Consider the following 56,574-nt stretch of genomic DNA (forward strand, 5'->3'; position numbering starts at 1 on the left):
GCGGGCCTCCGCCTCCTACGCGGTGCAGCGCGCCTACGACGACCCCCTGGTGATGGCCGAGCACCGGCTGACCGGGGAGGCGTTCGTCGGGGACGTGACCCTCGCCGACCCGGCGCGGGTGGACGACACCGGCAAGCGCCCGGTGCTGCGCCCCCGGATCCAGGTGGTGACCACCGAGCCGGTGGCGGTGCCGGTCGGTGCGACGCTGTACTCGCCGGCCCGGCCGGGGCAGAAGGCGCGGGTCGTCTTCCTGACCCCGGCGGCCGACGGCAAGACCGAGGTGGTGCTGGAGCTCTCCGGCGGCATGGGCCGGGGGCTGACCGCCCCGCCGGGCACGGTGCCGGAGGTGGGGGAGCGGATCTGCCTCACCACCCTGGCCGACGGATTCCTGCCGGCGGGCGCGTTCCCCGCGCCGGAGGAGACCCCGTGGACGCACGGCGGCCCGCCGGCCGCCACCGCCGGTCCCATGGCCGGCCCGGCCACCACCGCCGGTCCCATGGCCGGCCCGGCCGCCACCGCCGGTCCCGTGGCCGCTCCGCCGGACGGTGACCCGACGGAGGAGTGGGCCTGACGGTCCCGCCGGGTCGTGCCGTGCCACCGTCCTCGGTGCACCGGCTCTGGCGGCCCGCCCGGCGGCTGGCTACGCTTTCGTGGTTCGCCGTCAATCACCGGTCCTCGCCGGGGAAGGTGCGCGCAGGAGAGAGAGCCGGACGACCACTGTGCTGCCTCACGACGCACGTCACGCCTGCGCGGCTCCTGCTGGGGCGGCCCGGCCCGGTCGGGTCGGGCTCGCCGTGGCCGCGGCGATCCTGCTCGTCGAGCTGGCCTGGGTGCTCGCCGCCCTGCCCGGCGCGGCCCTGGTCAGCGATCTCGGCGCGATCGCCGTGGCCGGCTGGTCCGGCTACGCCTGTGTCCGCGCCGCCCGCCGGCACCCGGCGCCGCTGCGCCGGTTCTGGCTGTTCCTCGCGGCCACCATGGGTCTCGCCGCGCTCGGCCGGACGGTGTGGACAGTACAGCGGCTCGGCGACGACGCCCTGCCGCACAGCCTGCTCGTCGGCGGGCTGTTCACCCTCGGTATCGGCACCGGGACCGCCGCGTTGCTCTGCTGCGTCGCCGCGCCGCGCAGCGCCGTCGGTCGGGCCCGCACCGTGCTGGACGGGGTGATCGTCGGGCTCGCCCTCATCCCGATCGGCTGGGTGGTGGTGTTCCGGGGCATCGCCGAGGCCGACCTGGCGGACCCGGTGCGCACCTTCGGGCTGCTCTACCCGATGCTCGACCTGATGCAGCTGACCATCCTCGTGGCGGTGGCCAGCCCGACCCGCCCGATGTGGCGGCCACTGGCCGTGATCGGGGCGAGCCTGGGCACCCGGGCGGTGGCCGACGCCGTGTACATCTCCCTGTTCGCCCAGGGCAGCTACGCCCCCGGCCACCCCATCGACGTGTGCTGGCCGCTGAGCTATCTCCTGATCGGCGTAGCCGCCCACTACCCGCAGCCCCCGGCCTGGGACGGCCGGGAGGAGGCCACCGAACCGCCCTTGCCGCCGTGGTGGCGCGTGGCCCTGCCGTACCTGCCGGTGGGCGGGGCGATCGTGGCGGTGGTGCTGGCCCGCCGGCCCACCGGGCAGACCCCGCAGCTGGTCTTCGTCGGCATGATGGCCCTGCTCGGCGTCCTGGCGCTGCGGCAGGGGCTGGCCGCCAACGAGAACATGTGGCTCGTCGCCCGGCTGCGCCGGCTCGCCTACACCGACCAGCTCACCGGCCTGCCGAACCGGCTCACCTTCACCCGCCGGCTGCGCCGGGCGTTGCGCGACGAGGCCCCCGTCGCCGTGCTGCTGCTCGACCTGGACGGCTTCAAACAGGTCAACGACCGGTTCGGGCACGTCACCGGTGACGGCATCCTGACCAGTATCGCCGGCCGGATGGAACGGGCCGTGGCCGGCGACGGCAGCATCGCCCGGCTCGGCGGCGACGAGTTCGCCGTCCTCGTCGACGGCGACCGGAAGGTCCGCCCGGAGCACCTGGCGGAACGGCTGCTCGACGCCCTGCAACCCTCCCCGGGCGAGGAGGAGGCGGGCGTGCACCCCTCGGCCAGCATCGGCATCGCCGAGTACGGCCCGCAGCACGCCTCCCACACCGACCTGCTCCGCGACGCCGACATCGCCATGTACGCGGCCAAGGCGGCCGGCAAGTCCGCGTACCGCACGTGCACCCCGGCGCTGCGCGAGGCGGCGGTGGGCCGCGCCGAGCTGATCGCCGACCTGCGCCGCGCCGTCGACGAGGAGCAACTGCACCTGGAGTACCAGCCGATCGTCGACCTGGCCACCGGCGAGGTGCGCAGCGCGGAGGCGCTGGTGCGCTGGCGCCATCCCCGGCTGGGGCTGCTCACCCCCGCGCGGTTCCTGCCGCTGGCCGAGGAGACCGGGCTCATCCTGCCGATCGACCGCTGGGTGATCCACGAGGCATGCCGGGCCGCCGCCACCTGGCGGGACCACTGTCCGGAGGCCACCGTGGCGGTCAACATCGCCGCCGCCCACCTGTGCCGGCCGGACCTGATCGCCACCGTCACCGCGGCTACCGCCGGTGCCGGCCTGGCCCCGCGCGCGCTCACCCTGGAGCTGACGGAGTCGGCCCTGATCGAGGGGAGCGACACGGTGCTGGACCGGCTGCGCCAACTCCGCGAGCTGGGCATCCGCATCGCCATCGACGACTTCGGCACCGGCTACTCGTCGCTGAGCTACCTGCACCGCATCCCCGCCACCGAGCTGAAGATCGACCGGTCGTTCGTGACCCGGCTCGGCGAGGACGCCCGCGCGTACGCCACGGTGGAGATGGTGACCCGGCTCGCCGGCGCGTTCGACCTGACGGTGGTGGCCGAGGGGGTGGAGACGGACGGGCAGCACGAGGCGGTCACCGCGATCGGCTGCGTGCACGGCCAGGGCTGGCGGTACGGCCGCCCCGCCGCCCTGGCCGACCTGCGCGCCGCCCTCATCCCGGCGGCGCGCAACCGGGCCTGACCGGCGTCCCGGGCCTCACAACAGCAGGTCGAGCAGTGTGACCACGTGCCACACGGCGCGCGGGGGGAACGTGAATCGACGCGACGTGATCCCCCTTTCGTGCTAGTTGGTCCGCCGATCGGGTGATTCGCCTGCCTCGGCGGGTCCGTCGGGTTCGTTGGCACCGTTGATCCCGGTGACACCCCGGTTGGTGGCTCGCGCGACGAAGGAGTCGGCGTGGCGAAGACTGATTCGACGGGTTCCACCTGGCGGTATTTGACCGGTGCCGCGTGGCGGCAGTCGACCGGCTCCACGTGGCGGTACCGGTGGGCGTACCGGCAGAACGAACGGCGGCAGCGGGCGTACCGCGACGCCGAGCGGGCCTGGCTGCGGCGCGACGACGAACTGCGGCGGCTGCGCGCGGCGGCGGCCGACTTCGGCCGGCACGCCACGGCCGGCGCCGGCCTGCCGCTGGAACTCGATCCCGGCGAGCGGGTGTTCTGGGCGTTGCCCGCCGCGCAACTGGTCGAGCTGCGGCACACCGCCGTGCTCCCCGCCCCCGACCTGAGCGTCGACCCCGACCGGCCCGCCCTGCACCACCGGCGACCCGACGGGGTCAAGGTCACCGACGCCGGCCTCGCCGTGCTCACCGACCGCCGGCTCGTCCTGCTCGGCGGGCGCGGCCGGCGCGACTGGGCGTACGGGAAGATGACCGGCCTGGCCCACGACCCGGCGGCACCGATCACCCTGATCCAGGTGCTCGACCGGCGGCGCACCTCCGGCCTGCTGCTGCCCGCCGAGGCCGCGGCGGAGTTCCGGTTCACCCTCACCCTGGCCTTCGCCGAGGCCATCGAGCAGCGGGGCGCGGTGCTCGCCCAGCTCGACGAGCTGATCGCCGCGCACGACCAGCTCCGGCCGTTCCGCCCCGCCATCGCCACTCCCGCCCAGGCCCGGATCACCTCCCTCGTGCCGGGCGGCCGGCGTACCGTCGCGGTGGCCGCCGCCATGGCGCTGCTGGTGCCCGTGGCGCTGTTCGATTCGGACCCGCCGGTGCGGCCCGGCTCGGACGTCGCCGTCGCCGCCACAATCGCGCCCACCGCCGTGCCGGCCGTGCTCCCCACCGCCCGGACCGGCCCGACGGCCACCGCGAAGCCGCGGCACGGCACCGCGTCGCCCACCGCCCAGCCGGCGGCGAACCGCGACAGGCGCTGCGGCGCACCGGCGAACCCGTTCGGGTACGACTACTGCGGCGGCTCCCGCATCCGGCGGCCCGACGTGCGGGTGTGCGACTACTTCGACTGTGGGCAGGACTTCTGGGCCGGGACGGGATACCTGGTGCAGTGCCGCGACGGCGCACTCAGCCTCACCGGGGGCCGGGCGGACGTCTGCGCCACCCACGACGGACTCCGCCGCACCGTCTGGACCTGATCTGCGCCGCCGGGCCGGTGGTGTGCGTGTCGGATGATCAATGGCATGTTCAGCCTCAAGAGGGACCGCCACCGTAAGAAGCGGCATGGCCTCGACTCCTGCACCGACTGCGACTGCGACGGCCCGGACTGCTGCGACTTCGGGCTCTTCTCGTTCCTGCTCACCCTCGGCTCGGCGACCGCCGGGGCGACCCGGGCACCGGTCGTCGACCGGGCTGGCCGGGCCGCGATCCTCGGCTACCGGCGGTGGCTGTCGCACCGCTGGCCGGGCCAGTGCCGTTACACCCCGACGTGCAGCGCGTACGGGCTGGCCGCCGTCGAGCGGCACGGCCTGGCCGTGGGCGGGCGGATGGCCGCCGAGCGGCTGCGCCGCTGCAAGCCCCACGTGCCCTGGGGCACCCACGACCCGGTCCGCTGACCGCCTTCTTCTTGATCGTGGACAGTTGTCGTCCCCCGGCGACGACAGCTGTCCACGAGCGCTTACTCCGGGGCGTGGCAGACGGCCTCGACGTTGTTGCCGTCCGGGTCGCGGACGAACGCGCCGAAGTAGGTCGGGTGGTATTCCGGCCAGACGCGGGGAGCGTGCAGCACCTCCGCGCCGGCGGCGATTGCCGCGTCGTGGAACGCCCGCACGGCGGCCCGATCCCGGGCGGCAAAGGCGATGTGCGCCTCGCGCCCGTCGCCTGGAGAGTCCACCGGGCTCAGCCAGAAGTCGGGCTGCTCGCTGCCGTAGCCGACCACGTCGCCGAACTCCATCAGCCGGCGCGCGCCCAGCGGCGCGAGAACGGCGTCGTAGAAGGCGAGGCTGGCGGGAATGTCACGGGCCTGAATGCCCAGGTGATCGAGCAAGACGTCTCCCTCGTCGTAGTTGCGCCGCCAGGATAGGAACGACCTACGACACTTCACCGGCGGCCGGTGAGTGGAGTCGCTGCCCGCGTCTGGGCGCCGGCCGGGGGAAGGGCAGCCGACGACGCCGACATCACGCCGACGCCGCCTGAGCCTTCCGGGGTCACCTGATCAGGCCGCGATGGCGCGGGCCGCCGCGTACAGGTCGGCCGGCAGCGGATGGGCCAGCTCCCAGACGATGCGCATCGGCCGGTCCCCGGTGTGCCGCCGGTACGTCATCGGCCCGGCGTACAGGTACGCCGGCGCACCGAGATCCCGATCCGGCACCCGGGTCTCCCGTACGAACAGGTGCACGGTCGACCCCAGTGACGCGTGGTTGACGTATCGCTGCCCGGTCGCCGACGCCGCCGACGTGGTGCTCTGCGACTCCCACTGGAACAGCCGCTCGGTGATGGCCCGGTCCGCGTACATGGTGGTGGGGGAGTAGTGCTGCTCCGACTTGACCAGGGTGACGAAGAACAGGTCCGCCTGTTCGGATTCCAGCCACTTCACGCCCTCCCGCAGCGACCCGGGGTTGGGCATCCCGAACGCTGCGCACGCCTCGTTGCGGCTGTACCGGGCGTGCACCCGCAGCGCGCCGACGGGTGCGGTGACCCGGTGGATGCGTTCCCGCAACACCTCGGCGACCTGCCGCAGCTCGGCGCGGCGCGCCGGCTCCGCCCACAGCCGCGCCAGCCGTTCCTCGCGGGCGGCCAGCGGAACCTGAGGCCCCCACAGGTCGAAGTGCAGCATGTCCCACAGGCGTCCTGGCTCCGGCCGCTCACCGACGGCGACCCGGGCCAGCAGGTCGAGCCGGTCGACGTCGTCCAGGTGCAGCATCCGCCCGATGGCCCGGCCCAGCTCCCGGTCGTCCGGGCCAGGGCTGGAGGTGTCCAGGCCGGCGAGCCGCCGCAGCCCGGTCCACCCGCCGACCGAGGCCGACCGGTACACGTCCTCGATCTCCAACCCAGTTTCCCGCAGGAACTCCGCCAGGCTGACGTCCCCGAGCTGCCGCAGCTCCGCGACCAGGCCCTTCTTGGAGGTGGGCAGCGCGCTCCTGAGGTTGGCGAGCACCACCTCCTTCGCCACCCGGTCGAGTTGGACGTGGCAGCCGCTCGGCAGCGACGGGAAGTCCTGCTCGACTGCGTCCCTGACCGCCCGCCGGCTGACCCCGGTCAGGGCCCGCCAGCGCAGGTCGAAGCGGAAGTTGGCGTGCTGCCCGCCGATGAAGTCCAGCACCGTCAGGCACGGCTTGTCGTCGTCGAGGCGCAGGCCCCGGCCGAGTTGCTGGAGGAAGATCGTGGCGCTCTCGGTGGGCCGCAGCATCAGGATCGTGTCGACCATCGGCAGATCGACGCCCTCGTTGAACAGATCGACGGTGAACAGCACCCGTAGCTTGCCGGCCCTGAAGTCGCGCAGCAGGCCATGCTGCGCCGACCGGTCCGCCCGGGAGGTCACCGCCGCCGACGGTACGCCGTGCCGGGTGAACCAGTCCGCCATGAACTCGGCGTGCCCGATGCTCACGCAGAACCCGAGCGCCCGCATCCGGTGCACGTCCACTTTGTCCCGCACGCTGCTGAGGACGATCCGAGCTCGGGCATCGTTGCCGGTGTAGACCCCGCCCAACTCGCCCGGGTCGTAGCCCTGGCCTCGCTTCCACCGCAGGTGCGACAGGTCCACGTCGTCGTGCACGCCGAAATACTGGAAGGGGGCCAGCAACTGCCGCTCCAGGGCCTCCCACAGGTGCAGCTCCACGGCGGTGCGGCCGTCGAACCACCGCCGCACGTCGCCGCCGTCGGCCCGGTCGGGGGTCGCCGTCAGCCCCAGCAGTACGCGCGGACGCAGCCGCCCCAGCAGCCGCGCGTACGTCGGTGCCTCCGCGTGGTGGAACTCGTCGACGATCACCATGTCGTACGCCCCGGGGTCGATCTCGCGGCGGTGCAGCGACTGGATGGAGGCGAAGACGTGCCGCCAGCCCGTCGGCTCGCGGCCCCCGACCAGCAGCTCACCGAAGCTGCCGTCGCCTATCGCCTGCCGGAACGTCGACAGGCTCTGTCGCAGGATCTGCTCCTGGTGGGCGACGAACAGCAGCGAGTCGACGGTGCCGGCCCGGTGTAGCCGTCGGTAGTCCAGCGCCGCCACCACCGTCTTGCCGGTGCCGGTCGCCATCACCACCAGGTTGCGGTGCCGGCCGTGCACCTGCCGTTCCGTGTCCAGGTCGGCCAGGATCTCCGCCTGGTACGGGTACGGCCGCACGTCCAGGTTCGCGATCTCGGCGATCCCGTCCTCCGACCGCTCGCCGCGCAGCGCGTGCCGCAGCCGCTCGCCGTCCCGGGCCGGCTGGTACGCCTCGAACGCCGGATCGTTCCAGTAGTCCTCGAACGTGGCGGTGAACGTGTCGATGACGTGCGGCTGCTCGACATTCGAGATGCGGACGTTCCACTCCACCCCGTCGACCAGCGCCGCCTTCGACAGGTTCGACGAGCCGACGTACGCGGTGGTCATGCCGTTGCCCCGGCGGAACAGCCACGCCTTGGCGTGCAGCCGGGTGGTCCTGGTCTCGTAGGAGACCTTGACGTCGGCGCCAAGCTCGGCGAGCCGATCGAGGGCCCGTTGGTCAGTCGCCCCGAGATACGTGGTGGTGATGACCCGCAGCGTGCCACCCCGGCCGATCAGCTCGCGGACCGCCGGTTCGACGATGCGCAGGCCGTGCCACTTGATGAACGCGCAGAGCAGGTCGACGTGGGTGGCCGAGGCCATCTCGTGGGTGACCTCGTGGCCGATGCGGGGCTGGTGGCGGCCGTTGACCAGCAGCGCGCCGGTGGACAGCGGGGTGGTGGGGCGCTGCGGAAAGGTGGGCTGTGCCGGGGGTGTGGGTGGGGCGGCGATGGCGTGCAGGAGGTTCCTGGCATCGGCGATGTGGTCGTGGTGGTCCGTCGAGGCGGGGCTGAGAGTGGCGATGGCCTCGGCGATGCGGTTGGTCAGGTCGACCTGGCGGAGAAGCTTGTCATCGCCGTTGGGGACGGCTTGCAGGGCACGACTGATCAGGGCGGCGAGGTGCCGGGTCAGGGGGTGGTGGGAGTCGGCGGGGTCCAGGGGGTGGTGCTGGACGTGGCCCGGGTCGAGGTGGTGGAGATGGGTGGCGACCTGATGAGTGATCAGATGCTCGTAGATGCCCACCTCAGGCTCGTCCATGGGGCTGGAGAGTAGCGCGTCCGGGCTCGACGCGCGGGTGTGCCGAAAGCCGCGTGTTGATGTTGGTGGTGGCCTGCGTTCGGTGGACCGATTGGGGACCGTGTGGGGGACGGCCGCGATTTCGCCGACACGCCGCACGGGCTCGTGGTTGTCGAGGGTGAATCTCAGGTAGAGGATCCAGCACTATCTGGACTGCGGATGTGGTTGATGGAGGACGACCAACTCTTGTCTTGGGTCAGCGGCGTGATGTGTGCACCGGCGTCGACAAGTCGTTGGAGGCTCGCCGCGTATGCCGGGTGAGCCGCGAGCTCTGGCTTCACGTTCGGAAAGGCGTAGGTGGGCAGTCCCGTGCCGAGCGCCTGGTTGAGGATGCCGAGGGCTACGTTGTCGTTGATTCCGAGTGCCCACTTGTTGATGACATTGAAGGTGGCTGGCGCGACCACGACCACGTCGGCCGCCGGATGGGGCTCCGGGTCGCCCGGCTGCCGCCATTCGACCCGAACCGGATACCCCGTCTGTTGCGCCACAGCGCCCCGATCGATCCAGGTAGCGGCGGTCGGCGTGGCGGTCACACACACTGTCCACCCGTCGCTCATCAGTAGGTCAATGAGCTCACTGATCCGCAGCACAGGTGGTGCCGCAGAGACAACGAGAGCCAGCACTCGTCTGCTGTTCACACCAACACACCCGCCCGCTCAGCCAGCGGTCGAAGCCCCGGTGTCGCAGCCCTCCGTTCCTTCGACAGCAGGTCGAGCAGCAGCATGCGAGCCTGGATGTTGGTGTGGACAGCCTCAGCGGCGACACGTTCCGCTTCGAGGAGGTGTAGTACCGCGACCGATTTATCTGCCGAGCCCGTCATAGTCGCGGCAGCGAGGTCAACGTGTACCTGAGCTCGCCGGCCAACCAGCACCGCAGGCAGGCGGGAAGTGTCCAGGCGCGTTCCGATTTCTATGGCGTGGGCCGGACTGCCCACACGAACTGCGGTGGAGACGGCATGAATGGTGACATTCGTTGGGCCGAACCCGGTCCACAGCCGGTTGCCGTCCGATCCGAGTTGCGTTGCAAGCTCAGCGGCCTTGTTGAGATGGCACCCGGCTGTCTTTGCGTCCAGCCGGTTAGCTGCCATCACCGCAGCCAGGAGGAGTAGCGCCCCATGTGCAGACAGGAGGTCATGGCTGGTTTGCCCCTGTTGAGAAGTGAGCTTCTCAACGGTGGTCTGCACCACCAGCTCAGCATCACCCGACCGGCCAGGTAGACGGAGAAGAGCACATGCTGCCTGGTACGCGGCCACGGCGGCAAGCGGGCGATCGCCGGCCAGCCCTGCAGCGGTCGAGGCTCGGTCGGCCGCAAGAAGGGCGGTCTGACCATCCCCGATCTTGGCGGCAAGCTTCGAAGCGGCGATGTAGGCGGCGGCGAGCAATCGGAAGGCGCTTGTGCGGTTGCCTCCCGAGGATTGACTCGCTGCCTCGGCGGCCCTAGCCAAGACCTCCGGCACGAGTCGAGCTGCTGAGCTGTAGCTCGCGCGTTGATAGAGGTGGTGGACTCGGCCGACGTCCCGCCGCACGTCGGCGAGGGAACGCACCTGGCCAGTCTGATGCACCGGGACATAGTTGCCAAGGAACGCTCGCAGGCCCGTCAGGAGTTCCGTCCGAGCGGTTCCGAGTGATGGAGCCGGGCTTCCGTTCTTCATGACCTGACCTCGCCGGGGTGCCACCGAGACATCAATGAGCATGTCATCGAGCTGTTCGAGCGTAACTCGCAATGCCGTTGCGATTCGGCTTCGCTGCCAGGGTTGCGGATCCGTTTCGGCGTTCTCCCATCGGACGACGGTGGAGCGTTCCACATCAAGCAGCTCGGCCAACCGCTCCTGGCTCAGGCCAAGCGTCTTCCGCCGCTGGCAGAGTCGATGCCGCTTCAGAGCCACTCAGACCTCCTTCGCCTGGCGTCACTCTAGTAACCGTATGTCGATGTCGCGGGTACGCAGACGCCACATTGATGCGTCATTTCGGCTCCTTCGACGCTGTGGTTACTGCTCTGGCTCACCTCGAAGCTGGGATGCATGACCCGGTGCGGGTGCTGGGCTCCGGGGTGTGTCGGCCCGAACGACGCGACCTCGTCCCCGCCCGCCCCGGCGCACTTCCACCCTTCCGCGACGTACAGGGGCGCAGAAACCATGAGTACCGCCGTAGCAGACTTCCCCGTTCCCATCCGGGCCATCGACGAGGACGTGATCCCAGCGGTCCGCCCCAACGCCCCCGAGTCCTGGCCGGGGGGAGCGCAGTACCGCAGTGAACGGGTCCCGAACCCGTGTCGGCTGCCTCGCTGGGGGCAGGCCATGCCCGAGCACGGTGAGCAGGCGTGACGCCGGCCGAGATCGTCCGCCGGTGGCTGCGGCTGGTGGTGGCGGACGCGGAGCTGTCCCCGTACCTCGTCGGGGTGGATCTGGACCGGATCGCCGCGCACCTGACGGTGAGCCTGACCGCCACGCTCGCCGGTGAGTCGGCGGACGCCTGGGGTGGGCTGGGCCTGTCGGAGGCGCAGTGCCGGCGGATCGGTGACTACCTGGTCGGGGTGTGCTGGGCGGCCGACCTGCCCGGCGAGCGGATCGCCCAGGTGCGTCGGGCGGTGGCCCGATGAGCGCCGCCGGCGACTCCGCTGAGGCGGCGGTGGGGACCGGCGACGGCGTGCCGGCCAGGGTGATCGGTCACGACCGGCCGTGCGCCGGCATCGCCATCCTGACCCTGCGCCCCTGGGCGCGGCTGCCGCACCACCCCGGCCAGGCTGTTCCCGTCCAGACCCCACGGTGCCCCGGCCGCTGGCGTTGGTATTCCCCCGCCAATCTGCCGCGCCCCGATGGCACCGTCGAGCTGCACGTCCGTGCCGTGGCTGCTGGCACCGTCTCGGGCAGCCTCGTCCATGACGTACGCCCCGGCGAACTGCTGCACCTCGGCCCGCCCCGCGACACTGGCCTGCACCTGCGCGACGGTGACCTGCTGTTGGTGGCCGGCGGCACCGGGCTGGCCCCGCTGCGCGCCCTGGTCGAACAGGTCGCCGCCGCTCCCGACGGCCGCCGGGTCACGCTGGTCGTCGGTGCGCGCACCTTCGCCGAGTTGTACGACGCGATCGCCCTCGACAAGCTCCAGCGCGCCCACGGGTGGCTGACCATCGTGCCCGCCCTCTCCCACGATTCGCACGCCGATCCGGCCGAGCAGGGTGACGCGCTCACCCTCGCGCTGCGCCACCACCAGCCTCACCAACAGGTGTACGTCTGCGGCCCGCCCGCCATGGTCGACATCGCCCGCTGCTGGTTGCCCCTCGCCGGCGTGCCCGAGGACCGCCTTCACCTGCCCGACCCGGCTGGCCCGTGACGGAACCCGCCGCAGCACGCGCTATCGGCGATCGGGCTGCGAAGCAGAACGGCACGTAGTCGGCGACGGACCCGCCGGGTGGGCAGGGGCGCATGCAGGCAGGGCTGGTGCCGGTAGTGTGCCGAGACGCCCATGGGAGGTGGAATCGATGCGTGCTGGGCTGGAGGTGCCGCCGTCCGTCGAGGCGGAGCGGGTCGTCACGGCGGTGCTGGCCGACCTGCGTTCCGGTGACCACCGGGGGGTGGTCGTCGACTCGCCGCCCGGTGCCGGCAAGTCCACCCTCGTCGTCCGCGCCGCCGTCGAACTCGCCGCCGCCGGCGAGCCGCTGATCATCATCGCGCAGACCAACGAGCAGGTCGACGACCTCGTCGACCGGCTCGCCCGCAAGGCCCCCGAGCTGCGCATCGGCCGGCTCTCCGCCACCGAGTACCGGCCTACCGACCGGGTGAAGGGGCACGCCACGGTCAGGGTGGCCGCGAAGGTCCCCGACCTCGGCGAGCCGGCCGTCATCGTCGGTACGGCCGCCAAGTGGGCCACGGTCACCGACGGTTCCTGGCCGTGGGCGATCGTCGACGAGGCGTACCAGATGCGGTCGGACGCCCTGTTGCGCGTGGCCGGCAGGTTCGAGCGGGCCCTGTTCGTGGGGGACCCCGGGCAGCTCGACCCGTTCTCCACCCTCGAGACGCTGCGCTGGACGGGCCTGACCTGGGACCCGATGCAGTCCGCGGTGTCGGTGCTGCTGCGGCACAACCCGCAGCTACCGGTGCACCGGCTGCCGGTGTCGTGGCGACTGCCGGCCTCGGCGGCGCCGGTGGTCGCGGCGGCGTTCTACCCGTTCACCGGGTTCCGCGCCGGCACCGGCCACGACGACCGGGTGCTCGCGTTCACCGAGGCCGGGCCGGGAGACGCCGTGGACGCGGCGGTGGAGCTGGCGGCGTCGTCGGGCTGGGCGCTCTACGAGCTGCCGGAGCGGCACACCCCGCGTACCGACTCCGAGGTCGCCGCCGCGTGCGCCGCGCTGGCGCTGCGGGTGCTGGCGCGCGGCGCGGTCGCCGTCTCCGAACACGCGCCGGCCGGCGCGCCGGTCACCGCAGACCGGATCGCCGTCGGGGCGGCGCACCGCGACCAGGTCGCGGCCATCCGTGGGCACCTCGGCGAGGCCGGGGCGGGCGTCACCGTGGACACCGCCAACCGGCTCCAGGGCCGGGAGTACGACGTGACGATCGTGCTGCACCCGCTGTCGGGGCGGCGGGACGCGACCGCGTTCCACCTGGAGTCGGGGCGGCTGTGCGTGCTGACGTCCCGGCACCGGCACGCGTGCGTGGTGGTGGCGCGGGCGGGCATCGCGGAGTTGCTGGACGCGCACCCGTCGACCGAGCCGGTGCACCTCGACGTCCCGGTCAAGTTTCCGGACGGCTGGGAGGCTCACCAGCATCTCCTGGCGAAGCTGGCTAATCCCGTGTTCGCCGGTTGATTCCCCGCCCGCCTGGGCATCGCCAGCGGGTCGAGCACCCACACCGCGATGCCCACCGCCGCGAGCAGTGCCGCCGCGAGCACGCACCACAGGAGCATCCGGCGCGGTGACCTCCCGCGCGGGCCCACCCGCCGTGCGGTAACGACAGGTGGGGCGACAGGGCCGGCGTCCGGTGGGTCGGCGTCGGACCGCTGGCGGGGGTGCGCGGTGTCCGTCTCCCGGCGGGGGATCGCCGGTGGGCTTACCGGCCACCTGCCCACGGCGGTGGGCGGAGCCGGTACGGCGGCGGACGGGAGGGGGTGCTCGTCGAGATGCGCCTGCATGGTCCGCGCCGCCAGCCGGAGGCACCACAGGCCCCGGCCGGGCCTGAGGTCCTCGAAGGTGGTGCAGGTCAGGGCCTGGGCGATCAGGGAGAGGCGGGCCTGCCTGCGCCACGTGGGCGTCCCGCCGGGCGGTCGGGCGTAGGCGGTTCCCACCTCGTCGGCGATCCGGACGAGCTCCGCGACGGGTCCGGGCAGCGTGCCCGGTCGCCCTCGCTGCGGGTGGACGAGGTACGTGATCAGGGCCTCGGACTCGTCGCGGGTGAGGCTCGGGACGTACCGGAGCACGGTGGCCAGCAGCAGGGCGGCGAGGTCCCGGGTCAGCGGGGCCTCCGCGTCGATGGCGCTCAGCCCGACCAGCGAGAACCGTTCGGGGTACGGCCTGCCGTCGGCCCCGCAGGGCACGAGCACGTTGCCGCCGTGCAGGTCGCCGTGGGCGAAGCCGGGATGGAAGTCGATCGGCTGGCGGTGGTACGGCGATGCGGGGTCCAGGGCCCGCAGCGGGTTGGGCAGGGGCCGCGAGTCGATGAGCAGCGACTCGGCGCCACTGTGGAAGCCGAAGATGCTCATCGCGTCGTGGACCTTCTCCCACGTGCCGGCCGCCCTCAGTTCCCGTTCGAGGTACGGGCCGAGTGCGGTGGCGCGGGTCGGCGGGTGGGTCCTCCCGGGGGTCGGCTCGACGCCGTTCCACTCGTGCAGTACCGCCTCCAGCACGGCCCGGAACGCGGCGAGCAGGTCGTCGCCGTCCAGTTCGTCCAGGGCCCGCACCCGGGCGCCGCCGGTGGTCGTCTCCTCGAACATGAGCCGGCGGCCGTCGCGCAGGTCGATCGGGGGGAAGATCTGCTCGGCCAGGTGCCGCCTCGCGAAGTCCCCCGGCGCGGCGCGCGCCCGGTGCTGGCCGCGCACCTCCCGGTTCCGCGAGCGGGCCGGCAGGACCTTGACGAAGACCTTCCGGGTGAGCGTCCTGCCTGGCGGCACCGGCTCGGTGAGCCTCGCGACGAAGAGCGTGGCCCCGCCGTAGCCCCGATCGAGGCGCGTCTGCGGCGGGACGCTGATCTCCCGGTGGCACTGGTGCCCGAAGTCTTCCAGGGCTGCCCTGAGCGTAGGGTCGGGTACGTATGGTTCGAGGGGTTCGGCCATGTCCGCCGTTGGGCCCTTCACGAGGAAAGTGAACGTGGACGATCGGATCGCGTCGTCCGCGAAGGGTGTCGCGCGCGGAGTAGAAGCTACCTCAGGGTCGGGCGAATCAGGGGGATGCTCGCAGGGGGGCGCCAACCTACTCAAAGGTAATTCCGGCCGTCGCCCCCCGGGGCGGGCTCAGCCGGCGTACTGGTCGCCGAACTCGCGGACGCCGTCGACGTCGAGGGTGATCCGGCTGTTGTCGCCCCAGGCGCCGGTGGCGGCCCGCCAGCTCGGGTCGTCCCGCTCGTCGATGGCGGTCCAGTTCTGCCGGTGGAAGCGGAGCTGGATGGGCCCGCTCGACTCACCGGGGGCGAGCACCCCGTCGGTGAACGTCAGCCGGACGTGGCCGGGGACCGGCGTGCCCGGCACGGGGTACCGCGTCGGGGTGGGGCTCGGCGCGGGGGCGCTTCCCGGCGGCGGGGGCGGTGGCGCGGGCGGCAGGTAGTAGTAGAGCTCCCGCTCGATTCGGCCGCAGCCCATCGCCGCCCAGTCGCACTGGGTCACCAGCGAGGTGTTGCCGCCCTCGAAGCGCAGGTGGTAGTCCACCCGGACGGTGCTCAGGTCGAGCGGCTGCGTGCCGGTGTTGACGACCTGCGCGACGAACTGGACCTGGTTGTCCGTCGGCGACCAGTCGAGGTTGAGGTAGCTGACCTTCGCCCGGCCGTAGGCGGTGCGCAGGGCGGTGGCCGCCGACGTGTCCGAGTATCCGCCGATGGTGTACGCCTGGATCGCGATCCGGTACTCGGTGCCCGGCGGCAGGTCGGTCAGGGTGATCGAGGGCGTCTGTGTGCTGCCCAGACCCCGGTACGTGTTGGGGCCCAGCGGCACCAGCACCTGGTACGTGATGGGTTCCGTGCCGCCCGGCTCGCCCACCCAGGCCGATGGCGCCCAGGTGAGGGTGAGCTGGTGCGGCTCGTTGGCCACGACGACGGGCGCGCCGGGCGTGGTGAGGGCCGGGCTGTCATCGGCCCGGGCGGCGGTGACGGCGAGCAGGCTCAGTAGGGCGGCGACGGCAGCTGTGGCGGTGACGCGGCGGGCACGCATGGCAGGCAGCGTAGACGTCGAACAGTGTCGATGGGTATGGATATCCGGCCCGATGTTGCCGTCCGACCGTGCAGGGTCCTGGCTCACCAGTGGCGCAACCGCGGCGAACCTTGGGTCATCATCGCATCACCGCCGGTCAAGGCGGTGAACCATCGATGGCCACGTCCCGTACCCATGGCCGTGAAGACGACGGAGCTGCGAGCGGGGCCGACAGTCACGGTGGCGGAGGCGATTCAGGAGGTGAGCGCCGATCTCGGGCCCTCCTGGGCGGCGACCGTCGCCGCCGTTGACCGGGCCGCCGCCAACTTTCTGGACACCGTGAGTGATCGCCTGCCCGGGCTGCTCGGCGGGCGGGAGCACACAGTGGTCTTCGCCGCGCTGGGCCGGCTGGCCGGCGGCGTCGACGACGCGGCCGGGCGGGCCGCGGCGCTGGCGGTCCTGGCCCGGGCCCACCGCCGCGTCGGCCTGCTGCCGCAGCACGCCGACGTGCTCGGCGACGCACTGCTCGCCGCCGTCGCCCGGGAGAACCGGGCACACTGGACGAGCGCCCTCGCCGCCGACTGGGAGCGCGGGTTCCGGCGGGTGGTCACCGCCGTGCGCCGGGCCGCCGCCCGGGTCGGCGACGGGCCGGCGTGGTGGCCCGCCGAGGTGGTCGCCCGCGACCCGGCCGCCGACGGCGTCGCCGTGCTCACCGTACGCCCGCGGCGACCGCTGCCGTACCGGCCGGGACAGGCAATGCCCGTCTGCACCCCGCGCCGTCCCGGCGTCTGGCGGTGGTACTCCCCGGCGAACGCGCTCCCGCCCCGACGGCACGGTCGAGCTGCACGTGCGCGCCGTCGCCGCCGGCGCCGTCTCCGGCACCCTCGTGGGCGAGGTACGCCCCGGTGAATCGCTCCTGCTCGGCCCGCCCTGCGGGATCAGCCTGCTACTCGACCCCAGTCCCTGGCACGACCTGCTGCTCGTCGCCGGCGGCACCGGGCTCGCGCCGCTGCGCGCCCTCGTCGAGCAGCTCGCCGCCGCCCCGGACGGCCGGCGGGTGACCCTGGTCGCCGGGGCCCGCACCCCGGTCGCCCTGTACGACCGGGCCACCCTGGAGGAGTTGGAGGCCGCCCACGAGTGGCTGACCGTGGTGCCCGCGTACTCCCACGACCCGGCGGCCGGCCCGGCCGAGCAGGGCGACTCGCTCACCGTCGCCCTGCGTCACCACACGGCCGATCAGGAGGTCCACCTGTGCGGGGCCACCGCCCGATGGTGGCCGGGGCGCGGCTGCGGCTGCTCGCCGCCGGGGGTGCCCGCCGACCGCATCCACCTGCCGGACGACTTCCACCGGTGACGGAAACCGCCGCTCCGGCGCCCCGTGCTCAGGCGGGCACGTAGTCGAAGGTGTCCGGGTGCGGGCCCTGTCGGCCCGCCTCGCCCCGGTCAAGGACGGTGATCCGGTCCATCGTCGCGTCGTCCAGCTCGAAGTCGAAGATCTGGAAGTTCTCCGCCATCCGCTCCGGGTTGACCGACTTGGGGAAGACGATGTCGCCGCGCTGCACGTGCCAGCGCAGCACCACCTGGGACACGGTCCGACCGAGCTGCTCGGCGATGTCGATCAGGGTCGGGTCGTCGAGCACCTTACCCTGGGCGATCGGCGACCACGCCTCGGTGAGGATGTTGTGCCTGTGGCCGTACGCGCGCACCTCCTCGTTGCCGAGGTACGGGTGCACCTCGATCTGGTTGACCGCCGGGACCACGTCCGCCTCGGCGGCCAGCCGCTCCAGGTGCGGCACCTGGAAGTTCGACACGCCGATCGAGCGGGCCCGGCCGTCGCGGCGGAACTCCTCCAGCACCTTCCAGGTGGAGACGAAGTCGCCGTCGTAGCGGGTGGGCAGCGGCCAGTGGATCAGGAACAGGTCGATGTGGTCCATCTTCAGCGCCGCCAGCGTGGCGTCGAACGCCCGACGGGCGTCGTCCGGGCGGTGGAAGCTGTTGTTCAGCTTGCTGGTGACGAAGACGTCGTCCCGGTCCAGGCCAGAGTCGCGCACCGCCTGGCCGACCTCGGCCTCGTTGCCGTACATCTCGGCGGTGTCGATGTGCCGGTAGCCGATCTCCAGGGCCCGGCCGACGGCCTCGGCGGTGTCCTGCGGCGGGATCAGGTACACCCCGAAGCCGAGCTGGGGGATGGTGTTGCCGTCGTTGAGCGCAATGTCGGGGACCGTGTTCGCCATCTCGGCAGTCTCTCCCATCGTCAGGGGCCCGTGGGCGCGCGGAGGTCGCGCGACCGGGCCGTGCCACCCGGTTTCCTACCCCAGCCTGTCGGTTTCGCGCGGTCCGGGTCGGGTGATCTCGACAACCGGGCGGCCCGGGGCGCGGGTCAGCCCCAGATGGCGGTGGCCCACTCGGGGTGGTCGACGAACGGGTTGCGGTTGCCCTGCCAGCGTTCGTAGATCCGCTGGTTGCGGCGCTGCTCGAAGGCGTCCGGCGGGTCGGCCCGGTTCCAGGCGAGCAGCACCGACAGCCTGCCCAGGTACGGGGACGTGCCGTTGGAGACGGAGTGGTTCATCTCCAGGTTCGGCCAGCCGTCGTCGCCCTCGTACCGGATCGCCATGTACATGATCATGCGGGCGACGTCGCCCTTGACCGCGTTGCGCGGCTCGAACGAGTCGGCGTCGGTGTAGCAGCCGGGGGCCTCCGGGACGGCGCTGCCACCGGTGTCGAAGTCCTTGTTCCCGCGCGTCGAGTTCACCGAGACGTCCTCGGGGCGCAGGTGGTGCACGTCGGTGCCGGGCCCGGTGGCGGTGCCGAAGTCGCCGTGCGACTTGGCCCAGACGTGCTCGCGGTTCCAGTCGTCCGCGCCGCCGCCGGCGCTGGTCTTGCTCTGCGAGCGGCCGGTGTAGAGCAACAGGACGTTGTTGGCGTTGGCCGGGTCCTGGTCGGTGTCCTTCAACGCCTCCCACACCTGGTCGTAGCTGAGCTTCGTCTGCGTCTTGATGATGGCGTGCAGGGAGCTGCGCAGCGCGGTCCCGGTCTTGCCGATCGCGCTGGCGTAGTACGTCGAGTCGTACGGCCCGCCGCCGGTCGGGCTGGGCGCCGCGGTGGGCGGGGCCGTCGGCGTCGGGCTCGGGGTGCCGCCGCCGAGGCTCATCGTGGTCGGGCTCTTCAGCCCGCCGTGACTGAAGTACGCGGTCAGCGTCCCGGTGGTGGTGATCTGCTTGCCGCGCAGCCCCGGGTTGGTCAGCAGCCCGAAGGTGCTCCGGTACGCGGTCGTCACCTGGACGTAGAGCATTCTGCTCGTGCCGGTCTCGGCGGCGGTGTCGGCGATGGCGATCGCCGTGTCCGCCGTGTAGCCGGAGGTGATCACCGTGGTCGCCGCCGTCGGCTGGCCGATGACGTACCCGGTGACGGTGGCCGTGCGGCCGTCCTGGGCGGCCAGCGCCTGGGCCACGGTCAGCGTGGTCGTCGCCGAAGCGGAGGTGCTCGCCACGACGGGTGCCACCAGTGTGACGACCAGTGCGAACGCCGTGATCAACCGCCCGGACCGCGAGCGGGTGACGCCCTTTGTATCCATGGTCAGCGATGTTAGCGGCGCGGGTGTGAACACCGGGAGAGCGCCGGGGAACTTTACGGGGGTGAAACCACCCGTCCCCGGAGCTGCTGCGCAAGGGCCGCTTCGACGGGGTGCGGGCGCTGTCGGCGGAGGATCTGCCGAACCGCCTGCCGCGATTGAACTCATCGCCCCTGTGCGCCGTACCACTGCGCGAGGATGTGGTGCGGCGGGTCGGCCGCACTGCTGCCGAGCTGCGGGAGGCCTGCCGTGCGAGTTGGTGAGCAGTCGACGGATCCCATCGACCAAGTACTGGGTGAGGTGCCGGTCCCGGCATCCCTGACACCCGAGGACGTCCGGCTCGCGGTCCGGGCGGTGGTGGTGCACACCGCCGAGGAGTGGCCATCGGGGCCGCTGTGCCGCAACGACGGCGCGTCGTACCCCTGCCGCCTGCACCGGTGGGGCCGGCGGGTGCTGGAGGCACACGGCCTCAACGGGCGCCAGATCGACGCCCTGATCCGGCACGGCAACCCGTTCGTGCACGTGCCGTTCCCGTTCACGGCGACCGGCCCGTCGCGCGCCGACCGGCCCGCCGCCCCTGCGGCGCGCACGCAGGCCGGTCGGATGCCGACACCCCCCGGTCGGGTTCCCACACCCCCGGGTCGGGTCCCCAACCCCGTCGGGCGGCCGGTGATCCGGCCCGGCGGTTCCGGCCGGCCGGTGGTGTCCACCACCGCGCCGCGCTGGCCGCGGGCGAGCTGACGGGGGTACGCGGTCCGTCCGCCGGCGCGAGGCCGGAGGGGTCAAAGCGGCGGAGCACCGCCGACGCCGCCGGCCCGGCCGCGGGGTTTCCCCGCGCGGCCGGGCCGGCGCGTCCCGTCCGGTCCCCACCGGTCAGTCGTTGCCGGCGCCGATTCCGCAGTCCGGCGCGGACCAGGAGGTCGTGTTCGGAATCCCGTCGTCGTTGTTCTCCCGGCGGGAGTCGACGTGCACGTGGTCCTCGTGGTCGGGGTAGCCGGGGCCGTAGATGCCGCTGAACCCGTGGTCGCGGGCGTGCAGTGCCACGTCGCACAGGGACGACCCGCTGGGGGCCGCCAGGTCGGCGGCGTTGCCGTAGAGGTGCTGGCTGTTCGACGCGCCCCTGACCTGGCGGTTGCAGACCTCGCTGCGGAAGCCGCTGGTGACGCGCAGCGGCTCGTCGCCGAGGCCGCGCCGCAGCGCCTCCAGCTTCCACATGGCGCGCAGCGCGTTGTCCCTGGTCTTCGCGGACGACAGTGGTCCCCCGCTCCATCCGCCCCGGCCGCAGCCGTCGTCCATCTCGCTGTAGCTGAAGTGCGCGGGCGTGCAGTCGTCGTCCTGAAGCGCGTAGAGCTTCGTGTACGTCTGCGGTCCGGCGATCCCGTCGGCCGGCAGCCCGTACGCGGACTGGAAGCGCCTGACCGCCGCGGCGGTCTTCGGGCCGTAGTTGCCGTCGGTCTCCACGATGTCCCGCCTGCCGGCCCAACCGGCGACCCGGATCTGGAGTTGGCGGACGTCCTCGCCGGAACGGCCCTCGTAGAGATCCCGCGTCCACGTGTAGCAGCCGTCGGCGTGGGCCGCCGGGGCGGCGACCAGCGTGGCCACGGCGGCCCCTGGAAGCGTCAGCGCGAACGCGACGGCGGCCCGTCGCAAGGTTTCGGCACGCACGGAAGTCCTCCCGAAATGAGCGTCGATGGGGTGGGAGCGGGGCATCGACCGGGACGTCCCGTCCGTTCCACGGTCCCATTCCGCCGGCCGTTCGGAGGCAGATAACCGGAATTGTCCTCGCAATTGTTGGTTCCTGAGCATGCGCTGGGAGAAAGCGCCGACCGCGTACCGTTCAATCGCATTCTTCGGGGGCCCGGCACAGTCTTTCCGGCATGGACGGCGCGGCACGGCGGAAACGTGACTTTGTGCCGACGGAGGGTGAGTGCCGGTGGCCGGGCGGCCGGCGGTAACGTCACCCGGGTCGGGGGAGGTGGCTGGTGGCGCGTGGTGGTGTCTTCTGTGTCGAGGGGCAGTGGCACCGTGATCTCCACGAGCGCGGGTCGGTTTTGCCGACCCTGGAACTCCTGGAACGGCTGGGGAAGATCCGGTTCATCCACAAGGACGCGGCGACCCGCGACGAGTTGTTCTACTTTCTCGACCGCTGGCTGCTCAAGCAGTACGCCGACTACCGGGTGGGCTTCTTCGCCATGCACGGCGAACCGAGCCGGCTCTGCCTCACCGACTGGGACTCGGTGGACCTCTCCGACGTCGCCGAGCGGATGGCCGGCCGCTGCGACGGCCGCCGGCTCTACTTCGGTAGCTGCTCGGTGCTGCGCGCGTCCGACGCCGCGCTGCGCGACTTCCTCGACGTGACCGGCGCGGCGCTGATCTGCGGGTTCACCCGGGAGGTCGACTGGGTGGAGTCGGCGGCCTTCGAGACCGTGCTGCTCGACGTGCTCGCCAACGGGCAGCGGCACAACGCCGCCGAGCTGCGGATGGGCTCGGCGCACTGGGCCCCGCTGGGGGCGTACCTGGGCTTCCGGGTGATCTACGCCAACGGGCGGGCCTGGCGGCCCACCGTCCGGCCCGGGGTCCCCGCCCAGCCGACGGCCGGGCGGAGCACCGCCCGTCCCCGCTGACGAAGCTACTGGTAGAAACGGGTATGGCACGCAGCATCGCGAGTAACACCCGGGTCGACCGGGCCGCCCTGATCGAGTTCATCCGTCCCCGGCACCGGGTCCTGCTGATGACCACCCGGTCCGACGGCCGACCCCAGTCCTCCCCGGTCGCCTGCGGGGTGGACCCCGAGGGCCGGCTGGTGATCTCCACGTACCCGGAGCGGGCGAAGGCGCGCAACATCCGGCGGGACCCCCGCGTCTCGGCCTGTGTGCTCTCCGACGACTGGGACGGCCCCTGGGTGCAGGTCGACGGCACCGCCGAGGTGCTCGACCTGCCCGAGGCGCTGGAGCCGCTGGTGGGGTACTTCCGCAGCATCTCCGGCGAGCACCCGGACTGGGACGAGTACCGGGCGGCGATGGCCCGGCAGGGCAAGTCCCTGATCCGGGTCACCATCGACGACTGGGGCCCGATCGCCACCGGCGGCTTCCCGGCCCGCCTCGCCGACTGAGTACGCGCGGCCGGCCCGCCTCGCCGACTGAGCACGCGCGGCCGGCCCGCCTCGCCGACCGAGCACGCGGCCGGGCCGGCGCGCACGGTTCGGGTCGGGGCGCAGCCGGGTCGACCCGCGTGGTGCGGCTCAGTAGCCGGCGGTGAAGCGCATGTTCTCGAAGCGCGGCTGCTCGATTTCGTCGACGACGGCGACGGCCAGGTCCTCGTAGCTCAGCACCGCGCGCCCCCGCTCGTCGGTCACCGGCTCGTCGGTGCCCGTGCGGTAGCGGCCGGTGCGCTCACCGGGGTGGAACTCCAGCGGCGGCGGGGAGACGTACGTCCACCTCACCCCGTTGGCCGCCGAGCGGTACCAGGCCAGGGCGTCGGCCTGGCCCAGCGCGGAGTTTCGGTACTCCTCGGGGAAGTCCGGCTCCTCCAGGAACGGGGTGCCGTTCGGCGTCAGCAGGGTCGCCCCACCGCCGACGTGGATGATCCGGGGTGGGTTCGGCACGTCCCGCAGCACCGTGATGAGGTTCTCCGCTGCGGTCCGCCACAGCGCCCGGTCCTCGCCACCGCCGACGGCGACGACCATGGCGTCCGCGGTCGGGGCCAGCTCCCGCACGCTGCGCGCCGAGGTCACGTCCCCGGTGACCAGGTCAACCCCGGCCGGCAGGTAACTGGTCGCCTCGGGGCGGCGGACCGCCGCGGTCACCCGGTGGCCCCGGTTCACCGCCTCGGCGGTGATCCGCGAACCCGCCGTGCCCCCGGCACCGAACACCACGATGTTGCTCATGGCCCACTGCCTCCGCCTCCCGCTTCGCGCCCGTCGCGCGGCCGTCACCGCCCGACCTCCCGGGCCGGGTCGCTCGCATCCCGGGCCGGGAGTCGCTCGAACCCAGGCTAGGAGCCGACCGAGCCCGGCGGTGCCGTTCCCGCGATTCCGCGTGGTGCCGTTCCCGCGATTCCGCGCGGCCCGCTTCCGCTGATTCCGCGTCGGGCCCGTGCATCGTGCCCGTTTCCGCGCCGTGGCCGGCTCAGTCGATCAGGGCGGAGTAGACGAGCTGGCGTAGCTGGGGGCGCAGCGGGTGGGTGCTCGACGGCATGAGCTGGGTGAACAGCAGGGCGGTGAGTTCCTCCACCGGGTCCACCCAGAACGCCGTGCTGGCCATGCCGCCCCAGTAGTACTCACCGACGCTGCTCGGCACCCGGGACGGGACCGGGTCCTGCACCACGGCGAAGCCGAGGCCGAAGCCGATGCCGTCGAGGACCGTCTCGGCGAAGCCCGTCGGAGAGAACGAGGCCAGGTCGCGGCCGTCGGGCAGGTGGTTGCGGGTCATGAAGCGCACCGTCCGGGGCCCGAGCAGGCGTACGCCGTCCAGTTCCCCGCCACGCAGCAGGAACTGGGTGAACCGGTGGTAGTCCGCGGCGGTGGAGACCAGCCCGCCGCCGCCGGAGAGGAAGTCCGGCTCGGTCAGCGCGAGCCGGCCGAACGCGTCGGCGCGGGTCGCCCGCCCGGTCACGGCGTGCGAGAGGTACAGGGCGGCGAGCCGCTTGGCGTCCGCCTCCTCGACCCACCAGCCGGTGTCGGTCATGCCCAACGGCCGGAAGATCCGCTCGGCGAGGAAATCGTCGAGCCGCCGCCCGGAGACCACCTCGATCAGCCGGCCGAGCACGTCGGTGGAGACCCCGTAGTTCCAGCTCGTGCCGGGCTGGAACAGCAGCGGCAGCCCGGCCAGCCCCCGGCTGGCGGCGGCCAGGTCGGCCCCGATGGGCACGCCGAGGTCGAAGCCCGCCGCCCGGTACAGGCCGTCGACGACGGAGACCTGGGCGAAGCCGTACGTCAGGCCGGACATGTGGGTCAGCAGGTGCCAGATCCGGATCGGCTCGACCGCCGGCACCGTGTACGGCTTCGTCAGCGGGCCCTTGTCGTAGACCCGGACGTCGGCGAACTCGGGCAGCCAGCGGTGGACCGGGTCGGTGAGCTCGAACCGGCCCTCCTCCCACAGCATCATCGCCGCGACGGAGGTGACCGGCTTGGTCATCGAGTAGATGCGCCAGAGGGTGTCCGGTTCGACGGGGAGGCCGGCTTCCCGGTCGCGCATCCCGTAGCTGGAGGAGTGGGCGATCTCGCCCCGGCGGGTTACGACGATCTGCCAGCCAGCGAGCCGACCGTCGTCGACGTACCTGCCGAAGTGCTCGTCGATCCGCGCCAGCCGGGCGGGATCGAAGCCGATGCGGTCGGGTTCGGTGCTGAGTGCCACGCTCACTCGCCGAACGTACTAGCCGGTACGCGGTGCGCGGAAGACGTCGGTGGGCCACCGCTAGGCTGGCCGGGTGCCGGAGCCGACCGAGGACGCGACCTTCCGCCACGACGACTGGTACGCCGAGGACCTGGCCGACCGGCACTTCGTGCGCTGCGAGTTCTTTCACGTCGACCTGACCGAGGCGGTCAGCCGGGGCGCGGTCTTCACCGAGTGCGTCTTCGGCAACGTGGCGTTCAACGCCTCCCGGCACGCAGACTCGGCCTTCACTCGCTGCGTCTTCAAGCGGTGCAACCTGTTCGAGGCCGAGTTCACCGGCTGCAAGCTGGTCGGCAGCAGCTTCGAGCAGTGCGGCCTGCGTCCGCTGCGGGTCGTGGGCGGCGACTGGTCGTTCGTGGCGCTACCTGGTGCCGACCTGCGTGGGGTGTGCCTCACCGACGTGCGGATGCGCGAGGTGGATCTGACCGGCGCGGATCTGACGGACGCGACGGTCACCGGCGTCGACCTCTCCGGTGCGCTGTTGCACGGCTCCCTGCTGTCCCGCGCCGACCTGCGCGGCAGCGACCTGTCGGCGCTCGACCCGACCGTGGTGCAGCGCGCCGGCGCGCTGATCGACACCGAGCAGGCGATGCAGTTGGCCCGGGCCCTCGGCTTCCAGGTCGGCTGACCGGCGGCTCAACCGACCCCGACCCGGTTCGTGGATTTCGCCGCTTTCGCGCTCAACGTGACCTCCAGTACGCTCAGCGCAGCCGGCGGCGCCTCACCGCCTCGGCACGTCGCGGTGTGCCCTGCCCTGCCGGGGTTGCGCCGCGACGTCGGCGCCCGCCCGGCTGACCCCGCCGACGTTCCCGCGCCCGTCCGGTGAGCCGGCCCGTGGCGCGTTGCCCGATCGCCGGTGAGCTGGTCGTGCGCGGATTCCTGCCGGGCGGTAACGAAGTGGAAACGCCGGACGGGGCACCCTGGCGTCCGGCCTGGGGTGGTGTCAACGTGATACGGCTCACGCTGGTGAGCGGCGGCCGCCGGGACCGGAACACCGGGTGGGGAGGGGAGGCCACGTGGCGCAGGAAGACCTCACTCGGGGCATCGGCCCTGGTAAACGGGGGCCGGTCGGGCCGCTGCGCCGTGCCGAGGAGTTGGCCGATGGTCGGACCCGCTTGGAGCAGCGCCGGATGGCCCGCGCCCGGCAGCGTCGGCGGTGGGCGGTCGAGGGGCTGACGGTGTTCGCCTGCCTCGTCGCGTTCGGGACGTACATCGGTACAGAGGGCGACCCGGCCACCGGGCCGGACGAAGTGCTGCCCGCGCCCGCCGGGCGGCCCAGCGGCGGGTTCCCGGTGGCGGACCGGCCGGGCTTGCCCGCCGACGCGGCCACGCCCGGCCTGCGTCCCCGCCAGCGGACCCCGACCCCGTCGCCGTCGGTGCGGAGCCCGACTGCGCCGCAGCCGCCGGTGTTCCATCTCGACATCGCCCAGGCCGACGTACCGGCCGACGTCGACCTGACCGCGGCGGGCACCCGGGACTGGGTCCACTGGGGACTGCGCGGCGCCGGCTCGACGGTGCGCAAGCGCGACGGTTCGGGGGAGATCCTGGACGAGGGCGGCCACGGCGACCGGGTCGGCCACGATGTCAGCCCGGAGACGTTCAGCTGGCGCGACGGTGCGCCCGTGTCGTCGGCCACGTCGACCACGACCGGCGTCTCCGCCTGCGGCGTCGGCAGCGGCTTCACGCTCGCCGTCGACGGTGACGGCGAGGCCCGCACCCTGCGCCTCTACGCCGGCTTGTGGATGGCCCGCGCCCGGCTGGAGGCGCGGCTGTCCACCGGCGGCGCGGCGACGGTCCGCCGGCTGGAGGACCCGCACACCACCCACACCGCCGAGTTCACCGTGCGGTACCGGGCTGCCAAGGGGGCGAAGCTGCTGCTCACCTGGACCGTCGAGGCCACCTTCGGCGGCTGCGGCAACGTGAACCTCCAGGCGGTGGCGTTGCGCTGAGCGGGGCCGGCCGGCGCTCGGGGTGCGCCCGCCGCCCCGTGGACGGGCGCCGGGGGCGGGCCGGGCCGGGCCTACCCGCCGGTCGGGACAGTTTGTCCGTCGTGCCGCCTCCGGCCGGTCGTAGGTTCTCCGCTGACCCGGTCCATCCGTCCCCTGTGGAGGTTTGTCCGATGAGCAGCACCACCACCCGTACCGTCCGTCCCGCCGTCTCCCCCGGTGCCGGCGAGGATTCCGGGGAGGGGCTCCGGGACATCCCGCTGCCGCCGTACGTCACGGGGGAGGACGCCCAGTTCGCGGTCCGGGCGGTCGTCGTGCACGCGCCCCGGCGCTGGTCCGGCGGGACGGTCTGCCGCAACGACGCCAACCCGCACCCCTGTCGGCTGCACCGCTGGGGGCGGCGGGTGCTCGCCCTGCGGGGCCTGCGGGCCGCCGAGATCGACCTGCTGATCGAGCGGGGCGACCCGGCCGCCACGGTCCACCCGCCGCACCGCCTCGATGCCTGACGCGCCCACCGGGATGCCCGGTGGCCCGGGCCCCTTCCTCCGCACCCGGAAGGGGTCCGGGCCGGTCCGACAGGTGGCAGCCTCCGCCCAGGAGCACCCCATCCACCCGGGCGGGCACGGGGCTCCGGCACCACGCTCACGCGCTGATGCTGCCATGGAGGATTCTGCCGGGAAACCCCGCCGGGCGAAGGTTTGTGCCGGATCCGGGCCGGCGGGTGCGCTCGTGGCACCGCTTGTCGTGCCTTCTCGCATCGCCCATGGCTTCAGCGTAGGGGGCATCCGGGCAGCTCGGAGCAGGTTCCGGCGTAGGGCTGGGTCGAAGCCGGTCTATTTGACGGATGCAATCTGAGCGGGCACGGTGGGGGAAGGGGTCCGCGTGAAGTGGCCCCGTTCCGCCGGGTGAGGGCCCTGCCGTCACCCGAGCTGCCCCGTGTGATCGTCTGCGGGCTGAGTCCGGTCTGCGCCGACCGCGAACCGAGAATCCACGAGGAGTGCGCCATGCTGACCATGACCGACAACGCCATACTGGTGATCCGCGACCTGGCCGCTCAGGAGGACGTCGCCGAGGGCGGCGGCCTGCGCATCGCCGCCGACGCCGACGCCGGCTCCCTCACCATCGAGCTGGTGCCCCAGCCGGTCCAGGGCGACCAGGTGGTGGACCACCAGGGCGCCCGGATCTTCCTCGACTCCGACGCCGCCGACCTGCTCACCGACACCTCGGTCGACGCCACCGTCGACGACGAGGGCATCGTGCAGTTCGGCTTCACCGAGCAGCAGTAGCCAACCTCGCCGGGCGCCGTAATCATCCCGCTCAGCCGGCTCGCGCCGCGACGCTCAGCCGGCTCGCCCCGCCTCGCCGTCCCAACGCGGCCGGGCGGGCCGGCCGCGTTCCGGCCCCGCCTGCCATCCGGCACCGCGGCGCTCGCCGCCGTGCCGCGCCCCGTCCCGGCGCTCCCCGAGCGGCCATCCACCGGGCCGGTGTCCCCGGGCCGGCTGTTTCCCGGCCTCGTCCTGGCCGGCCGGCTGCTGGAGCTGGCGCAGCACGTGCGCAAGGTGGTGCGAGGTGCTCCAGGCCGCCCAGTTCGTCGTCGAGCCGGCCCCGGCTACCCGCCGGGCCCGGCGCAGGATCTCGTGGTCGCCCCAGGAGAAGGATGCGCCGTCTGTTGGCCAGTGCGCCGCCGAGACCAGCGTCCGGCACAGGTCGGCCACCCGCTCGTCGCCCCGGCCGCCCCGGCGGGACCAGCGGTAGAGCCACCACGCGCTGTCGGTCGTGTAGCGGACGGTGGGCAGCCGGTCCCCGGCCGCATCCCCGCCGGGCACCGCGCAGCCGACCGCGTAGTCGCCGTACCGGACGCCGAGGTCGGCCAGCCGTCGCCAGAGCAGCCAGTCCCAGCGTTCCAGGCGGACCGGCTCGTCGGTCGGATATCCGGACAGTGTCGGCGGCAGCCCGCCGGCGGCCACCGTCACCGCCCGCCAGGCGTGCCGCCGTGCCCAGCCCACCAGCCGCCGGACGCGCGGCTCAGCCAGCCGGACGTCCGCCGGGCAGCAGACGTCCCCGGCGTCGACGAGGAGTTCGCACTGCTCCGGGACGAGCCGGGTGAGCCGCCAGATCCGTTCCACCGCGGCCGTCGTCGCATCCGGGCCCGCCCGGTCGCTGCCGGCCCGCAGCCGCACCACCAGCCGCCCGGCGTACACCCGGGCCGCCAGGCCGTGCGCGGCCAGCCGCGTGTCGCTGTCCGCGAGCCCGGCCACCGGCACCAGGGGTACGTTCCACCGCGCCAGTTCGGTGTCGGCCCCGTCGGGCAGCGCGGTCACGTCGACCGCCGGCAGCAACCCGGGCGGAAGGCGGGCGATCGACTCCGCGACGGCATCGTCCACCATGGACACGTCGAGCACGGGAGCGAGCCTGGCCGCCGCCGAACTGTCCAGGTGGCGGAGCGCCTCGAGCTCGCCCCGGCGGCAGGCGAGGATGGGGTGGTAGACCGGCACCGCCGCCCGGCCCACGTGGGCGGGCACCATACTTCAATGTAGCCAGACATCGCCGCTCGTCCCAGGGCTTGCGGCAAATGCCGGGCGTCCAGCCGAGCTCGTTCGTACGATCCCCGGATGCCCGACGCACCCTTCCGTTACCGGTCGTCCGACGAGGACAGCGCCCGCTGGACCGGCTTCCCGTACCGCGACGGCGACATCGTCGTCAGCACCCGGTCCAAGAGCGGCACCACCTGGATGCAGATGATCTGCGCCCTGCTGGTGTTCGGCACGCCCGACCTGCCGGCTCCGCTGTCGCGGCTCTCGCCCTGGCTGGACTGGCTGGCCGAACCCCGCGACGAGGTGTACGCCCGGCTCGCCGCCCAGTCGCACCGCCGGTTCGTCAAGACCCACACCCCGCTCGACGGGGTGCCGCTGGACGACCGGGCTCACTACGTGGTGGTGGCCCGGCACCCCCTGGACATGGCGGTCTCGCTCTGGCACCAGAGCGGCAACCTCGACCGGGCGCGGATGGCCGAGCTGACCGGTCAACCCGCCCCGGCGGGGCCGCCCGCCCCGCGTACCCCGCTGGTGGAGTCGTTGCGGCGCTGGGTGGGCCGCGAGGCCGACCCGCGCGCGGAGCTGGACTCGCTCCAGGGGGTGCTGTGGCACCTGGGCGACGCCTGGAACCGCCGCGACCGGTCCAACGTGACCCTGGTGCACTACGACGACCTGGTTGCGGACCTCGCGGGGCAGATGCGCGCCCTGGCCGACCGGCTCGGCGTCGAGGTGCCGGCCCCGCGCTGGCCCGAACTGGTCGAGGCCGCCACCTTCGACCGGATGCGTGAGCGGGCGGATCTCCTGGTCCCGGACCCGGCGGGCGTGCTGAGGGATCGGCACGCCTTCTTCCGGCGGGGCCGGTCCGGGCAGGGGCGGGAACTGCTCGACGAGGCGACGCTGGCCCGCTACCGGGCGCGGACCGCTGCCCTCGCCCCACCGGACCTGCTCGCCTGGCTGCACCGGGGCCGCTGAGCCGGCCGGGGTGGCCGCGAGGCGGCCCGAGTCCGTGATCGGACAGTGTCTCTCCAGCTCAGAGGCGTGATCAAATAGTCGATTGTCCATGATTGGACATTCGTGGGGGTTGTCTGGCGGTGGGGAGGGCGGATTAGTGTTTGCCTAGCAAAAGGTATTGATCAGATTGAAACACCAATTCACCTCTGATCACTACTTTTTCATCACATCCCTCTATTTGGTCGCCCGCCACCGGGCGGCCGCGAAGGAGCGCATCATGTCCGAGTCCAAGCAGCTCGCCGACCAGCCCGTCGCCAGCCCCGAGGCCGTCGCCGCGGCGGCCGCGCTGGCCGTCCCCGCCACGCTCTACGGAATGCCCCCGACCGCGCAGCTCTTCTTCGCGGTAATCAACTCCAACGGCTCACTGGTCCGCGGCTTCGGCACGGTCTCGTCGAGCCGCCTCGGTGTCGGGATCTATGAGGTCGTCTTCTCCCACGATCTGACCCGGTCCGCGTACATCGGGACCATCGGCCTGCCCGGCAGCGTCGGCGCCTCGCCCAGCGGCGAGATCGCCGTCGTCGGTCGCGCCGGTGTGCCCAACGGTGTCTTCGTCCAGACGTTCACCTCGGCGGGGGCACCCGCCGACCGGGCGTTCCACCTGGCCATCGCGTCCTGACCCCGCACCGACGCCCCGCTGAACCCGGCCCCCGTCGCAGCCCGCGGCGGGGGCCGGTCGGTGTCCACTCCGCGCGGGCCGGCCTCCCGTCCGGAAACGCCGGCTGCCCGCCAGGAAACGAGCGCACGGCGCCGCCGCGACCCGAAGGTCGTAACGTCGCCGCGCTCCGGCCGTCTCCCACCACCGCAGCCGTGCGGCGGTACGCCGGCGGGGACCTGGCCCGACCGGCCGGGTGCGCCGGTCGTGGCCTCGATGCCCCGTCCGGGCGGGCTCAAACCTCGGATCAGTGGGAAACTCCACGATCCGTCATTCCCGGCGTGACGCGGGGCGGGACCGGGTATGTGCGGGCCATGGAACATTTCACGATCGCGACCGTCGCCGAGAAGAGCCCGGATTTCCGGCGGGTGCTGTGGACCGGTGAGCACACCCAACTGGTGATCATGACGATCCCGCCGGGCGGCGAGATCGGCGAGGAGGTCCACGAGGGCATCGACCAGATCCTCACCTTCGTCAGCGGCACCGGCGAGGCCCGGGTCGCCGGCGAGAAGAAGGAGGTCGCCCAGGGCGACCTGGTGGTGGTGCCGGCCGGTACGAAGCACAACTTCGTCAACACCGGCCCCAACCCACTGGTGCTCTACACCGTGTACGGCCCGCCCGAGCACGCCGACCAGGCCGTCCACCACACCAAGGAGGAGGCAGACGCGGCGGAGGCGGCCGGCGAGGACGAGCCGCCGACCTCCTGAGCGCGGCGGGCCGCGGCTCCCTCCCCCGATGCCGGGTCGGGACCCGCCGCTGACTGATCCGGCCCGGCGTGGGTACCCCCGCCGGGTGGAACAGCCGCCGATCTCCGACTACGCGTTCCTGTCCGACTGCCGCTCCGGCGCGCTGGTGGGCCGGGACGGTTCGATCGATTGGTGGTGCCCGGACCGGTTCGACGGGACCGCCGTCCTCGGTCGGCTGCTGGATCCGGCGGCGGGACACTGGCGGCTCGCCCCGCTTGGGCCGTCACGGGTGCAGCGGGCGTACCGGCCGGACACGCTGGTGCTGCGTACCGTCCACCACACGCCCACGGGCAGCGTCGCGGTCACCGACGCCCTCGCTGCCGAGGTCGGCGCGCGCGGTCACGAACTGGGGATGAACTCTCCGGCCGTGCTGCTCCGGGTGGTCGAGGGGCTCACCGGCCGGGTTCGGATGGGTCTGGACCTCGCGCCGCGACCGGAGCACGGGTTGCTCACGCCGTACCTGCACGAACAGGCCGACGGCAGTGTCCTGGCCTCCGCCGGGCCGGTCGTCCTGGTGCTGGGCGGCACCGGCCCGGCCCTAAGCGCAGACCGCGACCGGGTCCGGCAGGAGTTCGCGGTCGCGGCCGGTCAGACCGTCGGCTTCACCCTGGCGTACGCCCCGACGTACGGCGACCAGCCGGTGCGCCTCGATCCGGTCGCCGCGCTCGACGACACGATCCGGGCGTGGGAGGCGTTCCGCGAGTCGCACCACTACGACGGCCGGTACGCCCCCCAGGTCCGGCACAGCGCGGTGGTGCTCACCGGCCTCACGTACGCCCGCAGCGGCGCGGTCGCCGCGGCGCTGACCACGTCGCTGCCGGAGCGCGTCGGCGGCGACCGCAACTACGACTACCGCTTCTCCTGGCTGCGTGACTTCTCGATGACGATGCGCGCCCTGTGGGTGGCGGCCTGCCCGGAGGAGGCGTCCAGACTGTTCGCCTGGGCGGCCCGCTCGATCGGCCGCATCGGCGAGGCGCCGGTGCCCGTGCTGTTCGGCCTGGAGGGGGAGCGGGACCTCTCCGAGCACGACTGCCCCCACCTGCGCGGGTACGCCGACAGCCGGCCGGTCCGGGTGGGCAACGACGCCTGGCGGCAGCGCCAGCTCGACGTGCCGGGCGAGGTGATCTCGGCGGTCTGGCGGCTGCACGACCAGCTCGGCGACGCACTCGACGAGGAACTGCGGGAGATGGTGGTCGGCCTCGCCGAACAGGTCGCCGTGACTTGGCGGCTGCCGGACCGGGGAATGTGGGAGACCCGCGAGGCCGAGCGGCACTACCTGTCGTCCAAGGTGCTCTGCTGGGTGGCGCTGGACCGGGCGGTGGCGCTGGCCCCCCGGCTCGGGGAGCGGGCCGACCCGCGCCGCTGGGCGGCGATCCGCGACGAGATCCGTGCGACCGTGCTCCGGGAGGGCTGGAACGAGCGGGTCGGCGCGTACACCGGGGCCTTCGGCTCGGCGGAGCTGGACGCCTCGGCGCTGTTCCTGCCGGTGGTGGGTTTCCTCGACGCGGGCGACCCCCGGATGCGCGCCACCATCGCGATGGTCGAGCACGAGCTGGGTGCCGGCGACGGGCTGGTCCGGCGCTGGTCCACGGATCCCGCCGGTTTCCTGCTCTGCTCGTTCTGGCTGGTGGAGTGCCTGGAACTGGCCGGCGAGCGGGACCGGGCCCGGCGGCTGTTCGAGCGGGTCCTCGGCCACGCCAACGACGTGGGGCTGTTCCCCGAGCAGATCGACCCCCACACGGGCGCCCACCTCGGCAACACGCCGCAGGCGCTGTCGCACATCGGGCTGATCAATTCCGCGTGGCGGCTCACCGACCCGACGACGGCCTGACCGGGCTGGCGTTGTTGGCAGGGGGCCCCTGCTCTAGCGAATGCGTTGACAAGGGGCCCTTCCTACCAGGGGGCGGTCAGGACACGACCGGGACCGCCGAGACGTCCACCGTCTCGGGATACTTCAGACCGGAGCCGGTGTTGAGCACCATCACCCGCTCGCCCGCCCTGATCCAGCCGCCCTCGCGCAGGTGCCGGGCGGCGGTCAAACAGGCCGCCCCCTCCGGGCAGAGCAGCAGCCCCTCGTCGACGCCGAAGTCCCGCAGGTCGGCCAGGATCTCCGCGTCGTCCACCGCGATCGCGGTGCCGGCGCTGGCCCGCAGCGCCTCCAGGATCAGCTCGTCGCCGAGCGGCGCCGGCACGGTGATCCCGTAAGCCACGGTGCGCGCGTCGGTCCACGGCCGCGCCCGGTCCTCCCCGGCGGCGAAGGCCCGCACGATCGGCGCGCAGCCGGTCGACTGCACGGCGACCAGCCGGGGTGGACGGTCGGTGATCCAGCCCAGCTCGCGCAGCTCGTGCATCGCCTTGTGGATGCCGATCAGCCCGACCCCGCCGCCCGTCGGGTAGACGATCACGTCCGGCACCTGCCAGCCGAGCTGCTCGACGATTTCGTACCCCATGGTCTTCTTGCCCTCCAGCCGGTAGGGCTCGCGCAGCGTGCCGGCGTCGAAGACCGCCCCGGCGGAGGACGCCACGAGCGCGGCGACGTGCCGGCCGGCGTCGCTGATCAGCCCGTCGACCAGGCGCAGGTCGCCCCCGGCGGCCAGCACCTCGCGTCGGCAGATGGCCGGCGCGTCCAGCGGCATCACGATTGTCGACGCGAGGCCGGCCCGGGCCGCGTACGTCGCCCAGGCCGCGCCCGCGTTGCCGTTGGTCGGCATGGCGATCCGGCGTACGCCCAGCTCCCGGGCCCGGCTCACCCCGACCGCGGCCCCCCGCGCCTTGAACGACCCCGTCGGGGTGAGCCCCTCGTCCTTGACGATCAGGTCCGGGATGCCGATCCGGGCCCCGTACGCCGGGGCGCGCAGCAGCGGCGTCCAGCCCTCGCCCAGCGTGGTGACGTGCCGGGGATCGGCCACCGGGAGCAGCTCCCGGTAGCGCCACAGGTTGGCCGGACGCAGCGTGAACCGCTCCGGGGTGACCGCGTCGGCCACCGCCGCGAGGTCGTAGCGGGCCAGCAGGGGCGAGCCGCAGCCGCAGAGGTTCTGCGGCTGCGTGGCCGGATACGCCCGGCCGCAGCGCGGGCACTCCAGGTGCGTCAGGTACACGATGCCTTCTTCCGCTTCGGCTCGGCCTCTCAGGTCGCGTCGATGCTCAGCCAGCGGCGGCTGCGCCGCCCCGGTTCGTACACCGAGTCCAGCCGCTTGGCCACCACCCCGGGCAGCCCCTGCTCGCGGGCCGCCCGCAGGGCCTCCGCCCCAGTGCCGGGGAACCACGGCGGAGTCTGCCAGTGCGGGCCGGCCAGGGCCAGGCCGTCGAGCAGTTCCCGGCGTCGCGCGTACGGCAGGTCGGTGCTCGGTGCGCCCTCCAGCCAGAGCAGGTCGACCAGCAGGTACTGCCCCACCGGGTCGGACCGCCGGCCGCCGCCGGGCCGGGCCGGGCGTACCCGCCCGCGCCGGTCGATGTCGACCAGCACGCCGTCCAGGACCGCCTCCGTCGGCGCCAGCTCCTCGGCCAGTTCCCGCAGCCAGGGGTACGCCCCGGTGACGTCCTCGCCCGAGTCGGCGAGCAGCCGCAGTCGGCCGCCGGAGACGTACGCCACCGCCCGGAGGCCGTCCCAGCGCGGCTCGTACCCCCAGTCGGCGGCGTCGCGCGGCAGCCCGGCGGCCCGGGTGGGGCGCATGGGGCGGACCAGCTCGGGCATGCTGCTCCAGCCCGGCGGGGCGGGGTCGGTGCGGCGGACCATCCAGTCCCGCCCGCCCGTGGCGAACAGCACGTACCGGCCGGCGGTGCGCCGCCCGTCGAGCACCACGACCACCTCGTCGTCGCGCCACTTCTCGCAGCGGTACGTCCCGGCATCATGGATGATCATTTTTCCGCCGCCGTACTCGCCGGCCGGGATCTCGCCGTGGAAGTCGAGGTACTCCATCGGGTGGTCCTCGGTGTGCACAGCCAGGTGGTTGCGGCCCGGCTCCCGGGGCAGGCCGCGCGGCACGGCCCAGGAGGCGAGCACCCCCTCGTGCTCCAGCCGCAGGTCCCAGTGCAGCCGGCGGGCGTGGTGCTGCTGGATCACGAACCGGGCCCCCCGCCCGTCGCCCCTGCCCCGGCGCGGGGGCCGCTGCGGCACCGGCTCGGGGGTCCGCTTCGCGTCCCGCCGGCGGCGGTACTCCTCCAGGCGGTCGGCCACACCCGCATTCTCCGTCGAACCGCGCCCACGCGCAGGCCGGCACGATGGACGGCCGCGCCCGGGTGGCATGACCGGCCGGATCAGGGGTAGAACAGCGGCCATGGACCCCCTCGACCAGCCCACCGTAGGGCTCCCCGGTGACGTGCGGATGCCGCTGCTCGGCTTCGGCACCTGGCAGGCCACCGGTGAGGCCGGATACGCGGCGGTGCTCGCGGCCCTCGACGCCGGCTACCGGCACATCGACACCGCCACCATGTACGGCAACGAGGCGGAGGTGGGGCGGGCGATCCAGGACAGCGGCCTGCGCCGGGAGGACGTCTTCGTCACCACGAAGCTGCCGCCGGAGCGGGTGGGCCGGGAGCGCGAGACGATCGAGGCCAGCCTGCGCGCCCTCGGCATGGACCACGTCGACCTCTGGCTGATCCACTGGCCGCCGTCCGCGCCCTCGGACAGCATCCCGATGTGGCGGGAACTGCTCGCCGCGCGGGACGAGAACCTGGCCCGCGCGGTCGGGGTGAGCAACTACGGCACCGCGCAGATCGACGAGCTGATCCAGGCCACCGAGGAGAACCCGGCGGTCAACCAGATCCGCTGGGGCCCGTCGCTGTACGACCGGCAGCGGCACGCCGAGCACCGGAACCGGGGCGTGGTGCTGGAGGGCTACAGCCCGTTCAAGACCACCGACCTGGCCGACCCGGTGCTGACCCGGATCGCCGCCGCGCACGACGTGTCGCCGGCCCAGGTGGTGCTGCGCTGGCACATCGATCACGAGATCGTGGTGATCCCGAAGTCGGTCACCCCGGAGCGGATCCGCGTCAACGCCGACATCTGGCACTTCTCGCTGACCGCCGGGGAGATGCGCGACATCGACGCCCTCGCCGGTTGACCCGGCCGGCGAGGTGGGGTGCGGCCCGCCGGGCCGCACCCCACTTCCGCGTTCAGGAACGGGTGCAGGACTGGCCGTTGAGGGTGAAGCTGGTCGGCGACGAGTACGTGCCGCTCAGCGAGCCCTGGTAGCCGAAGCTGACCGTGGCGCCCGGGGCGATCGTGCCGTTGTGGCTGATGTTGCGCGCCGTCACGGCCGATCCGCTCTGGGTCACGGTGGCGTTCCACGCGCTGGTGATCTGCTGCCCGGCCGGCAGGTTGTAGGCCATCGTCCAGCCGTTGATCGTCGACGAGCCCGTGTTGGTGACCTGCACGTCGGCGGTGAAGCCGTTGTTCCACGAGTTCGACGTGTACTTCACCGCGCAGCCGCCGGTGCCGCCGGGCGGGGGAGTGGTCGGCGGGGTGCCGGTGTTGACGCTCTGCGAGAAGTTCGTCACGGCCAGCCCGGCGCCACCCTGCCAGGGCTCGAAACCGGCCTGGATGCTGGTCAGGTACCAGGAGTTGGTGATGGCGCCACGGTTGCGGGTGTCGTTGATGAAGTCCAGCACGTTGAAGCTCAGGCTGGGGATCGCCGACGGCGAGAGGTAGGAGATCACGTTGTTGCTGCCGTTGCTGCCGCGCCAGACCTCCCAGCTCCGGCCGGCGATGTTGGCGGTGCCCACCGGGGAGCCGATCGGCTGGATCGAGCCCTGCCGGTTGAGCCAGATCATGATCTCCATCTGGTTCACGCCGTCCCGCTTCGGGCTCGGGTCGAGCCAGATGTCGTACGAGGCGTTGTAGGTGGCCCCGCTGACGTAGCGGTAGTTGATGCTGCTGGGCGCGCTGCTGATCCGGCTGACCTGCACCGGCAGGTTGGTCCCGGGCGAGCAGTTCGTGTAGTGGCAGCCGACGAAGATCGACGGGTACGCGGTCGGTGCGCCGTTGGTGGGGCTGCTGCCGTTCTGGGTGATGATCTCGAAGCCTGTGCTGGTGGCGTTGATGCACTGCTGGGCGGTGGTGCCCCAACGGTTGTTCTGCACGACGTACTTGCCGCCGATGACCGTCGAGCCGTACTGCTCGCAGATCAGGGTGTCGGCGGAGGCGGGACCGCCGAGGGCGACGGCGGCGATCGAGCCGGCCGCGAGGAGGCCGACGGCCGCGAGGGCGCGGAGTGGACGCTTCATGATGCTCCTTGGCTGCGACGGCGAACCGCCGGACGGGTCCGGAGGGCGGTGCGGGAGCGCTCCCACATCAGAGCGACACATTTACATATTTGAAATCATTGCGCAAACGAACCGGTTAAGTTGCGGGGGCGTGAGCGTTCGGCCCGTCGAACGGAGGTCACGTATCGCCGGTCAGCAGGGGCTGCCCCGTGCTCACCCGACCGGCCGCCTCGACCAGCGCCTCGGCCATCCGCGCCCGGGTCTGCGGCCCCAGCCGGGTGACCGGCGCGCAGAGCGCGATCGCCTCCGTCGCCGGGCGGTGCAGCGGCACCGCCACCGCGACCGCAGCCAGCCCCTGGTCGCACTCCTGCGCCTCCGCCGCCCAGCCCCGCGCGCGCACCGCCGCCAGCTCGGCGCGCAGCCGTGCCGGCCCGGTCACCGTGCTCTCCGTCCGGGCCGGCAGTGGCCAGCTCAGCAGCCGGTCCACCGCGTCGTCCGGCCGCTGCGCCAGCAGCGCCCGCCCGGCCGCCGTGGCGTGCGCCGGCAGGCGGCAGCCGATCGGGTGGTACGCGCGCAGCGCGTGCGGCGACTCCCGTCGGGCCAGCAGCACCACCGACCCGCCGTCCAGCCGGAACAACTGGGCGGTCTCGGCGAACCGGGTCGCCAGCCGGTCGAGTATGCCGCCCAACAGGCCCGCCGCCCCGTCGAGGCCCAGGTACGCCGCGCCGACCTCGAGGGCCCGGACGCCGAGCGCGAACCGGGCGCCAGCGTCGTCCGTCTCCACCCAGCCCCGGGCGAGCAGGGTGCGCAGGAGCGCGTGCAGGCTGCTCTTGGGGATGCCGAGCGCCCGGCTCAGCTCGCCCAGCGGGCGCGGGCCACCGCCGGCCGCGAGCGCCTCCAGCACGTCAAGCGTGCGGCCGGCGGACTTCACCGCCCGGTGCGCGTCGGCCGCCGTCACGCCGAACATTTTAGTGGGCGTCGATGAATTGGGGCCACTCGTGGAACGTTGTTCAACACCCGGAACAACTTTTCCGCCGGGCCGGACCAGCAGCCGGTGCCCCTCCGGCGGTCGACGCAACCCGTCGAGGGGTGACCCGCCCGAGACGAACGGCCCTGGCGTGCCTCGATCGCACCGAGTAGTGTCTTGCCTCCAACGCGTGCCGCACCCCCCGGAGGCGTACACCACGATGGGTGGCTCCCCCCTGCGCATCCTCATCGTCGGTGCGGGCATCGCCGGTCTGGCTGTGGCCCGGGCACTGCGGAGGGTGGGTCTCCGGCCCGAGGTGACCGAGCGACTGCCGGCGTCGGCCCTCGCCGACACCGGCCTCTACCTGCCCGGCAACGCGGCCCGCGCGCTGCGCGGGCTGGACCTCGACGGCCCGGTGCGTCCCCTCGGGCAGATCATCCGCCGGCAGTGCTTCCTCGACGCCGCCGGCGCACCGCTCTGCGAGGTCGACCTGGACTCGCTGTGGGCGGGCGTCGGCGAGTGCCGCGCGTTGCCCTGGTCCGAGCTGCACCGGGTGCTCCTCACCGGTGCCGGCGGAGAGGTCCGCCACGGCGTCGAGGTGCGAGAGGTCGAGCTGCTGCCGGCCGCCGTCGGCATCACCTTCACCGACGGCGCGACCGCCGAGTACGACCTGGTGATCGGCGCGGACGGCCCCCGCTCGTCCGTCCGCGCCCTGGCCGCGCTCGGCGGGGCGCCCCGGCCCGCCGGACACGTCGTGTACCGCGGCGTCGTCCGGGGCGGCCCGCCGGTCGCCGAGTGGACCGCGCTGCTCGGCCAGCGGGCCGGCTTCCTCCTGGTGCCGCTCGGGGCCGGCCGGCTCTACTGCTACGCCGACGAGGCGGGCACCACGCCGCCCGCCGACCCCCTCGCGCGGCTGGCAGAGCTGTTCGGCTCGTACGCCGGGCCGGTGCCCGAGGTGCTCGACGCGCTGGAACAGGTGCACGTCGGCATCGCCGAGGAGGTCGAGTTGGGGCGGTGGTCCCGGGGGCGGGTGCTGCTCGTCGGCGACGCCGCGCACGTGACCGCGCCGACCCTGTCGCAGGGCACGGCCATGGCGCTGGAGGACGCCGTGGTGCTGGCCGAGTCGCTGACCTCCACCGACACCGTCGAGGCGGCCCTCGTCGCGTACGAGAGCCGCCGCCGCCCGCGTACCCGATGGGTGCGCGACCGGACCCGGGACCGCAACCGCACGCGGGACGTGCCGCCGGCGCTGCGCGACCCGTTGTTGCGCGGGCGCGGCGGACAGATCTTCGGTGCGCACTACCGGATGTTGATCGACCCGGCGTGAGCGCCGGGCGGGTCGGGGGGTGATCGTAGCCGCCCACCCCACGCAGGACCCCCACCTGCCGGGGACTATCCTCCTTGCGGATGACGGCTCGCAGATAACCAGGCGCGCCGAGCGGGACAACCCAGAACCGGAGGCCATTCGTGACCACCGTCGCACCCAAGCCGGTCGTGACCCGGCCCTGGCCGGTCCGAGAGCCGGTCAAGGGGTCGGCACTCGCGCGGCTGCTGCGCACCACGGACGCGAAGCAGATCGGGATCATGTATATGGTCACCGCGTTCGCGTTCTTCATGATCGGCGGCCTGATGGCGCTGATCATGCGGGCCGAGCTGGCCCGCCCCGGGCTGCAGTTCCTGTCGCCGGAGCAGTACAACCAGCTGTTCACGATGCACGGCACGATCATGCTGCTGTTCTTCGCGACGCCGATCGTGTTCGCCTTCGCGAACTACGTGGTGCCGCTCCAGATCGGCGCGCCGGACGTGTCGTTCCCCCGGCTGAACGCCTTCGCGTACTGGCTCTACCTGTTCGGCGGCACGATGGCGACCGCCGGCTTCATCACCCCGGGTGGCGCCGCCGACTTCGGCTGGACCGCGTACACCCCGCTGAGCACCGCCGAGCACTCGCCGGGTGTCGGCGCCAACATGTGGGTCGTCGGCCTGGCCGTCTCCGGTCTGGGCACCATCCTCGGCGCGGTCAACCTGATCACCACGATCCTGACCCTGCGCGCCCCCGGCATGACCATGTTCCGGATGCCGATCTTCACCTGGAACATGCTGGTCACCAGCCTGCTGGCCATCCTGGTCTTCCCGCTGCTCGCCGCGGCGCTCTTCGCGCTCGCCGCGGACCGGCTGCTCGGCGCCCACGTGTACGACCCGGCCACCGGTGGGCCGATGCTCTGGCAGCACCTGTTCTGGTTCTTCGGTCACCCCGAGGTGTACATCATCGCGCTGCCGTTCTTCGGCATCATCACCGAGATCATCCCGGTCTTCTCCCGCAAGCCGATCTTCGGTTACAAGGGCCTGGTCGCCGCGACCATCGCCATCGCCGCGCTGTCGATGAGCGTGTGGGCGCACCACATGTTCGCCACCGGCCAGGTGCTGCTGCCGTTCTTCAGCTTCCTGAGCTACCTGATCGCCGTGCCGACCGGTATGAAGTTCTTCAACTGGATCGGCACCATGTGGCGGGGGCAGATCACCTTCGAGACGCCGATGCTCTTCGCGGTCGGCTTCCTGGTGACCTTCCTCTTCGGTGGCCTCACCGGTGTGCTGCTGGCCAGCCCGCCGCTCGACTTCCATCTGCACGACAACTACTTCGTGGTGGCGCACTTCCACTACGTGCTCTTCGGCACCATCGTGTTCGCGGTCTTCGGCGGCATCTACTTCTGGTTCCCGAAGATGTTCGGCCGGATGCTCGACGAGCGGCTGGGCAAGATCCACTTCTGGCTCACGATGATCGGCTTCCACACCACGTTCCTGGTGCAGCACTGGCTCGGCGCCGAGGGCATGCCGCGTCGGTACGCCGACTACCTGCCCGTCGACGGTTTCACCACGCTCAACATGATCTCCACCGTCGGCGCGTTCATCACCGGTATCTCGACCCTGCCGTTCATCTGGAACTGCTGGAAGTCGTACAAGACCGGCCCGGTGGTCGAGGTCGACGACCCGTGGGGTCACGGCAACTCGCTGGAATGGGCGACCAGCTCGCCGCCCCCGCTGCGCAACTTCGACCGGATGCCCCGGATCCGCTCCGAGCGGCCCGCGTTCGACGCGAAGTTCCCCGAGCTGGCCGCCGGCCAGAGCCTCGCCGGCCCGCCCGAGGGTGGCTCCAAGCCACTGACCAGCGAGTCCGACAACGGTGCCAGTTACCAGGAGGACACCGCAGGCAACCTCGACCAGCGCTGACCCACCGGTCGATCCGTACGACGGGCACCGCACCCCCACCGGGGCGCGGTGCCCGTCGCCGTCCAGCCCACCGCGCCCGCCCCGGCGGCCCAGGCGGATTGCCCGGAGCCGGTCACGGTCGCGCCCCGGCCCCCCACCTCGCGCCCCGCAGACGCCGCGCTCGGTGGGTCAGCCGGTGACGGCGGCAGCCGGATCGGGCTGCGGCACGGGGGTGCCCGACCGGTCGGCGGGACGATCGGCCGCGCCTTCGACCTGGGCAGCCAGGGCGGTGACCGGGGCGGGGCGGCGGCGCAGTTCGGTGGGGAACACGGCGGCGGCCACCAGCAGCCCGATCGCGCCGGTGACCACGAAGCCCCACAGCGGGGCGGACACGTCGATGACCGCGCCGGCCAGCGGAGCGCCGAGGGCGATGCCGACGGTCACCGCCGAGCCGTGCAGACCCATCGCCTCGCCCCGAACGGTGGCCGGGACGAGCCGGCTGACGGCGTCGGCAGTCGCGGCGAGCGTCGGCGCGCAGAGCATCCCGGCCGGGACCAGGGCGAGGCAGAGCAGCCACCAGTGCGCACCCCCCAGCCCGACGGGGATGGTGCACAGGCTCAGCACGGCGACCAGGGCCAGGGGCGAGACCGGGCGGCTGACCGCGCCGTACGCGAAGCCGCCGACCAGCGACGCGACCGCCCACGCGGCGAGCACCACGCCGGTCCAGCCGACCTCGCCGCCGGCCCGCAGCACGGCGACCACCGCGACGTCGGTGCCCCCGAGCACCAGGGTCGTGGCGAGGCTCACGGCGAGGACGGCGACCAGCCTCGGGGTCAGCCACTCCCGGCGGGGCACCCGCCGCCGCTGCGGTTCCGGCTCGCCGGCGGCGCGGGTGGGCGGGTCCAGCAGCCAGAGGGTGGTGCCGGCGGCGACGATGCCCGCGCCGACCGCGTAGAGGGTGGCCCGGGCGGACACGGCGGTGGACAGGGCCACGGCGAGGGCCGGGCCGACCATGAACGACAACTCCACCGACATCGAGTCCAGCGCGTACGCAGGGCGGCGGTGCTCCGGCGGCACGAGCGCGGCGATGGACTGGCGGACCACCGAGAAGATCGGCAGGGCGAGCAGGCCGGCGACGAACGCTGCGGGCAGCAGCAGCGGGTACGGCAGCGCCGGTGCGGTGAACCAGAAGATCGCCTCGGCGACGGTGGTCAGGGCGAGCACCGGCCGCAGGCCGCGCCGGTCGACCAGCCGGCCGAGCAGCGGGCCGCCGAGCGCCGCGCCGACGGTCATCGCGGCCCCGACCAGGCCGGCTGCGCCGTAGCCCCGGCCGAGGTCGAGCACCACGTAGAAGGTGATGGTCACCCCGGTCGCGGTGAGTGGGATGCGGGCGAGCACGGACACCAGCAGCAGCGGCCGGAGCCCGGGCAGGGCGAGCGCCTGCCGATAGGGCTTCATGTTCACGACGGTCGGGCACCTCCGCCCGACATCCTCGACCGGGGGTACGACACCCGCCACCGGTTTACGCTCAGGTGGCCTTGATCACCGGCGCGCCGCTCATCGCCACCCCGGCGCCCTCCATCGCCCGCAGGGCCACGTCCAGCGTCGCGGGCGCCACGGCGGCGGTGAGGTCGAGCAGCACGGTGGTGGCGAATCCCTCCCGGGCGGCGTCCAGCGCCGTGGCCCGGACGCAGTGGTCGGTGGCGATGCCGACGATGTCCACCCGGTCCACCCCGCGGGCGCGCAGCCAGTCGGCGAGGCACTCGCCGTCCCCGGCGTGCCCCTCGAAGCCGGAGTACGCCGCCGCGTGCTCGCCCTTGTGGAAGATCGTCTCGATCCGGCCGGTGGCCAGCTCGGGGTGGAACTCCGAGCCGGAGGTGCCGACGACGCAGTGCGCGGGCCAGGAGTCGACGAAGTCCGGCGGGTCGCCGAAGTGCGCGCCCGGGTCCACGTGGTAGTCCTTCGTCGCCACCACGTGGTCCCAGCGGTTCGGCTCGGCGGCGAGCAGCCGGGAGATCCCCGCCGCGACGCCGGCGCCGCCGGCCACCGCGAGGGAGCCGCCCTCGCAGAAATCGTTCTGCACGTCGACGATGATCAGCGCGTTCGCCATGCCAGGGTGCTCCTCACGTTACGGGGCCAGCGGTGGGCCGGTGGCCGGTTCAGCCGGCGGGGACGACGGTCACCGGGACCGCCGGGTCGCCGGCGGAGAGCTTGAGACCCTCCCAGGGGATCGAGATCAGGCATTGCCGCAGGTGCTCCCGCGACTCGTCCAGCGTCGGCAGCCCGACCGGCTCGCCGCCGGCCACGTACGTCCGCTGGAGCAGCCGGTCGTGCGGCTGCCGGTCCGGTACGCCCTGCGGCACGATGACCTCCTCGGTCGCCGTGCCGGTCGGCTTGTGCCGGCGTACCGCGACCTTCCGGCCGCCGATGGTGGCCTTGTGCTCGGAGCGCTTGACCACCGGTCGCCCGGCCACCTCGACCAGTTTGTAGACCAGGCCGGCGGTGGGCGCGCCCGAGCCGGTGACCACCGCCGTGCCCGCCCCGTACATGTCGACGGGCTCGGCGGCGAGCGCGGCGATGGCGTACTCGTCGAGGTCGCCGGAGACGATGATCTTCGTCTCGGTGGCGCCGAGCGAGTCGAGCAGCTCGCGGGACTGCTGGGCGATCACCGCGAGGTCGCCGGAGTCGATCCGGATCGCCCGCAGCTCCGGCCCGGCCACCGCGATGGCGTTGCGGATGCCCTGGCTGATGTCGTACGTGTCGACCAGCAGCGTGGTGTCCTTGCCCAGCGTGGCAACCTGCGACGCGAACGCGGCCCGCTCGTCGTCGTGCAGCAGGGTGAACGCGTGCGCGGCGGTGCCGGCGGTCGGGATGCCGTAGCGCTGGCCGGCGGCCAGGTTGGAGGTGAACCGGAACCCGGCCAGGTACGCGGCCCGGGCCGCCGCCACGGCCGCCTCCTCGTGGGCCCGCCGGGAGCCCATCTCGATCAGCGCCCGGCCGCGGGCGGCGGTGACCATCCGGGCGGCCGCCGCGGCGACCGCGCAGTCGTGATTGAGCACCGACAGCACCAGCGTCTCCAGCACCACGCACTCGGCGAAGCCGCCGGAGACGGTGAGGATCGGCGAGCCGGGGAAGAACAGCTCGCCCTCGGCGTACCCCTCGACGTCGCCGGTGAACCGGTAGCCGGCCAGCCACTCGGCGGCGGCGTCGTCGACGACACCGGTGCGGCGCAGGAAATCGACCTCGTCGGCGGAGAAGCGGAAGTCGTGGATCATGTCGGTCAGACGGGCGGTGCCGGCCACCACCCCGTAGCGGCGCCCGGTGGGCAGCCGACGGCTGAAGACCTCGAAGACGCACGGACGGTCGGCGGTGCCGTCGTCCAGGGCGGCGCTGATCATGGTCAGCTCGTAGTGGTCGGTCAGCAGCGCGGGGCGAAGGGTGCTCACCCGCCCAGCCTAGAGTTCACCCTCCCGGCTCGCTTCCCCCTGCCCCGGGGAAGGACCCCAGGCATCCCGTTCCGCCGGCGGCCCGGCGGGTGATCCGGGCCCGTCCGGCGTTCCGGTTCATCGCTTCCCCGCGACCGGTGGCACGATGGGGGGCATGGCGGCTCCGCAGGTTGCGCCGGTCGAGACGCCGGACACCGAAGAGGTGCCGGTCTCCGACCGGCCATGGGTGACGATCGTGTGGGACGACCCGGTCAACCTCATGTCATATGTGACCTGGGTCTTCCAGAAGCTGTTCGGCTACAGCCGGGAGAGGGCCGAGAAGCTCATGCTGGACGTGCACCACAAGGGCCGGGCGGTCGTCTCCACCGGGGCCCGGGAGCGGATGGAGCACGACGCTGCGCAGCTGCACGCGTACGGGCTCTGGGCCACGGTGGAAAGGTCGTGAGCATGTTCCGTCGCCAGGGCGAGCGGTACGTCGCCACGCTCGTCGTGGACGAGGTGCGGGTGCTGCGCAAGGTGGCCACCGAGGTGGTGGGGCTGCTCACCGACGGCTTCGACCACACCGACCCGGTGGTGGGCCGGCTCTTCCCCGAGGTCTACCCGGACGATTCGGCCGGCACGGCGGAGTTCCGCAAGTACACCGAGGGCGACCTGAAGACCGGCAAGATCGACCAGGCCGGGGCGATCCTCGCCGCGCTGCCCGACTCCGCCGGTGGCGAGGTGCAGCTAGACGCGGAGGCGGCCGAGGCGTGGCTACGGGGCCTCAACGACGCCCGCCTGGCGATGGGCGTCCGGCTGGAGATCAAGGACGGCACCGACCTGGGCGCGGAGCTGGACGAGGCGGTCGCCGCCGATCCGTCGTCGAGCCGGGTGTTCCAGCTTTCGGTCTACGCCTACCTCGGGTATCTCCAGGAGTCCCTGCTCAACGCCATGCTCGACTGAGCGTGACCGGCACCACTTCGCCCCGGGCGTCGGCGAGGGCTAGGCTGGTCGGCGTGCTGAGCATCGACCGGTCGATCATCGACGCGATCGTCGCCCACGCGCGTCGGGACCACCCGGACGAGGCGTGCGGCGTGGTCGCCGGTCCCGCCGGCAGCGACACCCCGACCCGGCACATCCCCATGGAGAACGCGGCCCGCTCCATGACGTTCTACGAGTTCGACTCGATGGAGCACCTGCGGGTGTGGCGGGAGATGGACGGCCGCGACGAGGAGCCGGTGGTCATCTACCACTCGCACACCGCCACGGAGGCGTACCCGTCCCGCACGGACATCTCCTTCGCCGGTGAGCCGGGGGCGCACTACCTGCTCGTCTCCACCCGCGAGCCCGATACCGAGGAGATCCGCTCCTTCCGGATCGTCGACGGCGTGGTGACCGAGGAGCCGGTGGAGATTGTGGACGCCGCCGTGGACCCGCACGCCGTCCAGTCCTACATGTTCGGGCAGAGCCCGGCGACGGTCGACTACGAGTGTTCCGACCGCTGACCCAGCGGCCCCGCAACATTCCCTCTCTTCCTGTCACCGTGCAGACCGCACACCCGAACAAGGAGTACGACATGGCTATCGAGGTTCGCATCCCCACCATCCTGCGCACGTACACCGGCGGCGCGAAGGTCGTCGAGGGTGCCGGCGACACCCTGAACGATCTGCTGACCGACCTGGACTCCCGGCACGGCGGCCTGCGGGCCCGCCTGGTCACCGACGCCGGGGCGCTGCACCGGTTCGTCAACGTCTACGTCAACGACGAGGACGTCCGCTTCCTCGGCGCGCTCGACGCCAAGCTCAACGACGGCGACAGCGTCACCATCCTGCCGGCCGTGGCCGGCGGCGCGTTCGGCTTCGCCGCGGCGGCGGCGATCGCCTCGCACAGTGCCGCGGCGATCGCCTCGCGCGCCTCGACCGCGCGCGTCGCCGCCCGCTGAGGCGGCCGGCGATGGCGCGGTACGACAGCCTGCTGGACGCCTGCGGCGGCACGCCCCTGGTGGGGCTGCCTAGGCTGTCGCCGGCGGTGCCCGAGGGGGCGCCGCCGGTGCGGCTCTGGGCGAAGCTGGAGGACCGCAACCCGACCGGCAGCATCAAGGACCGGGCGGCCCTGTTCATGGTGCGCCGGGCGGAGTCCGACGGCAGGCTGCGCCCCGGGGACACGATCCTGGAGCCCACCAGCGGCAACACCGGCATCTCGCTGGCCATGGTGGCCAAGCTGCGGGGGTACCGGCTGGTCTGCGTGATGCCGGAGAACGTCTCGACCGAGCGGGTCCAGCTCCTCCGGATGTACGGCGCGGAGATCATCTTCTCGCCGGCCGCCGGTGGCTCGAACCAGGCCGTCGCCACCGCCAAGCAGATCGCCGCCGAGCACCCCGACTGGGTGATGCTCTACCAGTACGGCAACGAGGCGAACGCCCGGGCGCACTTCGAGACCACCGGCCCGGAGCTGCTGGAGGACCTGCCCACGATCACCCACTTCGTGGCCGGGCTGGGCACCACCGGCACCCTCATGGGCACCGGGCGGTACCTGCGGGAGAAGGTCGACGGCATCCAGATCGTCGCCGCCGAGCCGCGCTACGGCGAGCTGGTCTACGGGCTGCGCAACATCGACGAGGGGTACGTCCCGGAGCTCTACGACGCCACCGTGCTGACCCGGCGGTTCTCCGTCGGCACCCGGGACGCCGTGCTGCGTACCCGGCAGCTCGTCGAGGTGGAGGGGATCTTCGCCGGCTTCTCCACCGGCGCGATCCTGCACGCCGCCCTGGCCGTCGCGCACGAGGCCGTCCGCGACGGCCGCCGCGCCGACGTCGCGTTCGTGGTCTGCGACGGCGGCTGGAAGTACCTGAGCACCGGGGCGTACGGCGGCACCCTCTCCGATGCCGAGGAGGCCCTGGAGGGGCAGCTCTGGGCCTGACGGCGGGCTGCCGCCGGGCTGGACGACCTACCCGCGACGCTGACGGGCCGTGACCGGGTGGCCGGCGCGGCCCGTTCGTCGTCGCTGCCCGCCAGGCGGGCCGAGGGTGTCACGTTCGTGACAACTTCCAGCAGATGATTCTTGCGCCGGGGTGCGTCAGCGTAGGCTGCGCAGCGTGTCGTACGCGTCGGTAGAGATCATCGACAGAGCGGCGGCCGGCGTGGCGACTACGGTACGTGACGGCGAGACGACTTCATGCGACTGACCGTCCTCGGCTGTGCGGGGAGCTTCCCCGGCCCCGACTCCCCGTGCTCGGCCTACCTCGTCGAGGCCGAGGGTTTCCGGCTCCTGGTCGACTTCGGCTCCGGCGCGCTCTCCACCCTCCAGCGCTACGCCGGGCTGCACGCCCCGGACGCCATCATCCTCACCCACCTGCACTGCGACCACATGCTCGACGCCGCGTCGTACGTGGTGGTGCGGCGGTACGCCCCGGACGGTCCGTACCCGGCCCTGCCGGTGTACGCCCCCTCCGGCGCGCCGGACCGGCTCGCCCTGGCCTACGGCCAGGAGGACAGCACCGTCGAGGACGTCTACCAGTTCTACGGCCTCCAACCCGGCACCTTCCCGATCGGCCCGTTCACCGTCACCGTCGACCGGATGAACCACCCGGTCGAGACGTACGGGGTGCGGCTGGAGCACGACGGAAGGGTGCTCTGCTACTCCTCCGACACCGCGCCCTGTGAGGCGCTGCTGCGGCTGGCCCAGGACGCCGACGTCTTCCTCTGCGAGGCCAGCTACCTCGACGGGGTGGAGAACCCACCTGACCTGCACCTGACCGGCCGGGAGGCCGGCGAGGCGGCCACCAAGGCGGGCGTGGGGCGGCTGCTGCTGACCCACCTGGTCGCCGCGTGGGGCAGCGAGGCGCTCACCGTCGAGGCGGCCGGCACGGCGTACGAGGGGCCGCTGGAAGTGGTCCGCGCGGGCGCCTGCTACGACGTCTGACCCGACGGGCGGTCCCGCCGCCGGGTTGTGCCGCACTGTTCGCCGATCCGTCAGCGGCCCGTCGCCTGGCGCATCCGTGCCACCCGCACGGTGAGGCCATGCGGATCGCCATCGTGACCGAGTCGTTTTCCCCGGACGTCAACGGCGTGGCGCACTCGGTGGTGCGGAGCGCCGAGCACCTGCTGCACCGGGGGCACCAGCCGCTGGTCATCGCGCCGGCCCCGCCGGCCGCGCACCGGGCGGCGGCCGACCGCCAGCCGTACCCCGTGGTGCGCATCCCGAGCGTGCCGCTGCCCCGCTACCGGGGGTTCCGGCTCGGGGTGCCCGGCGGGCGGCTGGCGGAGGCGCTGCTGGCCCACCGGCCGGACGTGGTCCACCTCGCCAGCCCGTTCGTGCTGGGGGCCCGTGCCGCCACCCTGGCTGCGCGGCGCGGGCTGCCCACCGTCGCCGTCTACCAGACCGACGTCGCCGCGTACGCCCGCGCGTATCGGGTCGGCTGGGGCGAGGCCGCGGCCTGGCGGCGGCTCCGGGAGATCCACAACTCGGCCGGGCGGACCCTCGCCCCGTCCACCCGGGCCGCCGCCGACCTGATCGCCAACGGCGTCGAACGGATCTGGCTGTGGCGGCGCGGCGTCGACGCGGAACGCTTCCAGCCGGGCCACCGGTGCGCTGCGCTGCGCCGGTCGCTCGCCCCGGACGGCCACACCCTCGTCGGGTACGTCGGCCGGCTGGCCCCGGAGAAGCGGGTGGACCTGCTCGCGGCCACCGCCCGGCTGCCCGGCGTCCGGGTGGTGGTGGCCGGCGACGGCCCGGCCCGCCGGCAGCTCGAACGGAACAACTGCCCGAGGTGACCTTCCTCGGCGTGCAGCGGGGCGAGGCGCTGGCCCGGCTCTACGCCATCTCGACGTGTTCGTGCACACCGGGCCGCACGAGACCTTCGGGCAGACCATCCAGGAGGCGGCGGCCAGTGGGGTGCCCGTCGTCGCGCCCGCCAGCGGCGGCCCGGTGGACCTCGTCCAGTCCGGTGTCACCGGCCTGCTGGTGCCTTTTTTTTTATTCGGTGGCGCTGGCCGACGCCGTCGCGGTGCTCGCCGCCGACCCCGCCCGCCGGGCCACGTACGGCGCCGCCGCGCGGGTCCTCGTCGCGCGGCGGAGCTGGTCGGCAGTCGGGGACGAGCTGATCGGTCACTACCGGGCGGTCCGGTCCGCCGGGGAGCCGGCCGACGCCCTGCCGGCAGCCTGAGGACCGCCGTGCACGAGTCGAGCGCGCGCCGCAGCCCGCCGGCACCGGGGGCGGGACCCGCGGTGGTCCCGCCCACCGCACCACATAGGGTGCAGGCATGGCGCGACCTGACGGGCGGCTGCCCGACCAACTCCGACCGGTAACCCTCAGCCGCGGCTGGAGCACCCACCCGGAGGGCTCCGTGCTCGTCGAGTTCGGCGGGACGCGGGTGCTCTGCACGGCGAGCGTCACCGAGGGGGTGCCCCGCTGGCGCAAGGGTTCCGGGCTCGGCTGGGTGACCGCCGAGTACGCGATGCTGCCCCGGGCCACGAACACCCGCTCGGACCGGGAGAGCGTCAAGGGCCGGGTCGGCGGGCGTACCCACGAGATCTCCCGGCTGATCGGCCGCAGCCTGCGGGCCAGCATCGACCTCAAGGCCCTCGGCGAGAACTCCGTCGTCCTCGACTGCGACGTGCTCCAGGCCGACGGCGGCACCCGCACCGCGGCCGTCACCGGCGCGTACGTGGCATTGCACGACGCGGTGAGCTGGCTGGCCGCCCGCAAGGCGCTGGCCGGCAAGCCGGAGAAGGTGATGCACCGGTCCGTCGCCGCGGTGAGCGTCGGCGTCATCGCCGGCGAGGCCCGGCTGGACCTGTGCTACGAAGAGGACGTGGCCGCCGAGGTCGACATGAACGTGGTCTGCACCGGGTCGGGCGAGTTCGTCGAGGTGCAGGGGACGGGCGAGTCCGGCGTCTTCGCCCGGGACCAGCTCGACGCCCTGCTCGACCTGGCGGTCGCCGGCTGCGCGGAACTGGCCGAGGCCCAGCGGAAGGCTCTGTCGTGAGCGCGAGGAGTGAGCTTGCGAACCCCGCAGGCGCGAACAAGGGCGGAACGGCATGAACAAGATCCTGCTCGCCACCCGTAACCGCAAGAAGCTCGTCGAGCTCCAGCGGATCCTCGACGGCGCGCTCGGCGCGCACCGGGTCGCCCTGCTCGGCCTCGACGACGTCGAGAAGTACCCGGAGCTGCCGGAGACCGGCCTGACCTTCGGCGAGAACGCGCTGATCAAGGCGCGGGAGGGCTGCCGGCGCACCGGCATGCCGACCATCGCCGACGACTCCGGCCTCGCCGTGGACGCGCTCAACGGCATGCCCGGGGTGTTTAGCGCCCGTTGGTCCGGCCGCCACGGCGACGATCGGGCCAACCTGGAGCTGGTGCTGGACCAGATCGCCGACCTGGCCGACGAGCACCGGGGCGCGTTCTTTTTTCTGCACGGTGGCCCTGGTGCTGCCGGGCGGCAAGGAGCACCTGGTCGACGGCCGCCAGTCCGGCCGGCTGCTGCGCGCGCGGCGCGGCGAGGGCGGCTTCGGGTACGACCCGATCTTCCTCGGCGACGGCCAGGACCGCACCAACGCGGAGCTGACCCCGCAGGAGAAGGACGCGGTCAGCCACCGGGGCAAGGCGCTGCGCGAGCTGGCGAAGCTGGTCGCGAAGGTGCTGCCGCCGGCGGCCTGAGGGCGGTCGGCGGCAGCACCCGGCGGTGCTGGCTGCACGGCCCCGGCCGCGCTGCGGTGCTCAGCCGAGCGGGCCGATCTCCCGCTCGATCGCCGCCCGCAGGCTCGGCCCGGCCACCACGGCCCGCGCGGCCTCCATCAGCGGGGCGAGGAAGACGTCCGGCCCCGGCTCCCCGGCCACCTCGCCGAGCGCCGCGAGGGCGGCCCGCCCGGCCGGGGACGGGGTCAGCGGGGCGCGGAGCTGGAGTCCCCGCACGGCGGCCAGCAGCTCCACGGCCAGCAGGCTGGTCAGGTTGTCCAGCACGGTGCGCAGCTTCTTCGTCGCCGCCCAGCCCATCGACACGTGGTCCTCCTGCATGCCGCTGGTCGGCAGCGAGTCCACCGAGGCGGGGGCGGCGAGGCGGCGGTTCTCCGCGACGATCCCGGCGGCCGTGTACTGGGCGATCATCAGCCCGGAGTTGACCCCGGCGTCGGGGGAGAGGAACGCCGGCAGGTCCCGGTTGCGGGTGACGTCGAGCAGCCGGTCCACCCGCCGCTCGGCGATCGCGCCCACCTCGGCGGCGGCGATGGCCAGGAAGTCCGCGGCGAAGCCGAGCGGCGCGCCGTGGAAGTTTCCGGTCGACTCGACCCGGCCGTCCGGCAGCACCACCGGGTTGTCCACCACGGACACCAGCTCCCGGTCGGCCACCGTCCGGACGAAGTCCAGGGTGTCCCGGGCCGCCCCGGCCACCTGCGGCGCGCAGCGCATCGAGTACGCGTCCTGCACGGCGTGCGCCAGGTCGTCGCGATGCGAGTCCATCACGGCGGAGTCCTGGAGCAGCCGGTGGATGTTCGCGGCCGACATCGACTGGCCGGGGTGCGGGCGGATCGCGTGCAGCTCCGGCAGGAACGGCCGCTCCGAGCCGAGCATCGCCTCGATGGCCAGCGCGGCCGTCACGTCGGCCATGGTGAACAGGTGGGCCGCGTCGCGGATCGCCAGCAGCAGCATGCCGAGCATGCCGTCGGTGCCGTTGATCAGCGCCAGCCCCTCCTTGGCGGCCAGCTCGACCGGGGCGAGCCCGGCCGCGTGCAGCGCGTCGGCGGCGGACAGCCGTTGACCGGCCGGGCCGAGGACCCAGCCCTCGCCGAGCAGCACCAGCGCGCAGTGCGCGAGCGGGGCCAGGTCACCGGACGCGCCGAGCGAGCCGTGCTCCGGGACCCACGGGGTGACCTGGTGGTTGAGCAGGTCCACCAGGGCCTCGGCGACCAGCGGGCGGACCCCGGAGCGGCCCAGCGCCAGCGAGCGGACCCGCAGCAGCATCATCGCCCGGACCACCTCGCGCGGCATCGCCGCGCCCAGCCCGGCGGCGTGCGAGCGGATCAGCGCGTGCTGCAACTCGGCCCGCCGCCGCGGGGCGACGAACGTGTTCGCGAGCGCCCCGAACCCGGTAGAGACGCCGTACACGGGCCGGCCGGCGGCCTCGATGCCGTCCACGATGGACCGGCTGGCCGCCATCGCCGCCACGGTTGACGGGTCGAGGGCTACCTTCGCGGTGCCGCGCGCCACGGCGAGCACGTCGGCGGGGGAGATCCCGGTGGGCTGGACGGTCACGATCGACATTGCGGCACTCCGTTGTGCAGAACCTGGCGGATCAGGGGCACACCGGGCCGGTAGGCCAGGTGCAGGTGGGACGGGGCGTCGAGGATCATCAGGTCGGCCCGGGCCCCGGGCCGCAGCACCCCGACGTCGTCGCGGCGCAGCGCCCGCGCGCCCCCGGCGGTCGCGGCCCACACGGCCTCCGCCGGGGTCATCCGCATCTCGCGTACGGCGAGGGCGACGCAGAACGGCATCGACGAGGTGTACGACGACCCGGGGTTGCAGTCCGTGGCCAGCGCCACGGTCACGCCCGCGTCGAGCAGTCGCCGCGCGTCCGGGTACGGCGACCGGGTGGAGAACTCCGCCCCGGGCAGCAGGGTGGCCACGGTCTGCGAGCCGGCGAGCGCCTCGACGTCGGCGTCGGACAGGTGGGTGCAGTGGTCGACGCTGGCCGCGCCCAGCTCCACCCCGAGCCGCACCCCCGGCCCGGGGCCGAGCTGGTTGGCGTGCAGCCGCACCCCGAGCCCGGCCGCCTGCCCGACGGTGAGGATCGCCCGCGTGTGGTCGGCGTCGAACGCGCCCCGCTCGCAGAACACGTCGACCCAGCGGGCGTACGGCGCGGCGGCGGCGAGCATCGGCCCGCAGACGAGGCCGACGTAGTCGTCGGGGCGGCCGGCGTACTCGGCGGGGACGACGTGCGCGCCGAGGAACGTCGTCTCGCCGGTCACCTCGGCGGCGATCCGCAGCGAGCGGGCCTCGTCGGCGACGGTGAGGCCGTACCCGCTCTTGATCTCGATCGTGGTGGTGCCCTGCCGCATCGCCTCGCCGACCAGCCGGCGCACGGTGGCCCGCAGCGTGCCGTCGGAGGCGGCCCGGGTCGCGCCGACCGTGGTCCGGATGCCCCCGCCGGTGTACGGCTGGCCGGCCATCCGGGCGGCGAACTCGGTGGCCCGGTCCCCGGCGAAGACCAGATGGGCGTGGCTGTCCACGAAGCCGGGCAGGACCGCGCCGCCTTCGGCGTCGATGCGGCGGCCGGCGGCCGGCGCGTACCGGGCCGGCCCGACCCAGGCGACCCGGCCCTCCTCGATCAGTACGGCCGCGTCGCGGCGCAGGCCGAGGGGACTGCCGTCGCCGGTGCCGGCCACGTTGGTGACCAGTTCCCCGACATTGTCGACCAGCAGGCTGCCGCTCACCGGGTCACCGCCTCGATCGCGGCGCGCAGCTCGGCCGGCACGTCCACCGTCAGGTGCCGCCCGTCGGCGACCACCTGCCGGCCGTCGACGACCACGGAGGCCACGTCGGCGGCGGTCGCCGCGAAGAACGCCCCCACCGGCGGCATCCCGGCGGTGCGGGGGCTGTCCTGGCGTACGGTCACCAGGTCGGCGCGGGCCCCGACGGCGAGCCGGCCGGCGTCGGCCCAGCCCAGCGCGGCGTGCCCGGTGGCGGTGGCGGCGGCCAGCAGCTCCGCCGGGGCGAAGTGGCCGCGCCGGCGGGTGCGCAGCCGTTCGTCCAGTTCCACCGCCCGGGCCTCCTCGAACAGGTCGACGACGGCGTGGCTGTCGCTGCCCAGGCTCAGGCCGACGCCCGCGTCGGCCAGCCGCCGCGCCGGCCCGATCCCGTCGGCCAGGTCCCGCTCCGTGGTCGGGCAGAGGCAGACCCCGGCGCGGGCGTCGCCGAGCAGCGTCACGTCGGCGCTGGTCAGGTGGGTGGCGTGCACGGCGGTCGTGGCCTGCGTGAGCACCCCCCGATCGGCGAGCAGCCGGGTCGGGGTGCAGCCGTGCATGGCGCGGCAGGCGTCGTTCTCGGCCGGCTGCTCGGAGAGATGCACGTGCAGCGGCACCCCCTCGTTGCGGCGCGCGAAGGTGGCGATCTGGTCGGCCGGCACCGCCCGCACCGAGTGCAGGGCGGCCCCGACCCGGCAGTGCTGCCAGGCGTGCGACGCGGCGGTCAGCCGGTCGTGCCGGTCGGACCACCCGTCGACGTCGCCATCGCCGAAGCGCCGCTGCGGGCCGGCGAGCGGCGCGCCGTCCACGGTGGCGGTCAGGTAGAGCGTGTCGAGCAGGGTGATCCGGATGCCGGCCTGGGCGGCGGCCTCGACCAGGGCCGCGCCCATCGCGTTCGGGTCGGCGTAGCCGGTGCCGTCGGGGCCGTGGTGCAGGTAGTGGAACTCACCGACGCAGGTGATCCCGGCCAGGGCCAGCTCGGCGTACGTGGCGCGGGCCAGGGCGAGGTAGCTGTCCGGGTCGAGCCGGGCGGCCACCTCGTACATCCGGTCCCGCCAGCTCCAGAAGTCGCCCCGCCCGCCCTGGGTGCGCCCGCGCAGCGCCCGGTGGAACGCGTGCGAGTGGGCGTTGGCCAGGCCGGGGAGGGTCAGCCCGGGCAGCCGTACGGCGTCGTCCAACACCTCGACCCCGGCCGTGGGGTCGCCGCCGGCGGCCAGTGGGGTGACGGCGGTGATCCGGCCGTCCTCGGCCTCGATCAGCACGTCGGCGGTGGGCTCGGCCCGGTCGGGCAGCCATGCGTACTCGGCGAGCCAGCAGGTCCTGGTCACCTCTTCCACCCCCTATGGAGCTGCCCCGTCTGTGCTACCGCTGCGCGGGTGGGTGCGTTCGTCGCGTGCGGCGTCGGCGAGGGGAACGCCGAGGGGCACGCCGCCGCCGGGACGGGTCCGCGTCGCTGCCCCGTTCGTGCGGGCAGCTCCATAGTCGGGCCGGGTCCGCGTCGCTGCCCCGTACGTGCGGGCAGCTCCATAGGGGCCGCAGTGCGCTGTCGGCCGGGAACCAAACAGGTCCGGTTTCGCCTGTTTCGGCCTCGCTCGGTC

53 protein-coding genes and 3 pseudogenes (1 of these 56 running past the window's edge) are annotated in these 56,574 nt (G+C 73.3%); 33 read left to right on the plus strand and 23 right to left on the minus strand.

Annotation, left to right across the window (positions count from 1 at the left end):
• From MCAG_RS21005 to yidD, 4 genes and pseudogenes are all read left to right on the plus strand, one after another.
• A pseudogene (locus MCAG_RS21005) lies at positions 1-571 on the plus strand (hypothetical protein); the annotation flags it as partial.
• Between the two features lie 223 nt (positions 572-794).
• Positions 795-3,014, plus strand: coding sequence for a bifunctional diguanylate cyclase/phosphodiesterase (locus MCAG_RS35950; RefSeq protein ID WP_304412197.1), 2,220 nt, complete (start codon positions 795-797; stop codon positions 3,012-3,014).
• A 255-nt stretch (positions 3,015-3,269) separates the two neighbouring features.
• On the plus strand, positions 3,270-4,421 hold the full coding sequence (locus MCAG_RS21015; protein ID WP_007074994.1) for a hypothetical protein: 1,152 nt from the start codon (positions 3,270-3,272) through the stop codon (positions 4,419-4,421).
• Between the two features lie 45 nt (positions 4,422-4,466).
• Complete coding sequence (yidD, locus tag MCAG_RS31200; RefSeq protein WP_157548167.1) at positions 4,467-4,838, plus strand: membrane protein insertion efficiency factor YidD; 372 nt, start codon at positions 4,467-4,469, stop codon at positions 4,836-4,838.
• Positions 4,839-4,900: 62 nt separating this feature from the next.
• Here yidD and MCAG_RS21025 read toward each other — a convergent pair whose 3' ends face one another.
• The 4 genes from MCAG_RS21025 to MCAG_RS31205 all read right to left on the minus strand — a co-directional run bounded on the left by MCAG_RS21025 (position 4,901) and on the right by MCAG_RS31205 (position 10,424).
• Complete coding sequence (locus tag MCAG_RS21025; RefSeq protein ID WP_007074996.1) at positions 4,901-5,269, minus strand: VOC family protein; 369 nt, start codon at positions 5,267-5,269, stop codon at positions 4,901-4,903.
• A gap of 168 nt (positions 5,270-5,437) precedes the next feature.
• Positions 5,438-8,500: a DUF3427 domain-containing protein gene (locus tag MCAG_RS21030; protein ID WP_036374533.1), complete on the minus strand. Its 3,063-nt coding sequence runs from the start codon at positions 8,498-8,500 to the stop codon at positions 5,438-5,440.
• A 164-nt stretch (positions 8,501-8,664) separates the two neighbouring features.
• A complete protein-coding gene (locus MCAG_RS21035) occupies positions 8,665-9,177 on the minus strand; it encodes a flavoprotein (RefSeq protein WP_007074998.1) in 513 nt (170 codons plus the stop codon).
• Complete coding sequence (locus MCAG_RS31205) at positions 9,174-10,424, minus strand: helix-turn-helix transcriptional regulator (protein WP_007074999.1); 1,251 nt, start codon at positions 10,422-10,424, stop codon at positions 9,174-9,176. Before MCAG_RS31205 ends, MCAG_RS21035 begins: the two co-directional genes overlap by 4 nt.
• Before the next feature lie 249 nt (positions 10,425-10,673).
• Here MCAG_RS31205 and MCAG_RS31210 point away from each other — a divergent pair, with 249 nt between their 5' ends.
• The 4 genes from MCAG_RS31210 to MCAG_RS21050 all read left to right on the plus strand — a co-directional run bounded on the left by MCAG_RS31210 (position 10,674) and on the right by MCAG_RS21050 (position 13,342).
• Positions 10,674-10,862, plus strand: a complete 189-nt coding sequence (locus MCAG_RS31210; protein ID WP_007075000.1) for a hypothetical protein — start codon at positions 10,674-10,676, stop codon at positions 10,860-10,862.
• The gene (locus tag MCAG_RS21040) at positions 10,859-11,137 is read left to right on the plus strand and encodes a hypothetical protein (RefSeq protein ID WP_007075001.1); all 279 of its coding nucleotides are present in this window, start codon (positions 10,859-10,861) and stop codon (positions 11,135-11,137) included. The genes MCAG_RS31210 and MCAG_RS21040 overlap by 4 nt, the downstream gene beginning before the upstream one ends.
• Positions 11,134-11,868: an FAD-binding oxidoreductase gene (locus tag MCAG_RS21045; protein WP_083802328.1), complete on the plus strand. Its 735-nt coding sequence runs from the start codon at positions 11,134-11,136 to the stop codon at positions 11,866-11,868. The genes MCAG_RS21040 and MCAG_RS21045 overlap by 4 nt, the downstream gene beginning before the upstream one ends.
• A 148-nt stretch (positions 11,869-12,016) precedes the next feature.
• Entirely contained in the window at positions 12,017-13,342 is a 1,326-nt protein-coding gene (locus MCAG_RS21050) for an AAA family ATPase (protein WP_036374537.1), read from the plus strand.
• Here MCAG_RS21050 and MCAG_RS21055 read toward each other — a convergent pair.
• Both MCAG_RS21055 and MCAG_RS21060 read right to left on the minus strand, forming a co-directional pair.
• On the minus strand, positions 13,294-14,823 hold the full coding sequence (locus tag MCAG_RS21055) for a hypothetical protein (protein WP_007075004.1): 1,530 nt from the start codon (positions 14,821-14,823) through the stop codon (positions 13,294-13,296). The genes MCAG_RS21050 and MCAG_RS21055 overlap by 49 nt on opposite strands.
• Positions 14,824-14,979: 156 nt before the next feature.
• Entirely contained in the window at positions 14,980-15,888 is a 909-nt protein-coding gene (locus MCAG_RS21060; protein WP_157548169.1) for a cellulose binding domain-containing protein, read from the minus strand.
• 240 nt (positions 15,889-16,128) lie between these two features.
• On the opposite strand from MCAG_RS21060, the gene MCAG_RS35080 reads away from it, so the two are divergent.
• Positions 16,129-16,776 (plus strand): globin domain-containing protein, encoded by a 648-nt coding sequence (locus tag MCAG_RS35080; RefSeq protein WP_232290241.1) that lies wholly within the window; start codon positions 16,129-16,131, stop codon positions 16,774-16,776.
• Entirely contained in the window at positions 16,715-17,221 is a 507-nt protein-coding gene (locus tag MCAG_RS35085; RefSeq protein WP_232290242.1) for a hypothetical protein, read from the plus strand. The genes MCAG_RS35080 and MCAG_RS35085 overlap by 62 nt, the downstream gene beginning before the upstream one ends.
• A 28-nt stretch (positions 17,222-17,249) precedes the next feature.
• Here the strand turns inward: MCAG_RS35085 and MCAG_RS21070 are convergent, their stop codons facing one another.
• Together MCAG_RS21070 and MCAG_RS21075 are read right to left on the minus strand one after the other, a co-directional pair.
• A complete protein-coding gene (locus MCAG_RS21070) occupies positions 17,250-18,101 on the minus strand; it encodes an aldo/keto reductase (protein ID WP_007075007.1) in 852 nt (283 codons plus the stop codon).
• A gap of 146 nt (positions 18,102-18,247) precedes the next feature.
• Entirely contained in the window at positions 18,248-19,441 is a 1,194-nt protein-coding gene (locus MCAG_RS21075; protein ID WP_036374543.1) for an endonuclease, read from the minus strand.
• A 246-nt stretch (positions 19,442-19,687) separates the two neighbouring features.
• On the opposite strand from MCAG_RS21075, the gene MCAG_RS21080 reads away from it, so the two are divergent.
• Positions 19,688-20,179 (plus strand): hypothetical protein, encoded by a 492-nt coding sequence (locus MCAG_RS21080; RefSeq protein ID WP_036374546.1) that lies wholly within the window; start codon positions 19,688-19,690, stop codon positions 20,177-20,179.
• Between the two features lie 132 nt (positions 20,180-20,311).
• On the opposite strand, the gene MCAG_RS21085 is transcribed toward MCAG_RS21080, so the two are convergent.
• Entirely contained in the window at positions 20,312-21,103 is a 792-nt protein-coding gene (locus MCAG_RS21085; protein ID WP_036374549.1) for a D-Ala-D-Ala carboxypeptidase family metallohydrolase, read from the minus strand.
• A gap of 317 nt (positions 21,104-21,420) precedes the next feature.
• On the opposite strand from MCAG_RS21085, the gene MCAG_RS21090 reads away from it, so the two are divergent.
• Complete coding sequence (locus MCAG_RS21090) at positions 21,421-22,062, plus strand: DUF6642 family protein (RefSeq protein WP_036374551.1); 642 nt, start codon at positions 21,421-21,423, stop codon at positions 22,060-22,062.
• A gap of 23 nt (positions 22,063-22,085) precedes the next feature.
• A complete protein-coding gene (locus MCAG_RS21095; RefSeq protein ID WP_007075011.1) occupies positions 22,086-22,550 on the plus strand; it encodes a PPOX class F420-dependent oxidoreductase in 465 nt (154 codons plus the stop codon).
• A 129-nt stretch (positions 22,551-22,679) separates the two neighbouring features.
• Here the strand turns inward: MCAG_RS21095 and MCAG_RS21100 are convergent, their stop codons facing one another.
• Positions 22,680-23,324 carry an NAD(P)-dependent oxidoreductase gene (locus MCAG_RS21100; RefSeq protein WP_007075012.1) on the minus strand — a complete coding sequence of 215 codons (645 nt, stop codon included), beginning with the start codon at positions 23,322-23,324 and terminating at the stop codon, positions 22,680-22,682.
• A 241-nt stretch (positions 23,325-23,565) separates the two neighbouring features.
• The gene (locus MCAG_RS21105; RefSeq protein ID WP_036374554.1) at positions 23,566-24,798 is read right to left on the minus strand and encodes a serine hydrolase; all 1,233 of its coding nucleotides are present in this window, start codon (positions 24,796-24,798) and stop codon (positions 23,566-23,568) included.
• Between the two features lie 67 nt (positions 24,799-24,865).
• On the opposite strand from MCAG_RS21105, the gene MCAG_RS21110 reads away from it, so the two are divergent.
• The 4 genes from MCAG_RS21110 (at position 24,866) to MCAG_RS21125 (ending at position 28,063) form a co-directional block, all read left to right on the plus strand.
• The gene (locus tag MCAG_RS21110; protein WP_007075014.1) at positions 24,866-25,459 is read left to right on the plus strand and encodes a pentapeptide repeat-containing protein; all 594 of its coding nucleotides are present in this window, start codon (positions 24,866-24,868) and stop codon (positions 25,457-25,459) included.
• A gap of 388 nt (positions 25,460-25,847) precedes the next feature.
• Complete coding sequence (locus MCAG_RS21115) at positions 25,848-26,780, plus strand: hypothetical protein (protein ID WP_232290243.1); 933 nt, start codon at positions 25,848-25,850, stop codon at positions 26,778-26,780.
• A gap of 170 nt (positions 26,781-26,950) precedes the next feature.
• Positions 26,951-27,283 (plus strand): hypothetical protein, encoded by a 333-nt coding sequence (locus MCAG_RS21120; RefSeq protein ID WP_036374558.1) that lies wholly within the window; start codon positions 26,951-26,953, stop codon positions 27,281-27,283.
• Positions 27,284-27,781: 498 nt separating this feature from the next.
• Complete coding sequence (locus tag MCAG_RS21125; RefSeq protein WP_007075017.1) at positions 27,782-28,063, plus strand: adhesin; 282 nt, start codon at positions 27,782-27,784, stop codon at positions 28,061-28,063.
• A 54-nt stretch (positions 28,064-28,117) separates the two neighbouring features.
• On the opposite strand, the gene MCAG_RS21130 is transcribed toward MCAG_RS21125, so the two are convergent.
• A complete protein-coding gene (locus MCAG_RS21130) occupies positions 28,118-29,302 on the minus strand; it encodes a beta family protein (RefSeq protein WP_007075018.1) in 1,185 nt (394 codons plus the stop codon).
• Positions 29,303-29,389: 87 nt separating this feature from the next.
• On the opposite strand from MCAG_RS21130, the gene MCAG_RS21135 reads away from it, so the two are divergent.
• The 4 genes from MCAG_RS21135 (at position 29,390) to MCAG_RS21150 (ending at position 33,551) form a co-directional block, all read left to right on the plus strand.
• A complete protein-coding gene (locus MCAG_RS21135) occupies positions 29,390-30,283 on the plus strand; it encodes a sulfotransferase domain-containing protein (protein WP_007075019.1) in 894 nt (297 codons plus the stop codon).
• A gap of 256 nt (positions 30,284-30,539) precedes the next feature.
• Positions 30,540-30,938: a hypothetical protein gene (locus tag MCAG_RS21140; protein ID WP_050778029.1), complete on the plus strand. Its 399-nt coding sequence runs from the start codon at positions 30,540-30,542 to the stop codon at positions 30,936-30,938.
• Between the two features lie 350 nt (positions 30,939-31,288).
• Positions 31,289-31,681 carry a cupin domain-containing protein gene (locus MCAG_RS21145; protein WP_007075021.1) on the plus strand — a complete coding sequence of 131 codons (393 nt, stop codon included), beginning with the start codon at positions 31,289-31,291 and terminating at the stop codon, positions 31,679-31,681.
• An 85-nt stretch (positions 31,682-31,766) separates the two neighbouring features.
• Positions 31,767-33,551: a glycoside hydrolase family 15 protein gene (locus MCAG_RS21150; RefSeq protein WP_007075022.1), complete on the plus strand. Its 1,785-nt coding sequence runs from the start codon at positions 31,767-31,769 to the stop codon at positions 33,549-33,551.
• A gap of 76 nt (positions 33,552-33,627) precedes the next feature.
• Here MCAG_RS21150 and MCAG_RS21155 read toward each other — a convergent pair whose 3' ends face one another.
• Together MCAG_RS21155 and MCAG_RS21160 are read right to left on the minus strand one after the other, a co-directional pair.
• Positions 33,628-34,818: a threonine synthase gene (locus tag MCAG_RS21155; RefSeq protein WP_036374560.1), complete on the minus strand. Its 1,191-nt coding sequence runs from the start codon at positions 34,816-34,818 to the stop codon at positions 33,628-33,630.
• Between the two features lie 29 nt (positions 34,819-34,847).
• Complete coding sequence (locus MCAG_RS21160) at positions 34,848-35,897, minus strand: DNA polymerase ligase N-terminal domain-containing protein (RefSeq protein ID WP_007075024.1); 1,050 nt, start codon at positions 35,895-35,897, stop codon at positions 34,848-34,850.
• Positions 35,898-35,997: 100 nt separating this feature from the next.
• On the opposite strand from MCAG_RS21160, the gene MCAG_RS21165 reads away from it, so the two are divergent.
• Positions 35,998-36,783, plus strand: coding sequence for an aldo/keto reductase (locus tag MCAG_RS21165; protein ID WP_036374562.1), 786 nt, complete (start codon positions 35,998-36,000; stop codon positions 36,781-36,783).
• Positions 36,784-36,835: 52 nt separating this feature from the next.
• On the opposite strand, the gene MCAG_RS21170 is transcribed toward MCAG_RS21165, so the two are convergent.
• Both MCAG_RS21170 and MCAG_RS21175 read right to left on the minus strand, forming a co-directional pair.
• A complete protein-coding gene (locus MCAG_RS21170; protein ID WP_007075026.1) occupies positions 36,836-37,945 on the minus strand; it encodes a cellulose binding domain-containing protein in 1,110 nt (369 codons plus the stop codon).
• A gap of 157 nt (positions 37,946-38,102) precedes the next feature.
• Positions 38,103-38,891 carry an IclR family transcriptional regulator gene (locus MCAG_RS21175; RefSeq protein ID WP_050778030.1) on the minus strand — a complete coding sequence of 263 codons (789 nt, stop codon included), beginning with the start codon at positions 38,889-38,891 and terminating at the stop codon, positions 38,103-38,105.
• Between the two features lie 220 nt (positions 38,892-39,111).
• On the opposite strand from MCAG_RS21175, the gene MCAG_RS21180 reads away from it, so the two are divergent.
• On the plus strand, positions 39,112-40,218 hold the full coding sequence (locus tag MCAG_RS21180; RefSeq protein ID WP_007075027.1) for an FAD-dependent monooxygenase: 1,107 nt from the start codon (positions 39,112-39,114) through the stop codon (positions 40,216-40,218).
• Positions 40,219-40,358: 140 nt separating this feature from the next.
• Positions 40,359-42,116, plus strand: coding sequence for a cytochrome c oxidase subunit I (gene ctaD / locus MCAG_RS21185; protein WP_007075029.1), 1,758 nt, complete (start codon positions 40,359-40,361; stop codon positions 42,114-42,116).
• A 168-nt stretch (positions 42,117-42,284) separates the two neighbouring features.
• On the opposite strand, the gene MCAG_RS21190 is transcribed toward ctaD, so the two are convergent.
• The 3 genes from MCAG_RS21190 to MCAG_RS21200 form a co-directional block, all read right to left on the minus strand.
• On the minus strand, positions 42,285-43,553 hold the full coding sequence (locus tag MCAG_RS21190) for an MFS transporter (protein ID WP_007075030.1): 1,269 nt from the start codon (positions 43,551-43,553) through the stop codon (positions 42,285-42,287).
• A gap of 70 nt (positions 43,554-43,623) precedes the next feature.
• Entirely contained in the window at positions 43,624-44,205 is a 582-nt protein-coding gene (locus MCAG_RS21195) for an isochorismatase family protein (RefSeq protein ID WP_007075031.1), read from the minus strand.
• Positions 44,206-44,254: 49 nt separating this feature from the next.
• A complete protein-coding gene (locus tag MCAG_RS21200; protein ID WP_007075032.1) occupies positions 44,255-45,541 on the minus strand; it encodes a nicotinate phosphoribosyltransferase in 1,287 nt (428 codons plus the stop codon).
• 154 nt (positions 45,542-45,695) lie between these two features.
• On the opposite strand from MCAG_RS21200, the gene clpS reads away from it, so the two are divergent.
• The 9 genes and pseudogenes from clpS to rdgB all read left to right on the plus strand — a co-directional run bounded on the left by clpS (position 45,696) and on the right by rdgB (position 52,178).
• Entirely contained in the window at positions 45,696-45,986 is a 291-nt protein-coding gene (clpS, locus tag MCAG_RS21205) for an ATP-dependent Clp protease adapter ClpS (protein ID WP_007075033.1), read from the plus strand.
• A 2-nt stretch (positions 45,987-45,988) separates the two neighbouring features.
• Positions 45,989-46,483: a DUF2017 domain-containing protein gene (locus tag MCAG_RS21210; protein WP_198141764.1), complete on the plus strand. Its 495-nt coding sequence runs from the start codon at positions 45,989-45,991 to the stop codon at positions 46,481-46,483.
• Positions 46,484-46,536: 53 nt separating this feature from the next.
• Positions 46,537-47,025: a Mov34/MPN/PAD-1 family protein gene (locus MCAG_RS21215; protein ID WP_007075035.1), complete on the plus strand. Its 489-nt coding sequence runs from the start codon at positions 46,537-46,539 to the stop codon at positions 47,023-47,025.
• A gap of 71 nt (positions 47,026-47,096) precedes the next feature.
• Positions 47,097-47,462, plus strand: coding sequence for a MoaD family protein (locus MCAG_RS21220; RefSeq protein ID WP_007075036.1), 366 nt, complete (start codon positions 47,097-47,099; stop codon positions 47,460-47,462).
• 11 nt (positions 47,463-47,473) lie between these two features.
• Positions 47,474-48,439 (plus strand): PLP-dependent cysteine synthase family protein, encoded by a 966-nt coding sequence (locus tag MCAG_RS21225; RefSeq protein ID WP_007075037.1) that lies wholly within the window; start codon positions 47,474-47,476, stop codon positions 48,437-48,439.
• Positions 48,440-48,694: 255 nt separating this feature from the next.
• Positions 48,695-49,441, plus strand: coding sequence for an MBL fold metallo-hydrolase (locus tag MCAG_RS21230; protein ID WP_007075038.1), 747 nt, complete (start codon positions 48,695-48,697; stop codon positions 49,439-49,441).
• Between the two features lie 98 nt (positions 49,442-49,539).
• Positions 49,540-50,684 (plus strand): annotated as a pseudogene (locus MCAG_RS21235) (glycosyltransferase family 4 protein).
• A gap of 97 nt (positions 50,685-50,781) precedes the next feature.
• On the plus strand, positions 50,782-51,507 hold the full coding sequence (gene rph / locus MCAG_RS21245; protein ID WP_007075040.1) for a ribonuclease PH: 726 nt from the start codon (positions 50,782-50,784) through the stop codon (positions 51,505-51,507).
• 52 nt (positions 51,508-51,559) lie between these two features.
• Positions 51,560-52,178 (plus strand): annotated as a pseudogene (gene rdgB / locus MCAG_RS21250) (RdgB/HAM1 family non-canonical purine NTP pyrophosphatase).
• A 60-nt stretch (positions 52,179-52,238) separates the two neighbouring features.
• Here rdgB and hutH read toward each other — a convergent pair.
• The 4 genes from hutH to MCAG_RS21270 form a co-directional block, all read right to left on the minus strand.
• Complete coding sequence (gene hutH / locus MCAG_RS21255; RefSeq protein WP_007075042.1) at positions 52,239-53,777, minus strand: histidine ammonia-lyase; 1,539 nt, start codon at positions 53,775-53,777, stop codon at positions 52,239-52,241.
• On the minus strand, positions 53,765-54,946 hold the full coding sequence (gene hutI, locus MCAG_RS21260; RefSeq protein ID WP_007075043.1) for an imidazolonepropionase: 1,182 nt from the start codon (positions 54,944-54,946) through the stop codon (positions 53,765-53,767). The genes hutH and hutI overlap by 13 nt, the downstream gene beginning before the upstream one ends.
• Positions 54,943-56,304 carry a formimidoylglutamate deiminase gene (locus tag MCAG_RS21265; RefSeq protein WP_007075044.1) on the minus strand — a complete coding sequence of 454 codons (1,362 nt, stop codon included), beginning with the start codon at positions 56,302-56,304 and terminating at the stop codon, positions 54,943-54,945. Before MCAG_RS21265 ends, hutI begins: the two co-directional genes overlap by 4 nt.
• A 268-nt stretch (positions 56,305-56,572) precedes the next feature.
• Positions 56,573-56,574 carry a 2-nt sliver of an allantoate amidohydrolase gene (locus MCAG_RS21270; RefSeq protein WP_036374569.1) on the minus strand. Its footprint extends 1,225 nt past the window's final position, so just 2 of its 1,227 coding nucleotides fall inside the window; its start codon lies beyond the right edge, outside the window; its stop codon straddles the right edge of the window (only 2 of its three bases are visible, at positions 56,573-56,574).

The organism is Micromonospora sp. ATCC 39149 (genome assembly GCF_000158815.1).
In the GTDB taxonomy this organism is placed as follows: Bacteria; Actinomycetota; Actinomycetes; order Mycobacteriales; family Micromonosporaceae; genus Micromonospora.

Bases quoted from the DNA above. Each gene is read 5' to 3' on its own strand.
- yidD (WP_157548167.1), top strand. From the start codon at position 4,467: ATGTTCAGCCTCAAGAGGGACCGCCACCGTAAGAAGCGGCATGGCCTC.
- MCAG_RS21030 (WP_036374533.1), bottom strand. From the start codon at position 8,500: ATGGACGAGCCTGAGGTGGGCATCTACGAGCATCTGATCACTCATCAG.
- MCAG_RS31210 (WP_007075000.1), top strand. From the start codon at position 10,674: ATGAGTACCGCCGTAGCAGACTTCCCCGTTCCCATCCGGGCCATCGAC.
- MCAG_RS21045 (WP_083802328.1), top strand. From the start codon at position 11,134: ATGAGCGCCGCCGGCGACTCCGCTGAGGCGGCGGTGGGGACCGGCGAC.
- MCAG_RS21050 (WP_036374537.1), top strand. From the start codon at position 12,017: ATGCGTGCTGGGCTGGAGGTGCCGCCGTCCGTCGAGGCGGAGCGGGTC.
- MCAG_RS21060 (WP_157548169.1), bottom strand. From the start codon at position 15,888: ATGCGTGCCCGCCGCGTCACCGCCACAGCTGCCGTCGCCGCCCTACTG.
- MCAG_RS21070 (WP_007075007.1), bottom strand. From the start codon at position 18,101: ATGGCGAACACGGTCCCCGACATTGCGCTCAACGACGGCAACACCATC.
- MCAG_RS21075 (WP_036374543.1), bottom strand. From the start codon at position 19,441: ATGGATACAAAGGGCGTCACCCGCTCGCGGTCCGGGCGGTTGATCACG.
- MCAG_RS21095 (WP_007075011.1), top strand. From the start codon at position 22,086: ATGGCACGCAGCATCGCGAGTAACACCCGGGTCGACCGGGCCGCCCTG.
- MCAG_RS21100 (WP_007075012.1), bottom strand. From the start codon at position 23,324: ATGAGCAACATCGTGGTGTTCGGTGCCGGGGGCACGGCGGGTTCGCGG.
- MCAG_RS21120 (WP_036374558.1), top strand. From the start codon at position 26,951: ATGAGCAGCACCACCACCCGTACCGTCCGTCCCGCCGTCTCCCCCGGT.
- MCAG_RS21125 (WP_007075017.1), top strand. From the start codon at position 27,782: ATGCTGACCATGACCGACAACGCCATACTGGTGATCCGCGACCTGGCC.
- MCAG_RS21130 (WP_007075018.1), bottom strand. From the start codon at position 29,302: ATGGTGCCCGCCCACGTGGGCCGGGCGGCGGTGCCGGTCTACCACCCC.
- MCAG_RS21135 (WP_007075019.1), top strand. From the start codon at position 29,390: ATGCCCGACGCACCCTTCCGTTACCGGTCGTCCGACGAGGACAGCGCC.
- MCAG_RS21140 (WP_050778029.1), top strand. From the start codon at position 30,540: ATGTCCGAGTCCAAGCAGCTCGCCGACCAGCCCGTCGCCAGCCCCGAG.
- MCAG_RS21145 (WP_007075021.1), top strand. From the start codon at position 31,289: ATGGAACATTTCACGATCGCGACCGTCGCCGAGAAGAGCCCGGATTTC.
- MCAG_RS21165 (WP_036374562.1), top strand. From the start codon at position 35,998: ATGGACCCCCTCGACCAGCCCACCGTAGGGCTCCCCGGTGACGTGCGG.
- MCAG_RS21170 (WP_007075026.1), bottom strand. From the start codon at position 37,945: ATGAAGCGTCCACTCCGCGCCCTCGCGGCCGTCGGCCTCCTCGCGGCC.
- MCAG_RS21175 (WP_050778030.1), bottom strand. From the start codon at position 38,891: ATGTTCGGCGTGACGGCGGCCGACGCGCACCGGGCGGTGAAGTCCGCC.
- MCAG_RS21180 (WP_007075027.1), top strand. From the start codon at position 39,112: ATGGGTGGCTCCCCCCTGCGCATCCTCATCGTCGGTGCGGGCATCGCC.
- MCAG_RS21190 (WP_007075030.1), bottom strand. From the start codon at position 43,553: ATGAAGCCCTATCGGCAGGCGCTCGCCCTGCCCGGGCTCCGGCCGCTG.
- MCAG_RS21195 (WP_007075031.1), bottom strand. From the start codon at position 44,205: ATGGCGAACGCGCTGATCATCGTCGACGTGCAGAACGATTTCTGCGAG.
- clpS (WP_007075033.1), top strand. From the start codon at position 45,696: ATGGCGGCTCCGCAGGTTGCGCCGGTCGAGACGCCGGACACCGAAGAG.
- MCAG_RS21210 (WP_198141764.1), top strand. From the start codon at position 45,989: ATGTTCCGTCGCCAGGGCGAGCGGTACGTCGCCACGCTCGTCGTGGAC.
- MCAG_RS21220 (WP_007075036.1), top strand. From the start codon at position 47,097: ATGGCTATCGAGGTTCGCATCCCCACCATCCTGCGCACGTACACCGGC.
- MCAG_RS21225 (WP_007075037.1), top strand. From the start codon at position 47,474: ATGGCGCGGTACGACAGCCTGCTGGACGCCTGCGGCGGCACGCCCCTG.
- MCAG_RS21230 (WP_007075038.1), top strand. From the start codon at position 48,695: ATGCGACTGACCGTCCTCGGCTGTGCGGGGAGCTTCCCCGGCCCCGAC.
- rph (WP_007075040.1), top strand. From the start codon at position 50,782: ATGGCGCGACCTGACGGGCGGCTGCCCGACCAACTCCGACCGGTAACC.
- hutH (WP_007075042.1), bottom strand. From the start codon at position 53,777: ATGTCGATCGTGACCGTCCAGCCCACCGGGATCTCCCCCGCCGACGTG.